The organism is Virgibacillus sp. JSM 102003, assembly GCF_041949995.1.
In the GTDB taxonomy this organism is placed as follows: domain Bacteria; phylum Bacillota; class Bacilli; order Bacillales; family Amphibacillaceae; genus Lentibacillus.
The window spans coordinates 230,686-278,072 of record NZ_JBHFQH010000004.1 but is presented as its reverse complement, the minus strand read 5'-3'; the positions used below and the strand labels follow the sequence as shown (position 1 = coordinate 278,072).

Below are 47,387 nucleotides of genomic sequence, written 5' to 3'. Positions count from 1 at the left end.
GTATTTGGAATCAAATATTTTTTGCCATGACAGCGTATTGTCTGGCTTTATATGTCCAAATCACAGAGGAAACCAAAAAAAGTGCTTGGCAAACATTGGAGCTTCTCCGCATTTATGCCGAACGATCTTGGAAAGCATTCTGGAAAGCTATACACCGAAAGCCAAAAAGAAAATCGAAGGGAAGGCAAAAAAGCCATCTCCCACGAAGTCCGGTAAAGCAGAACGATGCTGGAGTTGCAGTCGTAAAGCCAATAGGAGAAAAACGTTCTAAAACAGCGAAATACTTTAAATAAATTTACCATTTTTTGGATAACACGGGCGGATTTACTGACCCTATTGAGTTTTTTGTTTTCAGAGATAAAATCCAACTGGAAAATTTTTACACACCCCATAAAATTAGAAAATCCTCTTAAATATCCACAACCTACTTATCACTTGTTAATACATTTGCAAGGCTAGTGAATGAGGATCCGTCAAATCCATGGACAACCGCTCATCTAGTGAATAAATTCAAGTAAACGATTTGGTGCTGTAGATTAATAAGAGAATTAAAAAAATGGCTTGGAGAAATTCCAATCCATTTTTTTACGCTGTGGATAATTGGACATCAGAATCAGCGACGTCCAGCTCCGACGTACAGGACGTACTAGTGCCGATGACACTACAGGACGTGGCGTTCTCACCGACCAGCGCCTAGCGCCTAGTGGACTTCCTTCCCCGTGTCTACGATAAGAAATAAAGGATGTTCGACTAAAATCACCACATCCTGTGGCAAAGTCGAACTACCCGCAGCGCTTGGCACAGTCCATACGGCGTTGAACAGGCGCTTGCGCTTTTGTTCCTGTGAATTTAACGGTGTAAATTATGTGATAATAGATGAGATTTAATTTATGAATTACTGTTGTGCACCTTGAAGTGCTCCCGTTCAGAATCCATCTGAGCGTTATATAATTTATACCTGCTGATTTTACCTTTTCTAATAAATAAAAAAGTTAAAAAAATTAAGCAAAAGGAGTGGAAATTTATTTCGGAACCCGTTATATTAGATAATGCGTATAAACATCAGGGGGAGGGAAAACATTGGATACTTTTAAAAAGTTAAAGCATTTTTATTGGCCATACAAAAGGTTTTTCTTTACTTCATTAGTTTTCTTATTATTTGTGGCAGCTATTACTGTTGTATACCCAATAATGTTGCAGATAACGATTGATGAAGTAATGAGAGCGGGCAGGTATTCATTAATACCTTATATTACAGTTGCATTTTTCCTAATTATGGTATTTAAAGGATTTTCAACTTATTATCATCAATACCTTGGAGAATTTTTTGGCATCAGGTCCGTTTATGAAATCAGGGAAGCATTATATGAAAAGCTTCAAGTACTATCATTTAAATATTATGATAATGCAAAAACTGGTGACTTAATGTCACGGTTAACCGCAGATGTTGAGATGTTTCGTTTTTTTCTTTCGTTTGGATTTTCAGAATTAATTCGAATTACATTACTCATCCTGTTCAGTTTAAGTGTTATGTTCTACTATTCTATTCCACTTGCCTTGGTAACGATGGCTGCTATGCCGTTATTGGCAATAGTAGTATTCCGATTTGATAAACGTGTACATCCGGCATTTAGGGGGATCAGAAAATCGTTCGGTCGATTGAATACGCGTGTCCAGGAAAATATTAGCGGCATGAATACAGTTAAATCTTTATCGAGGGAGAACTTTGAAATAGGAAGGTTTTCCAGCAGTAATGACAACTATAAGCAGAACTTTTTAACTACTGCAAAAATATGGGCAAAGTTTATGCCGCTTATGGAGTTCATTGGAAATGTCTGTGCGGTTGCATTATTAGCATTTGGTGGTTATCTAGTTATCAATAATCAGCTGGAACTTGGAGAATTAGTAGCATTTTTCAGTCTAGTCTGGTATATTCTAGGGCCACTTATGAACTTGGGATTTGTCATTAACCAGTTTTCCCAAGCTAAGGCTTCTGGTGAACGTCTGTTGGAAATTCTGGAGGCAGAAGAAGACATTGTCGAGAAGGATAATGCGATAGATACACCAATCAACGGTCATGTAACATTTAATGACGTCACATTAACGTATACAAAAGACGATGATACAGCACTCGAAAATATCACATTTGATGCACCTCCAGGAAAAGTAGTTGGTCTTGTTGGTTCTACAGGTTCTGGTAAAACGAGTATCACACAGTTAATCACACGTTTTTATGAACCGGAAAAAGGTGACGTGCTGATTGATAACCGTCCTGTCGACAATTATAAGATTAAGACGTTGCGAAAACATATAGGTTTTGTTTTACAGGAGTCCTTCTTATTCTCAACTTCAATTAGAGAGAATATCGCCTACGGTTCACCTGATGTATCGGATGAACAAGTAATTGACGCAGCCAAAAGGGCACAAGCGCATGATTTTATCATGGAGATGCCAGAGGGATATGGAACGATGCTTGGTGAACGAGGAATGGGCTTGTCGGGTGGTCAGAAACAGCGTATAGCTATTGCTCGGGCAATTTGCATCAACCCTAGTATATTGGTGCTCGATGATGCAACATCTGCTGTAGATATGGAAACTGAATTCAAAATCCAGAAAGCACTAAAAGAAGTAATGAAGGGCAGAACCACCTTTATCATTGCACATCGCATTTCATCTCTGAAACACGCTGATGAAATTCTGGTGCTTGAACATGGTGAAATAGTCGAACGTGGTACCCATGAAACCTTAGTGAAAAATAATGGACCGTACCAGCGAGTTTACGATATTCAGTACCAGGATCGTGAAGCAATAATGAATACTGCAACATAAAAGGGGGGACATAAAATGGCAAAAGAAAGAAAGGTACCAAAAGAAAATCGTCACCTGAAGCGTTTTTATTATACAGTCGATCAGGCAGTTGAAAAGCCGTTTAACTGGCAGCAAATGTGGCGTTTACTTGCTTATTTAAAACCATATTCAAAAACATATTTACCGGGTGCTATGATAGCGATGCTGGTTTCTACCGCTGTACGCTTAATAGTACCAATTTTAATCGGTAAAGTTGCAATCGATGTAGCAATAGCCAATAAGGATTCAACAATGCTTACCTATCTTGTAATAGGGATTGGAGTATTGTATTTAATAAGTTATGTTGGAAATGTTTACCGGATTAAGTGGGTTAATATATTAGGGCAGAATGTTATATATGACATACGACAGCATTTGTTTTCTCATGTTCAGCGTCTGTCACACCGTTTTTTCGATTCACGTTCAGCAGGATCTATTTTAGTTCGAATTATGAATGATATCAATTCGCTGCAAGAGTTATTTACAAATGGAATTATAAATCTATTAATGGATGTTGTTACTCTAACGGGGATGATTGTAATTCTGTTTACGTTCAGTCCCAAGCTGGCACTAGCGGTAATGATAATTTTGCCGATTATGTTTTATATTTCGACAAAACTTAGGAGAAGTATTCGTCGTTCATGGCAGGATGTACGTATACAGCAATCACGATTAAATTCTCATTTAAATGAAAGCATTCAAGGTGTTCGTATTACGCAATCTTTTTCACAGGAAAAAGAAAACGCAGCATTCTTTGAGGGTATCAATACAGATAGTTTCGAGAGCTGGCGTGTTGCAACGAAAAGAAGTGCCATGTTTCGCCCGTTTGTTGAAATGAGCAATGCGATTGGAACAATTATCCTGATTGCTTATGGCTCCCATCTGATTTTATTAGGTGAGGCGAATGGTGGAATAGAAATTGGTACATTTGTAACGTTTGCCTTTTATTTAGGAATGTTCTGGGAACCAATCTCGAGATTAGGTCAAATGTATAATCAGCTTTTAATGGCTATGTCTTCGTCAGAACGTATTTTTGAATTTCTGGATGAAAAGCCAAATGTTAAAGAAAAAGAAGATAGTATTGAATTGACGAATATGAAAGGCCGAATTGAATTTGACCGGGTCCAATTTTCTTACGATAACGACCGTATCGCACTACATGAGATTTCATTAGATATCAAACAGGGTCAAAATATTGCTCTAGTGGGGCATACTGGAAGCGGTAAGTCTACCATATCTAATTTAATCAGCCGTTTTTATGACCCAACGCAAGGAACTGTTAAAATCGATGGACACGATTTACGAGACGTAAAGCTAGACAGCTTGCGCCAGCAAATCAGTGTTGTCTTACAGGATACATTTATCTTCTCAGGTACGATTATGGAAAATATTCGGTTTGGTCAACCTGATGCATCGGATGAAGCAGTAATCGAAGCTGCAAAGGTCGTTGGTGCTGATGAATTTATTCAGCGACTTGCATACGGGTACGAAACAGAAGTAGAGGAACGAGGAAATGTATTATCAGCAGGTGAGCGGCAATTGCTGTCCTTTGCAAGGGCACTTCTTGCTGATCCGAGAATATTAATTTTGGATGAGGCAACAGCAAGTATTGATACGGAAACAGAAATGAAAATTCAGGAAGCTCTCAAGCGATTACTGAAGGGAAGGACTGCAATCATTATTGCCCATCGTTTATCGACAATCAGAGAATCTGATAACATTTTTGTTTTGGAAAATGGAAAAGTACTTGAGAATGGCAGTCATGATGAGTTAATGAAGCAGGAAGGGGAATATTTTGATCTTGTGAAATCACAATTTCAAATGCTCGATGCAATTTAAACAAATGCAACTGTGACAAAAGTATTAAGTCAAAGTAAAATCCGAACTATGATTCAAATTCTTAAGATAGAATTCGAATTAGTTCGGATTTTTGCAGTAAGAAAGTATAACTACCTTCTTACTGGATAAGTGCAACTAAGGCATTCACCAAAAGGTTTGGTGAATGCCTAGTTTTCTAATGTTGCAGATTAGATATAAACTGCGAACTAACTGCCAGAATAATCTCTATAAACTCTCACGGCGCCATCCGGGGTCGCTCCGGGCGGATGCTTTCCGCGGGCAACGCTTCAGCTTCCTCGGAAGCCAAAACCGCTTCCTGCGGGATCTTCAGCTGTTGCTTTTCCCGCAGGAGTCACCCCCCTCCGCTCACCCGGACTAGGGTAGTGCTGTCACATAATTATTCTATAGCGATTCCTACTCGAGTCAACAGCGCAGGAAATACACGGAGACTCCTGTGGGAGCTGAGGCCTAGATGAGACTACGCAGCGACGTAGGAGCAAGGAGGCTCATCAGCCGCCCTAGGTGCGCGAAGTGTATTTCCGAAGCGGTGTCATAGCACTCAACCATTTTTCCATGTTAGTTCGCAGTATATATCATCTACGCATTAGATCCAACCATTGAAAATGAACTTTCAAAACAACTCATTCAAGTTTAAGATCAAAGTCAACCCCCATTTTAAGTTGTCTGCGAAATTCATCTTTATCTATTTTCCCATTACGGAAATCAAAAAATGGATCTAATTCAGTACCTGTTTCTAAAAAGTAAAACCGTTGATGATCAGTGCCTCCCATTGATTGAATTATTGTCTTCTCTAATTCTACAACTGGTGTTTCAATAAAACGTGGTCCACCATTTTTGTCAATTTTTGTTAATAATGCTACAATCTTATCTAATTGTTTTTCATTGGAATACAAATCTTCAAGAACGTCTATCATTCGATCAGTTAGCTCCATCTATACTCTACACCTCACTTCAATACAATAGTAATGTTAAATCCAATCCCTTTCTACCAGTACGTAAAAATACTCTATAGCTTTGATTCTTACATTAGCAGTTGTTGGTTTTACTTTCTATCATTTAACATGTAGTCAATAGTGATTTCTTCGTTACCAATGTTACTACTTAGATATCCAAATGTGTTTATATCAGCTACTAAGCTTAAAAATCAAAAAACTCACGATAATCGCATGATTTAAAGCAATTCTTTCTCGATCTCTTTCATTTTATACAAGTATCCTTTTTGCTGCATTAATTCATTAAATGTGCCGGATTCTATTATAGTCCCGTGTTCCATTACAATAACTTGATCCATATTTTCCAAGTTTGTTAAGCGATGACTGATAAGAACAAGCGTGTCATTTTTAGCTTGTTTGAAAATATTTTCATAAATGGATTGTTCTGTTATTGCGTCTATAGACGATGTTGGTTCATCCAGTAACCATAAATGCCCATCTTTCAGCATTGCCCTGGCGATTGCAAGTCTCTGCTTTTCTCCGCCAGAGAGATTTTCACCTTTTTCATATACTTGATCTTCTAAGGAGAAGTGATCAAGCACTACAGATTCTAAAGCAGTTTTCATTTCTGTGTCAGTCAATCCATCTTTAGCAAGCTGCAAGTTAGATCGTATTGTACCATAGAAAAAATGATTTTCCTGTAGAACAACTTTAGTATTTTTCCAAATTGCCTGTTGATTTATTTGATTGATCGAGACACCATCTAAATAAATATCTCCTTGATTAACTGGACTTATTTTCAGCAGCAGCTGCAGTAATGTTGATTTACCGGAACCACTTGGTCCAACAATAGCAGTCTTTGAGCATTCTGGCAGCTTTAAATAAATTTCTTCCAGGGCTGGTCTGGTTTCTTCCGGAAATGAAAAGGAAACATCATTCATTTTGATGGAATGTGACGTGCTTTCCTGTAATTGTTCTGCATTATCTTGTTTTACTTCGCTGTTGCTATCCCAGTCAACGACAGAAAATAGGCGTGTTGCTGCCTGTTTACTGTCTTGTATATGGATAGGGAAAACCGCCATCGGTGAAGCATCTTCAAAAACGGTAAGGGAAATCATAATAAGCATTGCCAGGTAGATACCATCCAATTGGCCGTCTACGACTAAAAAGGCACCTAATGCTAGTACCAGCCAGGATATAAACAGCGCTACAAATGTGTTTATGGATTGACTATATAGCGTGTTGATGTTTTCACGTTCTTGCTCTTTTATATAAGCATCAGACGATTGCAATAGATTCTCTTCTTTTTCATGAAGCTTCTGGTATATCTTTAAATCACGAAAACCATGAAGAAATTCCGTAACATCTGTTGTTAAGTTTCCTCTTCCTTCCCGCACACGACTGTCAATCTTAGCTTGCCGCACAGCAAACAATGCAGGGATGACAAAAGCTGTTAATAGGAGACCTATCAGTAATACAAGTGCTACATAAATGGAAACGAATGACGTGAATAAGATTGTACATAGAAAGACGATAACTAAAACAATCGGTGGGTAAAAAACCCTTAAAAAGAAATTCTGCAGACTTTCGACGTCTCCAACAATTCTAGAAAGGAGATCACCGCTGCGATATTTTTGAAAAATTCCTGGAGCTAGGGGCTCGAGTTTCTCGAAAAAAGAGACACGGAGGTTACTTAAGATCGTAAATGTTGCCCGATGAGAAAAATATCTTTCAGCATAGCGGCTTATTGCTTTCGTAAATCCAAGCAGCTTGACCGTAGATGTGAGAATAATTAGGGCATATAAAGGAGGTGCCAGGGCTGCCTTGGAAATTAGATATCCGCTGGCAGCAAAGAGACCAACAGCCGCAATACCAGCTATAAAGCCAAAAATAATTGAATAGAGAATGTCTTTTTTTTCAATCATCATTAACCTAACAACAAGTGTTAAATCTCTCATTCTGGAGTCCCTCCCTGCTGGATAGATACCATATTACGATAGGCTGTGACAGTTTCAATAAGTTCCTTATGAGTTCCCTGGGCAATTAACCTTCCGTTTTCCAAGAAAAGAATCTTGTCAGCTTCCTTGATAGTATGAAGGCGGTGTGCAACCGTTATAACTGTTGAATTTTGCGATAACTCATTAATAGATTTTTGCAGAATTTTTTCTGTGTATAAATCTAACCCTGTTGTGGGTTCATCAAATAGGATGATTGATGGATTTTTCAAAAATGCCCGTGCAATGGCAACTCTTTGTTTTTCTCCACCCGACAGACCTCTGCCTGCTTCACCGACCTGTGTGTCATAACCATTTTCAAGTGAATGTATCATTTCGGCGATCCCAGCTTTTTCAGCAGCTTGTTCGATAGTTTTACGTGATGCATCAGTATTCCCACCAATAGCAATGTTGTCTGCAATAGAACCTGAAAAAATATAGGGATGCTGGGAAATATAACTTAAATGATTAAACCATTCCTGTTCCTTGTAATCAGTCATCAAATTAGTATCATTTATGACTACTTTTCCTTTTGAAGGAGTAATTAGTCCTGCAACTAAATGTAAAAGGGTTGATTTTCCAGAACCAGTCTGACCAACAATCGCTATTTGATTATAAGGTTGAATTATTGTATCTATAGTAATTAAAGAAAACTGATTTTCTCCATAACTGTAACTCGCTTTTTGAAGCGAAATGGATGGGGGAGAATCCTCTGATAACGTTTTATTTCCCCATGGAATAGTCTGTTCTGTATCCTCTAATTCAACTGCTACTTTATTAGCTGCCCCCATACTGCTGCGGCTGTTATGAAAGCTGCTGCCTAACTCCTTAAGTGATGTATAGAACTCTGGAACCAGCACTAATATAAAAAATGCAGTAAAGAAAGAAATGCTTTTATAAATTATGAGTTGAATCGCTAGTTCCAGTGCTATAATGCCAATACTCAGCATGGAGATCAGTTCTAACATAAAGGAAGAGGTGAAAGCAATCTTCAGTATTTCCATTGTAGCGTCCCTGAACCCCAGACTGCTTTTCCTGATAGCTTCCCTTTGCTGAATTGCCCGACTGAATAATTTCAGAGTGGTAAGCCCTTGTAACGTATCCAGGAACTTTCCGGAAAAGGATGCAAGCTTATCTAACTGCTCTTCCGATTTCTTTTTTGTTTGTATCCCAATAATAATCATAAAGAGAGGTATGAATGGTGCAGTAATTATTAATATGATACCGGTGTTTACATGCTGTGTGAAAGCTACAACAAGAATCAGTAGTGGTATAAAAGCTGTTTGAATAACCTGAGGGAGGTAGTGACTGAAATAGCTGTCTATTTCATCAACAGCATCCATCATGACACTTACTTTTTGTCCTGATTGTCCTTGTAATGAATTCTGTACAGGATTTCCTGAAAATTTACTTAAAAGTTTCTTTCGAAAACCTACCTTCGCTTTTGCTGCCATTTTAACTCCCTCACGACCGCTTATATAAGTCACTACCGTTCTAGCCAACAGAGCCAGAAGCAGTCCTCCCAGCATAGGAAGGACTTCAGAAAAAGACATTTCTTTCAGGAAAACTCCGTCGATAACTGCAACAAAAAAATAAGCCTGTAATATGATCATCGCACCTGTAATTACCGATGAAAAAAACAGAAGTGTTAGACTTTTTTTCTGTGTGAAGGCAATATCTTTTAAAGTATTCATATCGGCTGAAGTCTCCTAATTTAGACAGGTTATTTTTTACCTTTAACATATTCAGCATTAAATAAAAACAGTCGCAATAGTAGAATGAGTGAGGGAATCAGTAAACAGAGTCCGGCGATGAATGCTGCGACCAGGGCAATACCCATTGATTCGTGGGTAGCTCCTTCAACTATTGTAATGTAAGGGTCAAGAATATAAGGTAAATGGCCAATTCCATAGCCAAAGAAGGCAAATAGGTACTGTAGCATTACACTTATAAACGCAATACCATAACGCTTTCCTTGATAAATTAGCCCTATTGCCAGCATGAAGAATCCAACTGACAAGCCAAACATCCACCATAGATCAAGCATTTTTTCATAATGTCTCTCATTATGCTGACTTAATGCAATAAAGGTTGTTAAACTGGCGATTATCGTCGGGACACTCCAGAATAATGCATAAGTTCTTACTAGCTTTAGTGCAGGGTAGTCATGTGCGCGTGCAGCATAAAATGATAAGAATGCAGCGCTGATATAAAGTACGGACACAATCGCAAGAAATACCACACTCCATGAGTATGGACTTGTAAATAGCTCTAAATACCTCAATGATACTTCTCCATTTTTCTCAACAATAAAGCCACCTTCTGACAACGTTAAAGCTGTAGATAATGAGGCAGGTATTAACAACCCAGTCGCACCATATAAAAACATATAAATATTGCTCTGTTTTGATCCATAGTTTTCAAATGCATAGAATGATCCTCGAATCGCTAGCAGTATAATTGCAATACTGCCAGGAACTAGCAAAGCTGTACCATAATAATAAGCAGTTTCCGGGAAGAATCCAACTATACCGACAAAGAAAAAGACGAAGAATACATTGGTTACTTCCCATACCGGCGATAAATATCTTGAGATTAATTGATTTATGATATGGTCTTTTTTTGAGATTTTGGCATAATAAGCAAAGAACCCTGCACCAAAGTCAATCGATGCGACAATTAAATAGCCATAAAGGAATAGCCATAATACGGTAATACCAATTAATTCATAACTCATCATTTATCACCCTTTTTTATGGTAGGATACTCTTTTTCGAGTTCTTCCTCAGCTGGATTGTTACGAAAAAGCTTTCGTAATGTGACTATACACAAAGTACCCAGCACGATATATAAACCCAGGAACAAAAAGAACATTAAGTCTATATAGGGAGAAGAAGTAGCTGCTTCCTCAACCGTCATATAGCCTCGTATGATCCATGGCTGACGTCCTTCTTCCGCATAAATCCAGCCAAACTCTATCGCTAGAAAGGCTAAAGGACCACTAAACAGAAGGGACCATAAAAACCATTTATTCAGTTCATTCCATTTTTTCACCATACTAAATACAAGGTAAAGAAAAGAAATTCCTAATAATCCCATACCAATGGTTACCATTAAGTCAAACATATAATGGATCCAGAGTGGGGGTCTTTCTTGCTTAGGCGTTTCTTCCAGCCCTGTTACCTCAGCATTGAAATCACCATGTGCAAGGAAACTTAAAAATTTGGGTATTCGAATTTCACCCACTATCTCGTGGGCATCGTTAAGCCAGCCAAACACTACCAGGTCGGCACCTTTTTCTGTTTCAAAATGCCACTCAGCAGCAGCCAGTTTTTCCGGCTGGTGTTCGGCAAGAAATTTAGCGGAGGTGTCCCCTGTCAGTAAATTTGCGGCCGCAAATATAAACATTACCGTTACAGTCAGCTTTAGCGCCTTTTTATGGTAATCTGAGGCTTTTTTCTTTAAAATTATAAAAGCAGCTATAGTGGCAAGAAGTGCAGCACATGCCAGGTATGCCGAGCTTAATACATGTAGAACCTTGGATGGGGTTGCTGGGTTCAGCATAGCTGCAATTGGATTAACAGCTACAAATGTGCCATCTTCCATGGCAAATCCTTCAGGTGTATTCATAAAGGCATTTACGGTTGTTATAAATACAGCTGAGAGCCCACCACCAATCACTATGGGGATTGATAAAAACCAATGTGTAAATGGTTTTTTAAACCTATCCCAAGTGTATAAATACATCCCCAGAAATATAGCCTCAAAGAAAAAGGCAAAGACTTCCATAAATAGCGGCAGGCTTATGACATTTCCGGCAACCTGCATGAAGTTTGGCCATACTAGCGATAATTGTAACCCTATCGCCGTTCCGGTTACAACACCCACTGCAACTGTAATAACAAACCCTCGTGCCCATCGTCTTGCCATCATCTTGTAATGCAGATCATTCTTTTTGACTCCGACAAACTCCGCAATCGAAATCATCAAGGGAACGCCAACGCCTAGTGTTGCAAATATTATATGAAATCCTAATGTCATTGCGGTAATCAATCTGCTCATTAAGACCGTATCAAAATCCATTATGGAATCCTCCTTGAATAAAAAAGTATAATAATAGAACAAATTCAATACTGAGCATGTGTTGATAAGGATATATAAACTGATTTAATACAACGGTTTAGTTTTCCCTATGTAAATAGTATAAAACATTTTGATATGATAAAAGACCTTTGCCTATGACAGTTAAATGACATTTTTTAAATCAAATTAATAATGAACCTAAAATTATCATTAATCAATTTCACTTGCTATAGTAGTGTGGTAGACTAAGTTAAAGTACGTTGAATGATGGAGGAAATAGTATGAAACGAGAATTCGCAGTAATTGGTTTAGGTCGCTTCGGTGGGAGTATTTGCCGAGAACTAAGTATGGAAGGAATGCAAGTACTCGCAGTTGACGTTGATGAAGATAAGGTAAACGAATTTAAAAATATTGCTTCACACGCTGTAATAGCTGATTCTACTGACGAGGTTACGTTAAAAGAACTAGGTATTAAAAACCTTGATCATGTTATTGTCGCAATAGGTGATAATATTCAGGCAAGCATCTTAACTACTGTTGTTTTAACAGACCTGGGTATTAAGAAAATAACTGTAAAGGCGCAGAATGATTATCACGAGAAAATATTGAATAAAATTGGTGCCGATCAGGTTGTCCACCCAGAACGGGATATGGGAAAGCGAATTGCGCATAATATAATTTCGAATAATATACTCGATTATCTGGAGTTATCAGATGATCATAGTATTGTTGAAGTAAAAGCTGGTGAGAAAATGCGCGGCAAAACGTTAGTTAATCTTGATATTCGGGCAAACTATGGGTGTAACGTTGTTGCTATCAAGCATGGTAAAGATATCAACGTTTCACCAAGTGCTGATGAGATCCTGGAGGAGGAAGACATACTAATCGTTATAGGTGCAGATAAGGACATCTCCAGATTTGAGAAGCAACTCGTAATTGACTAACCCGTTACAATTGGATAAGAAGCTCTCTTTTTACTACAATCGTTTCCCAACAATAAAAAGTGGCATTAAAAGAATTCTTTTAATGCCACTTTTTTTAATTCAGATTCGATTGTGTTGGTGAAGCATGGTGTTAAAAAGGGATGACATTGTGCATTAGCATATTCATACCTTACAAATGTGTTAGAATTCATAATCAATGTCATCAGATCTCCATGATAATTGGTAATACCATAGGTCTGCGTTTCGTTTTTTCGTAGAGGAATGGTGCGATTGTATCTGTTATTTCATTCTTAATTTCGGACCATTGTGTTGTTCGTCGTTCCATTACTTTGTCTAAATGATTAGAAACAAGTTTCTGAGCCTCGTTGATTAGGTCTTCCGATTCTCTCATATAGACAAATCCCCGTGAGATAATGTCAGGACCTGATGCAATTTTAAATTCCTTCATATTAATACTTACAACTACCATAACAAGTCCTTCTTCCGATAGAATACGGCGGTCACGCAATACAATATTTCCAATATCACCGATGCCGCTTCCATCTACATAAATAGATCCTGATGGTATTTTTCCTGCTACCATTGCATTATCTTTACCTAAGGCAAGTACATCACCAGTATCCATTATAAATGAGTTTGCCGGCTCTACATCACATGCTTCAGCAAGCTTTGTGTGTTCTTTTAACATTCTGTATTCACCATGGATCGGCATAAAGTATTTTGGCTGGATAAGTCTTAGCATCAATTTCTGTTCTTCCTGGCTGCCATGTCCAGATGTATGAATATTGCTTAGTCGACCATGAATAACCTCGGCCCCAGCACGATAAAGTTTATTAATTGTACGGCTTACACTTACTGTATTTCCAGGGATTGGTGATGATGAAAAGATAACCGTATCTCCAGGAATAATTTGAATTTGACGGTGTGTACCATTAGCTATTCGAGATAAAGCAGCCATTGGTTCACCTTGTGAACCTGTACAAAGAATAGTAACTTCATTTGCTGGCAGGCGATTGATCTGGTTAGCTTCAATAAATGTTTCTTTTGGAGCCTGTATATAACCCAGCTCCTGTCCGATCCGAATAGAAGTTTCCATGCTCCGTCCAAATACGGCTACTTTACGGTTCTGTTTAACAGCAGCTTCTACCACTTGTTGAAGTCGATAGATATTTGATGCAAACGTTGCAAAGATGAGTCGACCATCGGCTCTGGAGAAAATATCATTAATGTTATCGGCTACAACGCTTTCAGACATTGTAAATCCTGGTATTTCACTGTTAGTACTATCGGAGAGTAAGCAAAGTACGCCTTCTTTACCTATCTCAGCCATTTTCGCAATATTTGCAGGTTCGCCAACCGGTGTAAAATCAAATTTAAAGTCACCTGTATGAACAATGTTTCCAGGTGGGGTTTTTACTACAATACCATATGAATCAGGGATACTATGGGTTGTATGGAAAAAGGAAATGGATGTTTTACGGAATTTAATAACATCTTCTTCTTGAATTGTATGCAACTTGGCATTACGTAATAAGCCATGTTCATCTAATTTGTTTCTGATTAATCCGATCGCAAGTTTTCCAGCATAAATTGGCACATTTATTTCACGCAAGAGGTATGGAATTCCTCCGATATGGTCCTCATGTCCGTGTGTTATGAATAATCCTTTAATTTTATCTTGGTTTTGAATCAGGTAGGTGTAGTCCGGAATAACATAATCAATACCAAGTAATTCATCTTCGGGAAATTTAATTCCGGCATCGATTAAAATTATTTCATCCTGAAATTGGACACCGTATGTGTTTTTCCCAATTTCTCCTAATCCACCTAATGCAAAGACTGCTGTTTGGTCATTCTTTACGAATTTCATTACTTAGACGGTCTCCAGGTTAAAATGTTCGGATTGTTTTTCATATTTTAAATGTGCTTCGTCCAGTGGATGGATAAATTCAATATTTATATTATACTTGCGATCGTATAACTTATTTCGTACCTCTTTTTCTGAATCAGCCTCAACGTATAGGCTTTGTGTACGTTCACGTACAGGGACTTCTCCTGGTAATTCTTGATAAAAAACTTTATAAATCATTTCATCTCTCCTAACTTCTTTTTTACTCTATTTTTTTTGCAGTTAAGAAGGTATAGAAACTTTCTTACTGCGTTTGTACAACCAGTCTTTTGCCATTAAGGCTAGGCGATAAGCCAGGTTGTCTAAAAAATTGCATTCCGTAATTATACATTCCTATCCATTTGATAATACTGCCCATTACTTAATAAGCTGATGGCATCTTGGCAAACAGCTGTTTCATAGCATTCACATGTGTGTCCGATCCAATCGCTTAAAAAATACACAATGGAATTATTTGCAGTAAACCTTTTGTTTTATTAAATTCTCTCATACATGATGGTTAACTCTGGTGGTAGTCCTTTTTACAAGTAGTAGGTACACGTCCTCTGCCTAAAAAATCCTTCCAGCGCTTTTTAAGCTTTTCTTTTAGGCGTTTTAACATGAGGTCTACATCTCCTTTCGTTTATTAAGAAAAGCACCAAAAAACGTTCTACCGATCCAACCCTCTTAGTTACAGTATAATACTGTTTGAGGAAATTTGAAATAAAAACACTGCAATTGTTAAAAAAAAGGCTCATTTTTTCCATATTAATAATTGCTTTTACGAGTTTTCCTTATGTATATTTTTAGCTTTTAAATGATTCTTATACCAAAAGATAATAATAGGGACACACAAAGGTCCCTGTTTATTAAAAGCTATTCAATGGCTTTGGCGTTATCTGTCACTCTAAATGGATTATCTTTATTTATATGATCGTAAAACATAATACCGTTGAGATGATCAATTTCATGCTGGAAGACTATTGCAGCATAATCCCGTAAACGTAACTTCAGTTCTGTTCCATCCAGCGCAGTTGCTTTTACGGTAATTCTTGCATATCTGGGTACATACCCTTCCACATTTCTATCTACAGATAAACAGCCTTCACCGGAAGTTAGATATGCCTCTTCAACAGAGTGGCTGATAATTTTGGGATTTATTAAGCCATAGCTATAAAGTTTTCCCTTTAAATCTTCAAAGTGAATTGCAACCATTCGCTTATTTATTGCTAATTGTGGTGCTGCCAATCCTACACCTGGCCTTAAGTCATATTTGCTTGCTATTGTTTCATCCTGGCTATTCTTCAAAAAGGTTAGCATTTCATTTAATAACGATTTATCCTCGTCAGAAGCAGGAACTGGAACCTCATCTGCTCTCTCGCGTAATGATGGATGGCCTTCTCTGACTATATCATCCATAGTTATCATGCATTGACACTCCTTACAGTTCATTATGATAATATTTTAACATAATATGAATTTTTACATCATAAATTTACTATAGGACAAGTATAAATTAATGAAATTGACCCCAATTTTGTCCAAAAAATGTGTTATACTAGGGTATAAAATTTGCAGCTCAGAATGAAGGAGGATATTGACGCGTGGTGTTTAAAAAGTCGTTCTTAATTTTAATATTATTCATATCAGTAATAGCCACCGCTTGCAGTGGGGCATCAACCTCAGAAAAGATTTATGATCATTTGGAAAAAGCGGTGGAGTTAGAAGACACCTTTGTTAAGCAACAGGACCCAATTGTAAAATTGGAAAAGAAGGAACAGGAGATCTATAGCCAAATTATTGATTTAGGCATGGATGAATTTGATAAAATCAAGGAACTTTCCAAACAGGCGATTGAAAATATTGAAAAAAGGAAAGAGAAAATAGAGCTTGAAAAGGAAAGTATTAGTGCTTCCAAAGAAGAGTTCACAAAAATTGATGGTATGATTGAAGATCTGGAAGAAGAAAAAGCAAAAGAAAGTGCGCAAGAGATGTATAACGTGATGACCAAGCGTTATGATGCTTATGATCAGTTATATGAAGCCTATTCCAAGACATTGAAACTTGAAAAAGACTTGTATACAATGCTGCAAAAGAAAGATTTGGAGCAGAAAACACTAACAAAGCATATCGAAAAGGTTAATAAAAGTTATCAGCAGGTTATTAAGGTAAATAAAAAGTTTAACGAACTTACTACCGAATATAATGCATTAAAAGAAGAGTTTTATACAGCTGCTGGGATAGATGCAGAATATGAAAATAATGAACAAACAGGTGATAAGAATAGTAAAGAATGATTAACTTAATAGGTAACAATTAGGAGAACCGAATGAAATTGATTCGGTTCTTTTTATGTGAACTTTGCCAACATTGGGAATTATTACCTAAAAACTATAAAAAAACCTTATAATTAGAGTATGGTAGGATTGTCCAAATCCCTAATTATAAAGAGCACATCATGGACAATGATACCATGAAGACTGTATACATACATCCATTAGATTCAAAAGTAATACAAGAATTGATTGACCATACCGAGATTAACAAATATGTTAAAAAGCTCGATGTACTAACGTTTTCAAGGCTTTTCATCTATGTTCAATTAAAAGGGCTGACTAGTTTACGACGCATAAGTGAAAATGTAAAACGTGTAAAACGGTACAAAGGTAAGATTTGCGACAGTATTAGCATTTAGTTAAGTTTTCCAATACGTCTGCTTTTAGCGGTCAATTAATACAGTTTCAATTTAAAACTATAACAGATTAGTGTTATAAAAGAGTGAAATTTATGTAAGCGGTACAACCCTTTTGATAAAAATAAATAAATAAAACAAAGTAATTGACCAAATTGGTATTTATAAGCTAAACTTTAATTAGATTATGAATTGTACCATTAATTTTTGCGATTCTTATGTAACAGTTTGGTCCTTGCTTTAGAAATGTGATTACTAAAATTTAATATAGGGAACAAGAATAAGAGCAAAAGGGTACAGATTTTTTCATATTTTGGGAAGGCTAAAAAAGAAAATACAAAATAGGTATTCAGAAAGGAAGAGGTGAACTATTTTGAAACACGTACTTGAAAGTGTTGAAAGCCAGTTCGAAATGTTCCAGATTCTTAATGAAGATGGAAAGATTGTTAATAAAGACGCAATGCCTGATCTTTCAGATGATGATTTGAAAGAGCTAATGCGCAGGATGGTTTATACTCGTATACTTGACCAGCGTTCCATTGCATTGAACCGTCAAGGTCGCTTAGGATTTTATGCGCCTACTGCAGGACAGGAAGCATCACAATTAGGGAGTCAGTATGCGTTAGAACCAGATGATTTTTTACTGCCAGCATATCGTGATGTTCCACAGCTTATTTGGCAGGGTCTACCATTATATCAAGCTTTCTTATTCTCAAGAGGGCATTTTCATGGAAATCAGTTTCCAGAGGATTTAAAAGGATTAAGTCCTCAAATAATTATCGGTGCTCAGTATACTCAAGCTGCCGGTGTAGCGCTTGGAATGAAGAAACGTGGAAAGAAATCAGTTGCGGTAACATACACAGGTGACGGTGGTACATCACAAGGTGATTTCTATGAAGGAATTAACTTTGCAGGTTCATACGGTGCACCAGCAATTTTCTTTATCCAAAATAACCACTTTGCAATTTCAGTGCCCGTTGAAGAGCAAACAAATGCTAAAACCTTAGCACAAAAAGCGGTTGCCGCTGGAATTGAAGGGATTCAGGTAGATGGAATGGATGTATTAGCTGTCTATGCCGCTACAATGGATGCCCGCGAGCGTGCAATTAATGGGGAAGGTCCTACATTAATAGAAACGTTAACATACCGCTATGGCCCTCATACTATGGCGGGGGATGACCCGACACGCTATCGTTCTGATGATTTAAATGATGAATGGGAGAAAAAAGATCCCCTCGTTCGATTCCGCACATTTTTAGAAGAGAAAAACTTATGGTCGGAAGAGGCAGAGAACAAAGTTATCGATGAGGCAAAAGAAGATATTAAGAAAGCAATCAAAAAAGCAGATGAATATCCAAAACAAACTGTAACTGATTTAATTGAAAATATGCACGAGGAACTTCCATCAAATTTGCAGGAGCAATTGGAAGAATATAAAGAAAAGGAGTCGAAGTAGACCATGGCACAAAAGACTATGATTCAAGCAATCACTGATGCAATGCACAATGAATTAAAAAATGATGAAAATGTGCTTGTATATGGTGAAGATGTCGGTCAAAATGGCGGCGTGTTCCGCGCCACAGAAGGGTTACAAGATGAATTTGGCGAAGAACGTGTATTTGATACGCCACTAGCCGAGTCAGGAATTGGTGGACTGTCGATTGGTCTTGCCCTGCAAGGTTTTCGTGCGGTACCTGAAATTCAGTTCTTCGGCTTCATCTATGAAGCAATGGATGCCGTCAATGGCCAAATGGCGCGGATGCGTTACCGGTCTGGCGGTACGAAACCAATGCCAATAACAATACGTTCTCCATTTGGTGGTGGGGTGCACACACCTGAACTTCATGCCGATTCGCTTGAAGGATTAATTGCACAGCAACCTGGTATAAGGGTTGTCATTCCATCAACACCATATGACGCAAAAGGACTATTAATCTCAGCTATACGCGATAATGATCCTGTACTATTCTTAGAACACATGAAATTATATCGTTCCTTCCGTGGTGAAGTTCCAGATGAGGAATATACAGTTGAACTTGATAAGGCTGATATAAAACGGGAAGGTAAAGACGTTACACTTGTCGCTTATGGCGCAATGGTTCATGCAGCTCTAAAAGCAGCAGATGAACTTGAAAAGGATAATATAGATGCTGAAGTTATTGACTTACGTACAGTTTCACCAGTTGATGTAGATACTATTGTTGAATCTGTTAAGAAAACCAATCGAATGGTTATGATTCAGGAAGCGCAGCGTCAAGCAGGAGTCGGAGCTCATGTGATTTCAGAAATTCAGGAACGTGCAATACTCCATCTGGAAGCACCTATTTTAAGGGTTACTGCTCCAGATACTGTTTATGCATTCTCACAAGCTGAGGAAATATGGCTGCCAAATCATGAAGACATCGTAGAAAGAGTAAATCAAGTAATTAACTTTTAATTAAAGGATTGGAGGTAGTAATAATGGCTTACAATTTTAAGCTGCCTGATATTGGTGAAGGTATTCATGAGGGCGAAATAGTAAAATGGTTTGTTAAAGAAGGCGACGAAATTAAAGAAGATGATGTGCTTTGTGAAGTGCAAAATGATAAGGCTGTCGTTGAAATCCCCTCTCCAGTTGAAGGAACAGTTGAAAAGGTTCATGTTGAAGAGGGTACAGTAGCAACAGTAGGTGATACCATCATTACATTTGACGCAGAGGGCTATGAGGATCAGGAAGATGACACGGAAAAAAAGGAAGAAACAAAGGAAGAGTCAAAATCCAGCAGTGATCAGGAACCTGATAAAAAAGAATCTGCAGAAAAAAAGAATAATGAGTCAGATGATAAAGAGGTAACGAAAAATAATTCTTCCGATGATAAACGCGTAATTGCAATGCCTTCTGTACGTAAATATGCTCGTGAAAATGAAGTATCTATTCAGGGTGTACAGGGGTCCGGTAAAAATGGACGTATCCTAAAGGAAGATATAGACAAATACTTAAGCGGTGACCAGAAAGCAGATACAGATGTTGCACCTGAAGAACAAGAAGAAACAACAGCATCTAAAGAAACGCAAGCTCCAAAAGGTGAATACGCCGAAACGCGTGAGAAAATGAGTGGCATTCGCAAGTCGATTGCAAAAGCGATGGTTAATTCTAAAACGAAAGCACCACATGTAACACTTATGGATGAAGTAGATGTAACAGAGCTTGTAGCTCACCGTAAGAAGTTTAAAGCAGTAGCAGCGGAGCAGGAAATTAAATTAACGTATCTGCCTTATGTTGCAAAAGCATTAGTTTCAGCATCCAAGAAATATCCAATTTTAAATGCTGCTGTTGATGATGAGACCGATGAAATCATTCACAAGCATTACTACAACATTGGAATTGCAGCAGATACAGATAAAGGTTTACTAGTTCCGGTTGTAAAAGATGCCGATCGCAAATCTATTTTCACCATTTCACAAGAGATAAATGAATTGGCAGAAAAAGCTCGTAGTGGTAAACTTGCATCTGATGAGATGAAAGGTGCGTCAAACACAATTACTAACATTGGTTCTGCTGGAGGACAATGGTTTACTCCTGTCCTTAACTATCCGGAAGCGATTATCTTAGGTATTGGTCGTATTGCTGAAAAACCAATCGTTCGTGACGGTGAAATTGTCATTGCTCCTGTTCTTGCAGTGTCATTAAGCTTTGATCATCGTATCGTTGATGGTGCAACAGCACAACTTGCATTAAATCAGATCAAACGATTATTGAACGATCCACAATTAATAATGATGGAGGCGTAGATTATGGTAGTAGGAGATTTTCCAATTGAGTTAGACACATTAGTAGTTGGAGCAGGACCGGGTGGCTATGTAGCTGCCATCCGCGCTGCTCAAACTGGTCAAAATGTAACAATTGTTGATAAAGGAGCACTAGGTGGTGTTTGCTTAAATGTTGGGTGTATCCCATCTAAAGCAATGATCCAAGCGGGGCATTTAACTGAAAATGCTCATGGTAATGAAGAGTTAGGGATTAAAACGGAGAATGTATCTGTTGATTTTTCCAAGGTTCAGGAATGGAAAGGGAAAGTTGTTAACAAACTAACATCTGGCGTTGAAAGTCTTTTGAAAGGCAACAAAGTGGACATTGTTAAAGGCGAAGTATACTTTGTTGATAAAAATACAGTGAAAGTTATGGATGAAAAGAATTCACAGACTTATACATTTAACAACTGTATTATTGCAACGGGTTCAACACCTATTGAAATTCCAAGTTTCAAATTCACGGATCGTGTTATTGATTCTACTGGTGCATTAGCTTTAAAAGAAATTCCTAAGAAAATGGTTGTAATCGGAGGCGGTTATATCGGAACGGAGTTAGGCACAGCATATGCTAACTTTGGAACTGATGTAACAATCCTTGAAGGTACAAAGCAGATTCTTGGAGCATTTGAAAAACAAATGCGGCAAGTAGTTAGCAAACGCCTTAAGAAAAAAGGCGTAACTGTAACTACAGAAGCGATGGCAAAAGGTGTCGAAGAATCAAAAGATGGTGTTACAGTAACTTATGAAGTAAACGGAAAAGAAGAAACAGTGGACGCTGATTATGTATTGGTTACAGTTGGCCGCCGTCCTAATACAGCAGAAATTGGTTTAGAGCAAGTAGGTATTGATGTAGATGACAATGGACTTATTAAGATTGATAAACAATGCCGTACAAACATCGATAATATTTATGCAATTGGCGATATTGTTGATGGTCCTCCACTAGCTCATAAAGCATCATATGAAGGAAAAGTAGCTGCAGAAGTAATCGGTGGAGAGAAATCAGAGATTGATTATATCGGAATACCTACAGTTGTATTTTCTGATCCTGAATTAGCTACAGTGGGCTATAGTCAACAAGAAGCAAAGGATGCTGGATATAATGCTAAGGCATCTAAATTTCCATTTGCTGCTAACGGCCGTGCATTATCATTAAACGATAGTGATGGATTTATGAAATTAATTACCAGAGAAGAAGATGGTCTGGTTATTGGAGCTCAGATTGCAGGTCCAAATGCTAGTGAAATGATAGCAGAAGTAGGATTGGCAATTGAAGCAGGAATGACAGCAGAGGATATAGCGTTGACAATTCATAACCATCCGAGTCTAGGTGAAATTACGATGGAAGCTGCTGATGTAGCGTTAGGAATGCCAATACACACAATGTAAATTACACTTATAAAAGAGTTGCCATAGTGCAGCTCTTTTTTAGTTAATTACTTCGATTTCAGAAGGTCAATAATAAACAAAGGAATGTCCGTGGTCATAATGACATGCTTATTTAATGCTTGCGGACAATCGGCTGTTTATAAAAAAGTATTTATAGGTAAATGAGCGGAAACAACTTCTTATCTGCAAATATAAAGTAATTTCTGCTATATATGACCGCTGGGTTCCCCAAACATTTCAAATTACTTGTTTTCTTTAACATGAAGAATCTGACGCGGCTATCTTGTTTCTCTTGAATAACTATAGATGCATTGTTAGGGGATTAAGTCAGTCTAAAATTTGATGTTGATTAAAAAACATGTAACTTCCAAAAAAAAAAGCAGTTCAGCTATGGTACAAATTTCGTTTTGTACTTCAGCTGAACTGCTTGTGATTTTTTATTTACTGCCTCTTCCGTCGTAAATCGACTTCTCTTGCCTCTTCTTTAAATGATTTCATTAACGAAAATACAATCAGAATCATGATTATTGCAAATGGAAAGGCTGCAATAATCGAGGCTGTCTGCAAGGCTTGCAGTCCACCTTGCCACAATAACACAGCTGCAGCACTTGATTGAATAATTCCCCATACAAACTTAACAGTATTTGGTGGATATAAGCTTCCGCCAGTTGTTTGCATTCCTAATACAAATGTTGCAGAGTCTGCAGATGTGATAAAAAACGTACTAATTAATAAAATTGCAATGATTGACATTACCATGCCGAATGGAAATTGCTCAAGGACCGCGAATAATGCCGCCTCAGTGCCAAGATTATCAACAACTTGCTGAATTTCTGCACCCTGAAAATGTTCCAGATTGATTGCTGATCCACCGAATACGGAGAACCAGAGAGCACCGAAGATAGTAGGCACTAACAGAACGCCTAGCACGAATTCCCGAATTGTTCTGCCTTTGGAAACACGAGCAATAAATGTACCTACAAACGGTGCCCATGCGATCCACCAAGCCCAATAAAAGATTGTCCAATCCTGAATCCATGAGTCATCCATATCGAAAGGTGTTAATCGGAAACTCATACCTGGCAGGTTTTGAATATAACTGCCAAACGTGGTTGTAAATAGATTCATGATGAAGTTTGTAGGACCTGCAAATAAGAGAAACAGCATTAAAGCAATTGCCAAAATTATGTTCGTATTACTTAGGTATTTAATCCCTTTATTAAGACCAGTCATTGCAGAAGTCATATAAAGAACGGTAACAATCCCAATTATAATCAGTTGCAATGAAATGGATTTGTCTAAACCAAAAACGTATGATATACCTCCAGAAATTTGGATCGCCCCAAAACCTAGTGAAGTTGCAACCCCAAAAATCGTTGCAAATACAACTATAAAATCAATAAGAGTTCCCCATGGCCCTTTAACCTTATCACCAAGTATAGGTTCAAGAATTGCACTTACAACACCCGCAGATTGCTTTCTGAATTTAAAGTATGCTAAGGCCAAAGCAATGGTGGCGTAAACAGCCCAAGGATGCAGCCCCCAATGAAAGAAACTGTAACGCATAGCAGTTTTAGCGGTATCGTTTGTAGTAGGATCTCCAAATGGTGGTGTATGATAATGTGATAATGGTTCCGCAGCACCCCAGAAAACTAGTCCAATTCCCATACCTGCACTAAAAAGCATTGCAAACCAAGTTAAATAGGAATATTCAGGCTTGTCTCCTGGTTTTCCCAGTTTAATATTTCCGTATTTAGAAAAGATCAAATAAATTGAAAATACCAAGAAAGCTGTTGCACTCATTAAGTAGAACCAGCCAAATTTTTCTACCAAATATCCTTGAATTTCTGTTGTTACATCATTCATATTACTATTCGGAAGGATACCCCAAATTATAAATAATATTGCCACTATGGCTGAAATGTAGAATACCTTTGTTACTTTTTTCATTTGAAAATTCCTTTCTATGTAGTATTTATTGTTAGCATATATAATAAAGGAAGCTATCACGCACAGTTAAATATTGAAACATACGTAATTAAATTGTTCAATTATTACGCATGTAATTAGTTCGATGTGCTTATTGTTTCCTTTTGTCTTAATATAATTCTCTCTATATGACCTTTTACATATTCCCACAAAATAGAAAATTAAACAAAGACTGTTTGCGAAACAATTATTCGATAGGCTTATGTGTCGAAAATACAGTTTCACTTTATACCAGTAATTTGTCACTTGCCAAAATTAGGTATAGTCATTAACAACTGATATCATATATAATTAATATAACGTCATATGTACATACAACAGGGGGACAGAAATGAAGAAATTTATATGGCTAATGCTTGTGATACTTGTGCTCGTTTCAGCTTGTGAGGATAGTAAGGCATCCCATACGGATGATAACAAACCGGATCAGGAAAAAAATCAGGATAAATCAGATGATGTTGATGAAAAAGAAAATCCAGAGCAAGATAGTGAGAAGAAGAAAGAAGAAAAACAGGAGAAGATCAATCAACCTGAAGATGACAAGCCTAAAACAGCAAAGTATAAAATTAATGAAGAGAATTCATCAATAAATCCATTGAATGATAGTATAAATGAAAAGGTAGTGTTGCTGACGATTGATGATGCACCAGATACATATGCGTTGGAAATGGCAAAAACATTAAAAGAATTGGATGCGAGTGCAATCTTCTTTGTGAATGGACATTATCTGGATACTGCTGAGGAAGAAAAAACGTTAAAGAAAATTCATAATATGGGTTTTGAAATCGGAAATCATACATATAATCATGCTTATTTACCAGATTCGTCTCAAGAAGAGCAGAAAAAGGAAATTATTAGCTTAAATGACAGGATTGAAGAAATTATTGGAGTAAGACCAAAATTTTTTAGAGCTCCAAATGGTGCTAACACCGACTTTTCAAATAAAATAGCGAAAGAAGAAGGCATGGTTGTCATGAATTGGACGTATGGTTATGACTATTTTAAACCATACATGGATGCTGAAAAACTAAAAAGGGCGATGATTACAGGTAAAGGACCTGAAGTGGACGTTCCGTACAGTTTACTGAAGCCAGGTGCCAATTTACTTATGCACGACCGTGAATGGACTGCAGCTGCATTAAAAGACATAGTAATCGGACTACGGGAAAAAGGTTATGAAATGGTAGACCCTACATTAATACAAACAATAAAGTAGATAAAACACATGCGGTTCAATTTCGAAGTACAATTTGTACTCTTAATTGAACTGCTTTTATTTCAAGCTAAGAAAGCATAAAACCTTCCTTATTGCATATGTACAACTATGGATTGCAGATTGGTCTGTGAAAATGAGCACGTTTCATTCAAATCCAAAAACAATTTAGTTAACAAAAACAGTCAGTTATTTTAATATTGGCTGTTTTTTTATTCACAAAAACATATATTCATTAATATGTTATACTAATTAAGGGTTGATTCTTTAATTATGACACATTATAATGATGATACAGTGTTATAATTAATGAAAAAGGAGTTGGGCCAGATGGGTACAATTGTCTGTCAGGATTGTCAGAAAGTAATTGATCATTATGATGATGAAAAAGTTACTACTCTTTATGGTACATGTCCGACTTGTAATAGAGAATAAAAACATGAATATTGATACAACAAAGCTGCATGGAATTCCATGCAGTTTATTATTTTTAGTTAACATAAATACTTTCTTACTACAGAAGCGTAACTTAGGATTTTGACATTAATGCGTGTCGGTAAGCCAAGTATAACGCTCTAATTTATTGGCTATGAACGATTATTAAATGATAGAATAAAAAGAAAAAGAGGTGTTTATATTGAAATGGGAAACCGAGGTAACAAAAATGTTGGAAATTGACTATCCTATTGTTCAGGGAGGTCTGGCATATTTGGCGTATGCAGACCTAGCGGCAGCAGTTTCAAATGCTGGCGGACTTGGACAAATAACGGCAATGAGTCTGGAAGGTCCTGATGAATTGCGAAATGAGATTAATAAAGTTCAGACGATGACAGATAAACCCTTTGGTGTGAATTTTGCTATTGGGCAGCACGGAAGACCGTATGAGCATATGGTACAAGTGGCAATTGATGAAAATGTTCCAGTTATATCAGTCACCGGTGGTAATCCAAAAGGTGTGCTTGACATGGTAAAAGATTATCCTATCAAAAAACTTGTACTTGTTGCAGCTCGCAGGCAGGCTGAAAAGGCAGAAGAGCTAGGCGCAGATGCAGTCATGGTAGTTGGACAAGAAGGGGGAGGCCATCTTGGGCGTGGTGATGTTGGAACATTTGTGTTAACTCCACAGGTTGTTGATTCTGTTTCTATCCCGGTGATTGCATCAGGAGGAATTGTGGATGGCAGAAGTATGATGGCCGCACTTTCATTAGGGGCTGAAGGCATCGAAATGGGTACACGTTTTATTGCGACGAAAGAGTGTATTGATGCACATCCAGTGTATAAACAGGCACTTGTCGCTGCTGATGAGAATGCAACAGTCGTCATTAAACGGTCATTAGGAACTCCTGCCAGAGCACTAAAAAATCCATGGACGGACAAAATATTAGGTATTGAGCAAGAACATGGTAATTATGAAGCACTTAAAGCATACATAAGTGGGGAAGCTAATAAACAATACATCCATAAAGGGGAAGAGGCAGAAGGGTTTGGCTGGGCTGGACAAGGTGCAGCAAGAATACAGGATATCCCCTCTGTGAAGGAATTAATAAATTCAATTATTAGTGAAGCAGATTTTATTAAGGGAAAATGGACAGATTGAGGTGATTACCGAATATGAGTTACCACTATCCACTGGACGAAACATGGTCAAAAGAGGAAATAATTGATGTGGTTAATTTCTTTTCATTGATAGAGAATGCGTATGAACAGCAAGTAGAACGCGAAGAACTCCTAGCAGCATATCGGAGGTTCAAGGATATTGTACCATCTAAAAGTGAAGAAAAGACCTATTTTGCTGACTTTGAAAAGGCTTCAGGATATGCAAGTTATCCTGTTGTGAAAAAAGCTAGAGAATCTGAACAAAAAACAATTAAACTAAAATAAGTTGGGAACGGACAAAAACGCTACGAATTAATCGGAGCGTTTTTTGTCTGTCAATTTTAACCCATATTTAATATGTGGCTTAATTCATTGAAATCTTATAAAGAGGTGTCAGTTTATTAAACGTAGCTTCAACTTCTTTTAAAAATGCCTGTCCATCTTTCAAAACCGGATCACCAGGTTTAAAATGCCTGCCAATTAGAAATTCTGCTTTTTTAACATTTTGGAAGCGTGAGAGAGACTTTTCCAAATCTATCTCAGCAAAACGTGTCGCATCTTTTTTTGTATGATCCAAGGAAACAACATAATCATCTGGAATTGTTTGTTTCATATCATCCATGTGATTTAAAAATGTTTTAGCCATATCCTGTTTTCCTGGCAGTTCATAAATATATGCAAGCCATACAAATAAATGGTCATCAAATAACCCGATTTGAAAATGCGGGTGTTTTTTGTAACCCCGATTATTATGACAAAAAGCCATCCATGTATCATTAGGGGGGTTTTTTGTACGTCTCAAGTGCTGTGCAATATGTATATACATTTCACTGCCTGTCATCTCTGAAACAGGTCCAGACAGTTCTTCACCTATCGCTTTAAACTTTGGTTGTATGTTTTCTCTGATGGCTTCCATTCGTTCATCAAGGCCATCAATCGTAAAGATTTTAAAATCTTTTTCCGTAAACCCCTTAAATACCATATAAATCATCCTTTCTATGGTGAATCATCTTAGATTATAATGATTATTATTAAGTAAAAATAGGATTCAGTCAAGTTATACCCCGCGAACAATGTTTAAAAAGATTGAAAATTGGGGAATGTAAAATCAAAAGTTACTATTTACCATGAACTATTTGTGAAAATATTTCATATATATAATAAAAGCCAACTGAAAGGTTGTGGGTGAAGTGAAATATGTGATGGAGGCGCTGAGAAAGAAAGAAGCACAAGAAAAACTTCCCGTTATTCGAATGGAAATTGATTATGAACTTGTAACGCTACATGATGCAATGCAAGCCAATGATAAAATTGAAATGATAAAATCAAAAGAACGTTTAGAGCAATTACGTTTGCAAATGCTGGAGATTGAAAATGATTAATAACGGAAAATGACCCCAAAGTTTACATATGTTCATTGAATATTGGATGAACACTATTTGGGGTCTTTTGTATGTATAGGTTTAAAACCATCGGATTAAAAAAATGATTTAAAGCTTCCAATTTGGTATCATTGATATAGATGAAATGTAATGGAGGCTTATGAATGAATTTGGAAACGCGTGAAGCAATATACAACCAAGCAAAAGAATGGGTCCTTAAAGCTGGCGATACGATTAGAGATAAAATACATGATAAACTTGAAATAAATACGAAATCCAATCCAAATGACCTTGTTACCACAATGGATCAAAATACCGAAAACTTTTTTGTAACTAATATTAAAAAAACATATCCTGATCACTTTATAATTAGTGAGGAGGGGTATGGTGATCAACTGAAAACACTTGACGGGACCGTCTGGATAATAGACCCAATTGATGGCACGATGAATTTCGTTCATCAAAAAAGAAATTTTGCAATATCAGTAGGTGTTTATCATAATGGAGTAGGAGAAATTGGCCTTATATATGATGTAATGGCTGATGTTCTCTATAGCGCCAAGCACAATGATGGGGCATTTAAAAATGATGAAGCATTACCAAAGCTTGCCAATAAAAAGTCAATATTGGAGTCTATCGTTGGTTTAAATCACTTTTGGCTTTGTGAAAATAGATTAGTGGATGAACAGGTGATGCAGAATTTTGTAAGAACAATTAGAGGCACTAGAACATATGGTTCTGCAGCACTTGAGTTTGCCTATGTTGCGGAAGGGATAATGGATGGATATTTAACCATGAGTTTATCGCCATGGGACATTGCTGCAGGATTAGTTATTGTTAATGAAGTAGGTGGCGTGACATCAACTATCTATGGCGAACAAGTTAACATGCTTGAAAAGAATTCAATATTAACATGTAATCCGGCTATAAAAAGTGCGATTGTAGATGATTATATGCTGAAAGGAAGAAAGTGACTCCAATAGTGTAACGAGTCAGTTTTAGGGAGAAACACAGTATTTAGGAGTATAAAACACATAACTGTTCGTAATTCTGTCTTTTTTCGATATACCATAATAGTTTTTAATACTTCAATAAATAACAACCGAAGTGAATGAAATATTGTCACTCGGAATGACCTTGATAAACGGTCGAAATGAATCCTCATTCCGCTAAATAGAAAATCAGTCAATTTTGAGGCAAAAAGGCAAATAGCGGAATGTGGATCCGCCAAACAATCGAAGCGGATCCTCATTCCGTTAAAAATAACAGCGGGCAAAATGTATGCTAATACTAATGTTATTATCATTTTATCTCCCAAACTGCCCCCGTACAATAAGTGAAGTCACTTTCTTTTTCGCTTGAGTGATAATCCGTATCCCATAAATCCAAAACCCAACAGTATAAATAATAAGACAAACCAAATATTGCGAAATGCAATGGAAATTCCAACGAGAACAAACATGAGAATTACCAATGTCGCTAATGAAAGCATGGGAATATTGATATTTTTCATAAACTACACCTCTTTTTACTGGAACAAGTATATATTAATTTTGGATATTGTTCAAAAAAATAATGTTAATAAAACAGTCAAATTTATAACTAGCATATAGCAATAAGATTTAGTATGATAGAGATTGAGTTTTAATGTTTGCTGGTAATGGAGGATATGGATGGATACTAATTTTAGTCTGCTATATGATTTTATTGTAGATAATTATCATGGTCATGAACTAATGATTTTTTATGTCTTAAACTTTATTTTTGCATCAATTGCATACAAGTTAGGGTTTGCTCGCAAATTGCCAATTTTAAAATCTTTTTTGGTTTATTTAATGTTAGCATTTGGTTCGATAATCATAACGTTTTTTAGTATAGTTGGTTATCCGATTACGGAGAGTTTAATTATAATGTCACTGATTTTAGGAATATACAGATTTAGACTATATCAAGAGAGAAAAACTAAAAGTAAATCATAAACAGACAAAAACTCCCGGATATGGGAGTTTTTGTTATATTAAATCCTTTTTTTGTTTCTTCGCTTCGTACAAGCGGAAGTTACCAGTTTCGTGTCTCTTTTTTGTGTTGTTATAAATTCGGTGATCACATTCTTGGCATAAATACATATGGATTCTGCGGTTTCTTAACCGTTTCGCTTGTAAAGAACTATCTTGAATATCTTCTATCGTGTCACATAGCACACATTGTACTTGCATTTCATCACCTCTAAATTTAGGCTAATTACCTATTAACTATAACATGACATTCTTTTGTATTAAAGTGAGTGTTTTATAAAAGAAATAATGGGGAACATAACTATTATCAACTTATATTTTTATTTGGAAGGGTGATTAGATGCGAAAAAGATATATTGCTTCAGCAGCTGGAGCTGTTGGAGCAGGAATTATGGGGGTTTTCCTTAATAAAGAGGAAAATAGAAATAAGCTAAAGGAAAAAGTAAGCCATATAAAAAATAAAGTAAAAGGAACAAATCATACTAATTCAACTTTTGAAGATGCTGGTATTCCAGACCAAGCAGATAATAAAGATCCTGCACAATTGGAAAATGCTAAAATGGTATCGGAAGGATCCCAATTTGGCGTAGAATACTATAATGAGGTCAAGGAAAATGAAAGTGAAGAAAAGAACATGAATTAATAAAAGTGCTTCCTATTATTCGGGAAGCACTTTTTTGAGCAGTTATGAAAGTATAAATAACTAGCTGCATAAGCCAGGTTTTCTAATTACTCATTGTTCTTATGATTCGATTGTTTTTCCTCAATTTCATCTAATTTTTTCTCATTTTCTTTTGGCAGCATTTCTTTATTCTGGTCTGGTTCCTGTGGTTGATCATCATTAATTGGAAAGTCTGGCATATATCGTCCTACAATTGCTGAAAGTTCATCAACAACTCCCTGTACTGGGTGTCCCTGATTAATTTTGTTTCCCATCTTGCGGAGCCTTTCAACTACATCTCCATCAGCAACAACAACTGCTGTTTTTCCATATGGGTCATTCTGTAATGCTTCCAATACGGAATATTTTATCGTTCCAACACGTGAACGGTCTAAATCTTTATCAACATTTATACCAACGACTGCATACGGACCCGCTACTATGGATGTGGCGTCATTTACATTCGGTACGTCACTTGCGATATTTGCTAAATGGGTAGAGATTTGTCTGTTAGTGGGATTTTGTTTCTTTGTGGGATCAGAATCTTCTACCTGTACAATTCGGTTATTTTCTTGTTCAGTTGATAAGGATTGATCTTCCTCATTTTGCTGACAACTAATTAAAAACAATAAACTCATTAAAGACAGTATCCCTAAACGGAAAAACATGTGTACTCCTCCTTTAAAATGTACAAACGGAATTACTGTCTTATTATTCTGAGTCGAATGCTGTAAAATATACATTAGAAGTATAAAGTAGAGCATGAGAAATATGCTGGCTGTAAACATGAATACAAAATAAGTTTTAGTCAACAGTTTTAAAAAAGCTGCTCACATATAAATGTAAACAGCTCTATCATTTAATTAATAATAATTTTTTCAATTCCTGTAATAGGATTATCTTTATTGGAACCGTCCTTAAAAAATAAGTGAACAGGCCCTTCTTCTTTTAGGGGCTTTCCATCAAGAGCAAATAGTAAATAACAGTTTTGCAATGCTTTAAGTGAGATGTGTTCATGTCCCTTGTTAGTTACAAGTGTGACGTCTGTAGCATTTTCATTTACTTCGGCGTGATCTACAAATTCATTAATTGGCATTACATATGAGTTTTCCAGAATTTTCTCCCGTTCGAACCGGGAAATACTTTTATTAACTGGTGGATTTATTTTCTGTTGATAAACTGCTCTGTTCCAGCGTTTCGATGCGTCTTCAAGTTCATTATCCTCAACTTTCTGTTCATTCTCCTGTTTCGTAAATGCTTCTTCCAATAGTATTTTTCTATCATCAAAGATCCAGACAGTTGGGTCTAGTGTGATTGAATATGTAACATTTCCAGTAATAGGGACTATCATGTATAACCACCTCTCCATTTTTATCTTTAATAAGAATAGCAGACATTTTTCATTTTTTCACTTTAAACGATTAATTTTAAATTTCCTTTAATTTTATTTGCATTTTCAACCTTCAAACGATAATATAATATAGAAGAAAGTCTTTTAAACGGAGGGGATATATTTGATTCCTGAGGTGACTGAAACTCATCGTGAAAAAGCCTATGCCCTTCTAAAGGCTGATGCTGATAAAATTCGGAGGCTAATAGAAGTTCAAATTGAGAATTTAACAATGCCGCAATGTCCTTTGTATGAAGAGGTTTTGGATACACAAATGTTTGGTCTTTCAAGGGAGATCGATTTTGCTGTGAATTTGGACTTGATCAGCGAAAATGAAGGAAAAGCCCTTCTTGAAAATTTAGAAAGGCAGCTTAATATATTACATGAAGCAGCACAAAATTCGGTGTAATGTCATGTTACAACTTAGCAAAAACTTTGCCTAATTGGATAATGGCAAGGTTTTTTTATTTAAGCAGTTAAGAAACCACCATCTATCATGAAATATAGCAATTCTGAGGTTTTTGCGGACACCAGATACCTTATTTCACACAAATAGAACAAATAACCATGAAATATGAGAAATAAGCGCTTCTGTGTCCGCTAAAATCAAGTTATAGAGGTATTTTTTATACAACTGTATGAATACTGCCTTACTGCATAAGTGCAACTAATGCTTATCTACCTAAGGCTTGACGAAAGGCCAGGTTTTCTAATCCAGTAGAAGTAGAAATGTAATATGGTACATAATTATGTTATACTATTAAAAATTTCTATTTCAACTATTGTTTCGAATACATATGTTGAGGAGAAGTAAGATGATACAGAAGTTAAAGAATTATGATTTTACGTTAATGATTACACCAATACTGCTATCAATGTTTGGAATAGTAATGATCTACAGTGCCAGTATGGTAATAGCTGTTGTTGAGGGTAATGAAAGCTCACATTATCTGGTGAAGCAGATTCAATGGTTTTCCCTAGCTATGATAGGATTTGTTTTCACAAGTATTTTTCCGTATAAATATTACCAAAAGTTGATGAAAATTATCATTTTAATTATTATTGTATTATTAGTTGGGGTTCGAATTTTTGGTAGTGAAGCTAATGGGGCTAAATCATGGTTCGATTTTGGTGTCATTAGTATGCAGCCTGCAGAGTTTGCGAAGCTGGGATTAATTATGTACCTTGCTTCAGTATATTCAAAAAAACAATCCTACATTAACGAGTTTAATAGAGGTGTACTTCCGCCTTTAATATTAACTGCAGTAATATTGGGTCTTATTATCGCGCAGCCTGATATAGGAACTGCGGCAATAATATTTATGATTGCATGCTCTGTGATTTTTAGTTCCGGAATTCGCTTTAAGCATTTAACCATTTTGGTGTTAGTAGGTCTGGCATTAGTTGCTTTTGCCATACCAAGTATGGTGACCGATGAGCGGATTGCTAGATTTGATGGGGCTTACCAGCCTTTTGAAGACCCGCAAGACGATGGATATCATCTGATTCAATCTTATTTAGCAATAGGTGTTGGTGGATTAACCGGTGAAGGATTGGGACAAAGTGTTCAAAAACTCGGCTACTTGCTAGAACCTCATACTGATTTTATAATGGCAGTTATAGCTGAAGAACTTGGCTTTGTTGGAGTCATTATCGTAGTGGGGATGTTATCTATTATCGTACTGCGAGGATTATTTATTTCCAAAAAATGTTCTGATAGTTTTGGTGCATTATTAGCAATAGGGATTTCCTCGATGATTGGAATTCAAGCATTTATTAATCTCGGGGCAATAACTGGAATTTTACCGATCACAGGGGTACCATTGCCATTTGTGAGTTATGGCGGCTCATCACTTCTTGTTATGATGGTATCAATGGGGATAATGAATAACATTGCAAAAACAAATAAACAAAAAGAACAACAGCCAGTACCTGTGAATACCAAGGAAGAACCTGAAACAAATGTGTTTAAAAATAGAGGAGGAAAAACATGGGTGAGGTAAAGCGTATTGAAAAAGTATTAGTTGCAAATCGTGGTGAAATTGCTATACGGGTCTTTCGGGCTTGTACAGAACTTAATATTCGTACTGTAGCGGTTTATTCTAAAGAAGACACCAGTTCTTACCATCGCTATAAAGCTGATGAGGCATACCTAATTGGTGAAGGGAAGAAGCCAATCGATGCATATCTTGATATTGAAGGTATGATTGAACTTGCAAAGAATGTCGGTATTGATGCGATACATCCAGGCTATGGATTTCTTTCTGAAAACATTCATTTTGCTAAACGCTGTGAAGAAGAGGGGATTATTTTCATCGGTCCTACAAGCGAGCATTTGAATATGTTTGGCGATAAGGTGAAAGCAAGAGCACAGGCAATAAATGCTGGACTTCCAATCATACCAGGTTCTGATGGCCCAGTATCTTCATTAGATGAAGTAAGAGAATTTGGAAATAAACATGGTTATCCAATCATTATTAAAGCATCACTAGGTGGTGGCGGTCGTGGTATGCGTATCGTACGCAATGAAAGTGGACTTTCAGAAGCATACGATCGAGCTAAATCTGAGGCAAGAGCAGCATTTGGCAGTGACGAAGTGTATGTTGAAAAGTTAATTGAGAAGCCAAAACACATTGAAGTACAGGTGATTGGGGATAAGCATGGTAATACAGTTCATTTATTTGAAAGGGATTGCTCCATACAACGCCGGCACCAAAAGGTAGTTGAGATGGCACCAAGTGTCTCCTTAAAAGATGAATTACGCCATGAAATCTGTGAAGCTGCAGTAGACTTGATGAAGAATGTTAACTATATAAATGCAGGAACTGTTGAGTTTCTAGTAACAGATGATGAATATTATTTTATTGAAGTTAATCCACGTGTCCAGGTTGAACATACTATTACAGAAATGATAACGGGGATTGATATTGTCCAAACGCAGCTTAAAATAGCAGCAGGAGGAGATATCCATGACAAGTCAATTGGTATTCCTGATCAGGACAAAATTGTGACGAATGGATATGCTATTCAATCTCGCGTAACAACAGAGGACCCATTAAACAATTTTATGCCGGACACTGGGAAGATTATGGCTTACCGAACTGGTGGGGGATTTGGTGTACGATTGGATGCAGGAAACGGATTTCAGGGTGCGATTATTTCCCCGCATTACGACTCTTTATTAGTAAAAGTGTCAACCTGGGCACTAACTTTTGAACAGGCTGCACCAAAAATGGTCAGAAATTTAAAAGAATTCCGTATTCGAGGAATAAAAACGAACATTCCTTTTTTGGAAAATGTAATTTCGCATAGCCAATTTTTATCAGGAGAATACAGCACAACATTTATTGATCAGACACCAGAGTTATTTGTATTTCCAAAGCGGAAAGACCGCGGAACTAAAATGTTATCCTATATTGGACATACTACAGTGAATGGGTTTGAAGGGATAGCCAGGAAGAAGAAACCGTCGTTAGCTACCCCGATCGTGCCAAAAGTAGATAAACTGGAAGAAATTCCAAAGGGTACTAAACAGATTTTGGATGAGCATGGACCTGAATATCTAGCGGAGTGGTTAAAAGCACAAAATAATGTGATGCTGACAGACACTACTTTCCGCGATGCACATCAATCTTTATTAGCTACTCGTGTCAGGACAAAGGACCTGTTAAAGATTTCCGAGCCTACTGCACGTTTACTGCCTCAACTTTTTTCTGTTGAAATGTGGGGAGGGGCTACATTTGATGTTTCATACCGATTTTTAAAAGAAGATCCTTGGCAGCGACTTATAAAACTTCGTGAAAAGATGCCAAATGTTTTGTTTCAAATGTTGTTACGTGCAAGTAATGCTGTAGGGTATAAAAATTACCCAGATAATTTAATCAATGAATTTGTTGAAAATAGCGCAACTGCTGGAATTGATGTATTCCGTATATTTGATAGTTTGAATTGGGTTGAGGGAATGAAACCAGCTATTCAGGCAGTTCGGGAAAATAATAAAATTGCAGAAGCATCTATGTGTTATACAGGGGATATTCTGGATTCAGGACGTACGAAATATGATTTAAATTATTATCTAAATCTAGCGAAAGAACTAGAGCAGGCTGGTGCACATATATTGGGAATAAAAGATATGGCTGGATTGCTTAAACCAGAGGCTGCTTATCAATTGATTTCAGCATTAAAAGAGACGATTGATCTGCCAATCCATTTGCATACACATGACACAAGCGGTAATGGTATTTACATGTATGCCAGAGCCATTGATGCTGGTGTTGATGCGGTTGATGTAGCCACAGGACCAATGGCTGGGTTAACATCACAGCCAAGTGCACAAACATTATATCACGCATTGGAAGGAAAAGATCGCCAGCCTAAAATAAATATCGATTCCTATGAAAAAATATCTCACTATTGGGAAGGTATTAGAGATTACTATCAAGACTTTGAAAGTGGTATGAAAGCACCGCATACAGAAATATATATGCATGAGATGCCTGGTGGACAATATAGTAATCTAAAACAACAAGCGAAAGCGGTAGGACTTGAAGATCGTTGGAATGAAGTTAAAATGATGTTCAGACAAGTAAATGATATGTTCGGAGATATTGTTAAGGTAACACCTTCATCTAAAGTAGTGGGTGACATGACATTATTTATGGTCCAGAATGACCTGACAGAAGATGAAATATATGAACGTGGTGAGTCAATTGATTTCCCTGATTCCGTAATTGAATTTGCTCAAGGTTATATTGGTCAGCCATATCAAGGGTTTCCACAAGAATTACAAAGGATTATTTTAAAAGGAAAAGAATCAATTAAGGTACGCCCTGGTGAGCTATTAGATCCAATAGATTTTACCCAATTGAAGGAAACGTTATTTAAAACGCTTGATCGCCAGGTAACTAGTTTTGACATGATCTCTTATGCACTATATCCAAAAGTATTTATGGATCACCATAAATTTACTGAAATGTATGGTGATATGTCAGTTCTCGATACACTTACATTCTTCTATGGTATGAAGCTGGGTGAGGAAATTGAGGTTGAAATTGAACAAGGTAAAACGCTTTTTGTAAAATTAGTATCCATTTCTGAAGCACGTTCAGATGGTACACGTGTCATTTATTTTGAATTGAACGGTCAATCGAGGGAAGTTATTGTTAAAGATGAAAATGTTAAATCACAACTAATAACGAAGCCAAAGATTGATCAAGGAAATGATAAGCAAATTGGAGCAACAATGCCTGGGACAGTTGTTAAAGTTCTCTGTGAAAAAGGGGAAAAAGTCCAAAAGGGTGATTACTTATTAATAACTGAAGCAATGAAAATGGAAACTACTGTTCAGGCGCCATATACCGGTGTCATTAAAGATATTCACGTGAAAAACGGAGAAGCGATAGCGGTAAATGATCTTTTAATTGAATTTGAATAATAACACAGAAAAAGGGTAATGGACTTGTGCCATTACCCTTTTTCAGCAGTTAAGAAACCACCATGGCTCTGCTCCGCGAGCCACCATCTATCATGAAAATTATTTAATATAGTAAATTTGAGTTTAGCGGACACCAAGGACCTTATTTGGCAATAATTCACGAAAATGGTGGTGTTTGCGGACACCAGAGACCTAATTTCACATAAATACAGTCAAATAACCATGATATAAGTATATTAAGGGCTTCTGTGTCCGGATAATATCGAAAAGATTACTTTTATATAGAAATAGCGTCTTCTGTGTCCGTTAAAATCAAGTCAGAGAGGTATTTTCATACAAAAGTATAGATCCTTTCCTACTGCATAAGTGCCAACTAAGGCTTATCTATATAAAGACTTTGCGATAAGCTTAGTTTTCTAAAAACCCATTTAATGTTAAGCCAAGTTTTTTAATGTTTTGCACTTCTTGATGATAACAATATAAAGTAACTTAACATTGCAAAGTAGCAGGATATTACAAATGCATGCATTAATGCGATTCCAAGGTTTAGCATAGTAAAGATAATCATGGCTCCGAGGAAAACTTGCAGTACTATAAGTGAAACAGTTGTAATCCAGCCCCAGAACATAACACGATTTGTTCGATAATTCTTCATGATTTTGAAGAATAATACAATGGTCCAAATGAATAATATACCTGCAAAGAGCCTATGTCCCATCTGAATCCATTGGTCAAAGCTGTAGTTAGAGAATGTGAATGGTGCATTATTTGTGCAAAACGGCCAGTCTCCACAAACCATACTCGAATTTGCATGTCTAACCAATGCACCTGTATAAACAACAATTAGTGTATATATCGTCAGTGCATAAATCTCTATTCGGTGTTTCTTTTGAATTACCAGAGAGTCAGCATCAAATTTGGTATCTATTTCAAATATCAGCAGCATCAGTAAAAACAATGCAGAAAATGAAATTAGTGAAATACCAAAATGTGTTGCTAATATGAAATCCGACTGATTCCAAACAACTGCAGCTGCACCAATCAAAGCTTGCAGTACTAAAAAGAATGATGATAAAAAGGCCAGAAATTTCACTTCACGAATATGCCCAATATACTTCCATGAAAGGACGGATAACGCCAAAACTGTTATCCCCATAATTCCGGATACCATTCGATGACTTAGTTCTATTACAAGTTCGGGAGTTATTGCAGATGGTACAAACTCTCCGTGACATAGCGGCCAGGTTTCACCGCAACCCAAACCAGAATCAGTCTTCGTAACAAGGGCTCCTCCCAATAACACAAATACCATGCCCAATGTAGAAACTACAGAGAGCCACTTTAATGTTTTAATCATATGATTGCCTCACTTTATATCAAGTAAATAGATCTCAATAGAATAATATTAATACTTCCAGGTTATTAGAGCAATGAAAAACGCCAAATATATAGTAAAAATCACACAATTGTCATCTTATCATGGCTTATTACCATTTTCACTATAAAAAAATAAAAAACTCTTGCATTGTCGAGATTTGTTTGCTAGAAATAATATAGGGGATATTTGCTTAGCTTCAATCCACTATGCTCAAGCTATGGGAAAACTACATATTATATTTTACGGTACAAAGGCTTAAATAGCCTTTTGTTTTATTTTAGGTCTCTATTTCACAAATTTGTCACATTTAGAGGTTTAAAAAAGTGAAATCACGTAATGTAGTAAATAGATTGTATTACAATTCCATGATACAATTAGAATAATTAACTAGGATACTTTTGGGAATACTTAGGTATGATAAGTAGTATGCCTGGAATTTATTTTGTTCTGTTTGTTGGGATTAGAAGGGGGGAATATATATAATGAATAAAGTGGAGACTACTTCTTCACCTCTAATTGATAACTCAGCTGTAGCAAAGGATAAGGATGTTACATTACTTACTGATCTTAAAGCGTTAATCAAAGTTGGAATTGTGAATTCTAACCTAATTACGACATTGACCGGTTTTTGGCTGGCGCTTTATTTCACAAATACATCTTTTGCAGCCAATTGGGGCGTCTTTCTTCTAACGATGGCTGGGAGTGCCCTGGTTATCGCCGGTGGTTGTATCATGAACAATTGGTATGATGTAGATATTGACCCTATTATGTCGAGAACGAAAACGCGCCCGACAGTAACTGGAAGTATATCGCTGAAAAGTGTCCTGTTCTTAGGTATTTCAACTACCACATTGGGACTTATTCTTTTACTGTTCACAACAGTAGAAGCAGCATTAATTGGATTTTTTGGCTGGTTTACATACGTTGTACTGTATACCATGTGGTCAAAACGCAAATATACCTTAAACACAGCAATTGGCAGCTTTTCCGGAGCGGTGCCACCATTAATCGGATGGGCAGCTATTGACCCTGGCCTTCATATAGTAGCTTTTGTACTATTCCTAACTATGTTTATTTGGCAAACGCCGCATTTCCTGGCTTTGGCTATGAAAAAATCGAAGGAATATAAGGCTGCAAACATACCAATGCTCCCTGTTGTACATGGCTTTGAATTTACAAAACGACAAATTGTCGTCTACATTGCATGCCTATTGCCACTGCCATTATTTCTGGCGTCATTAGGAACAACATTTATGGTAATTGCTACATTACTGAATGTTGGATGGTTAGCTCTTGGGATTAGTGGTTTTTTTACAAAAAATGATTTGAAATGGGCGAATATGATATTTATATATTCCTTAAATTACTTAACCATCTTATTTTTACTTATGGTTGTTGTAACATTTGAGTTCCCGTTTATTTAAACTCGTCCTTACTTATACAAATTAATATATAAGGAAGTTACAAAGAGAAAGAGAGGTATGAATACATGAAAGGTTGGATGGGAAGATTCAGAGCATTTTTTTTGTTAGGTTCGTTAGCACTAGTGTTATCTGCATGTGGTAAAGACAACTTAACTGCTCTAGTACCTAAAGGGTATGGCGCAGAGTCCTCTATGGATTTAATAATTATTTCGACAGTTGTAATGTTGTTTGTTTTTGCTGTTGTAATGCTTGTATATGTGGCAGTTCTGCTGCGCTATCGTAAGAAAAAAGGTCAAGAGGACTTTATTCCGAAGCAAGTTGAAGGTAACAAAACACTTGAAACGATTTGGACTGTTATTCCAATTATCCTGTTGATTATTATTGCAGTACCTACTGTAACAGCAACATTTGATTTAGCGGATAATTCTGGTTCAAAAGATGGATTGAACGTTCAGGTTACTGGTAATCAATATTGGTGGCATTTTAATTATGAAGGACAACAAATTCAAACAAGTCAGGATTTATATGTCCCAGTTGATACAAAGATTTATTTATCTATGAAATCTTCAGATGTGCACCATTCATTCTGGGTACCTTCTATTTCAGGGAAAATGGATGTATTGCCAGAGAATGAGAATAAAATGTATATTGAAGCATATGAAGAGGGCGTTTACTGGGGTAAATGTGCCGAGCTTTGTGGCCCGTCACACTCACTTATGGACTTTAAAGTGGTTGTGGTCAGCCAGGAAGAATTTGATCAGTGGGCAAAGGATATGAAAAATGTAAATCCTGATGATCAACCGCAGGATGCTGTTGCACAGGAAGGAAAATCGCTCTTCCAGCAGAATAATTGTATGGGTTGCCATGCGATTGGTTCATCTCCAGTACAGGTTGGACCTAACCTTACCAACTTTGGTGACCGTTCCAAAATAGCTGGTATTTTAGATCCGACAAAAGAAAACTTGGTTAATTGGATAATGGACCCTGAATCTATAAAGCCAGGAAATAAAATGACTGGTAATTACCCTGAGGTTTCAAAAGAAGAGGCTGGTAAAATTGCTGAATACTTATTGCAATTAAAACCATCTGACATTACACCTGAAAGTGCAGGAAATTAATAAACATACACATATAAATCAAGGGATGGAAGATGTTAAAGGGAGGTTTAACTCGTGAGTATAGCAGCTACTCAAAAAAGAGGCTTCGGCGCTGTGCTATGGGATTATTTAACCACTGTAGATCATAAAAAGATTGCTCATTTATATCTGTTCGGCGGTGGATTTTTCTTCATACTCGGTGGATTAGAAGCCATGATTATACGTATTCAATTGATCAAACCTGAAAATGACTTTGTCAGTGCGGGTTTGTATAATGAAATTCTTACGATGCATGGAACTACGATGATATTTTTAGCGGCAATGCCCTTATTATTAGGCTTAATGAATGCCGCCATGCCTCTACAAATAGGGGCAAGGGACGTTGCATTTCCGTTTTTAAATTCATTAGGCTTTTGGTTGTTTTTGTTCGGCGGGCTTATTTTAAACTGTAGTTGGCTTTTAGGTGGAGCACCTGATGCAGGGTGGACTTCATATGCACCTTTGTCAACCACGTCACCAGGACATGGTGTTGATTTCTACGTGCTTGGTTTACAAATATCAGGTGCTGGTACGTTAATTGGTGGTATTAACTTTCTGGTTACCATTATTAACATGCGTGCACCTGGAATGACATACATGCGCATGCCATTGTTTTCATGGACAACGTTTATAACAAGTATATTAATATTATTCGCTTTTCCAGCATTAACAATAGGTCTGTTCCTATTAATGTTTGACCGGATGTTCGGATCGGCATTCTTTGATGTTTCGCTCGGAGGAAACACCATTATATGGGAGCATTTATTTTGGATTTTTGGTCATCCGGAAGTATACATTTTAATATTACCAGCATTTGGTTTGTTTAGTGATATATTCTCTACATTCGCTAAAAAACGCTTGTTTGGTTATACAGCAATGGTGTTTGCAACTATCTTAATCGCATTCTTAGGTTTCATGGTTTGGGCTCACCATATGTTTACTGTAGGTCTTGGTCCTGTAGCTAACTCAATCTTTGCGATTGCGACAATGGCTATAGCAGTTCCAACCGGAATTAAAATATTTAATTGGCTTGCGACATTGTGGGGCGGTAGTATAACCATTAACTCAGCAATGCTTTGGGCTTTAGGCTTTATTCCTACATTCACTATTGGAGGGATGACAGGGGTAATGGTAGCTTCAGTTGTTGCTGACTATCAATACCATGATACGTATTTCGTTGTTGCCCACTTCCACTATGTAATTGTAGGTGGTACTGTTTTCGGAATCTTAGCAGGTCTGCACTATTGGTGGCCTAAAATGTTTGGACGGATTCTCAATGAAAAGCTAGGTAAAATTGCTTTTTGGACATTCTTTACTGGTTTCCATTTAACATTCTTTATCCAACATTTCTTAGGTTTGATGGGAATGCCTCGTCGTTACTGGGTGTTCTTAGAAGGTCAAGGGTTGGATACAGGTAACCTTATTAGTACAATTGGCGCTTTCTTAATGGCAATTGGTGTTATTATATTCTTCTATAATGTAGTTTACACAGCAGTTAAGGGAGAAAAAGCACCTGATGATCCATGGGACGGCCGTACTCTTGAATGGGCGACATCTTCACCGCCTGTTCATTATAACTTTAAACAAACCCCATTAGTACGCGGATTAGACGCACTATGGGTTGAAAAAACGGAAGGTAAAGGAAAAATGACACCTGCAGAACCATTGGGTGATATCCATATGCCAAACGGATCAATCCTTCCATTTATTATGTCATTCGGTTTATTTATAGCTGGATTTGGTTTCATTTACCAAGTTAATTATACTTGGGCTTATATTCCTTTATTCGTTGGTATGGGTATATTACTTGGTAGTATGCTAATCAGATCACTTAAAGATGATCATGGTTACCATATTACAAAAGAAGAACTTGAAAGGGAGGCTGACTAATATGAGTCACGATCATTCCTTAAATCCCGAAACAATGCCACACGAACCAGAAAAGGCCACTCTTGAGGGTAAAAATAAATTCCTTGGATTTTGGTTCTTTCTTGGTGGTGAAACAGTTTTATTTGCGTGTTTATTCGGAACATACATTGCGCTGAAAAATGCAACGGCTGACGGCCCTACAACAAATGAACTCTTTGGGCTTGAGCTTGTATTCATAATGACTATTCTGTTATTAACAAGTTCATTGACAAGTGTATATGCGATGTATCATATGCATAACAACAACTTTAAGAAGATGCAGCTTTGGTTAGGTATTACAGCTGTACTTGGTTTTGCATTTTTAGGTTGTGAATTGTATGAGTTTAATCACTATATACATGAGTATGGCTTTACATTTCGATCATCTGCATTTGGGTCAGCCTTCTACACCTTAGTAGGCTTCCACGGAGGTCACGTTACATTTGGTCTGTTGTGGCTTCTGGCATTGATGATTCGTAACGCAAAACGTGGATTAAACTTATACAACGCACCAAAGTTTTATGTATTCAGTCTATACTGGCACTTTATTGATGTTGTATGGGTGTTTATATTTACAGTTGTATATTTAATGGGAAAGGTGGGTTAATTAATGGCAGAGAACACCAATTCCAACGAAGTTAATCCATATCAAAAGCATAAAAATAAACTTGAGATGCAAAAGCAGTTAATTACATTTGCATTAATGATTTTATTTACAATTATTGCTTTTGTAATTGTTGCCTCGGGTGTGATGCAGAAAATGTTCGTCATACCAGTGCTACTTATTCTAGCTGTCATCCAAGTGGCATTTCAGTTCTACTATTTCATGCATATGAAAGATAAGGGTCATGAAATGCCAGCCTTAATGATTTATGGTGGTATCTGGGCAGCACTGTTAACATTAGCAGGATTAGGAGTAATAACTTGGTGGTAAGATACAGAAAAGATCGGGACTAATTGTCTCGATCTTCTTTTTGGCGTTTTAGGAAAGTGTTTATACTTTCTTAACGGTAACTAAGACTTATCTATATTCATGTAAGCACTCCAAAACATAAGGGGCTAAGGAAGCAAAATTCACTTTTACGATTAACCCAAGTTTATTAATATTGATACTGCTTTAGAGGTGTGCAAGATTAGTAAGACTTGGTTGGTAAAGCGTATGACCCTCTTTTGTTCGCAAATTGTCACATTAATGGTGTGTGATTATGGAATAAATGCGTTATAATAAAATACATAATCCGTTTATGGAGTGAGATATTATGTGGTTGGAATTACAGATTTTTGGCTTTCGCGCCTTGTGGAGTCCTTATTTTCTAATATTTGTAATGGGACTTGCTTTGGCTTATTTTTTGATAACTGGACCTTATCGACACAAGTTTGGCGGTGGAGATAGGCCGTCTAAAAAACAACAGAGTCTTTTCTATGTTGCTTTGTTTTTGTTATATACAGTAAAGGGGTCACCAATAGATTTACTGACTCACATTATGTTAACGACTCATATGATGCAGATGGCAATTTATTATCTGGTTTTTCCTATTCTGATCATCAAGGGGATTCCAAAGTGGTTATGGGAGAAGATTGTTCTTAGACCTGTTATTAAGCCTGCATTATCGTTTTTATCAAAACCGCTGATTTCAATATTGTTGTTTAATATATTATTTTCTTTTTATCATTTACCAGCTATTTTTAACTTTGCCAAGTCATCTCAGATTGCACATTCGTCTATATCGGTTACAATTTTAATTGCTGCATTTATTGTATGGTGGCCGGTCTTAACTCCGATAAAAGAGTTTGATCGTATGCCTCCACTTGGGAAAATACTTTACATTTTTGCTAATGGTGTTTTAATTACACCGGCATGTGTATTAATTATCTTTGCGGATGTACCGATTTATGCAACTTATTCACAGGATGGTGCTTGGATGCAGGCATTAGCTTTGTGTGTACCTAATGATGTTTTACAGGGATTAACATACGCCATATCAGGTCCTGAAATGTTCTCTCCAATGACTACACTGGAGGATCAGCAGCTTGGTGGAATTATTATGAAGATTTCACAGGAAATCACGTATGGTGTGATTCTAGCAAAAATTTTCTTTGGCTGGTTTAATCGGGAAAGCCTACGGATAGACCCGCTGCCGGTGGCTAATGAAAACGAGTATAGTTAGAATTTACGATATTAACGTTTTATAATATATTTTCATATAGGTTGCTTTCTAAAAAATGTTGCTTTTCTAAGTGATGAATTTTAGACGTAGTTCATATAATTGCGAATTACTTTTTAATAAGCTTGAGCGCTATAATGCCGCTCCGGAAATTCACTCCGCGCACCTAGGGCGGCTGATGAGCCTCCTTGCTCATACGTCGCTGCGTAGTCTCATCTAGGGCACTAGCTCCCACGGGAGTCTATGTGTATTTCCTCCGCTGTAGACTGGAATAGGAATCGCTATATAAATATGTGACAGCACTATCACTAGCCCGTAGCGATGCCGGACGGCGGGACGAGAGTTTATATTCGTAGTTTATATCTACTGTGACGGTTAATAATCAATAAATTTTACAAAAAGAGTCTTTATATAAATAGAAAGGAAAAGTGTAATTATGCCGTTTTTACCGACGATAAGCACGTTTTTCATCGTAACAAGTGCCATTTTGGTGGCATTTGGGTGGAGATTTATTTTAAAAGGGAATGCAAATGCACATAAAAAAACAATGATTTCAGCTGCTATTAGTGCTTTAATATTCTTTATTATTTATGTGTCACGAACTATTTTTATTGGAAATACGAGCTTTGGTGGTCCAGATGACATCAAGATTTACTATACAATCTTTTTAATATTTCATATCTTTCTGGCAACAACCGGTGCTATTTTTGGGGTTGTGACAATTACTTTAGCATTAAAGCGTAAAATAAATATTCATCGAAAAATCGGCCCGGTAACCAGTATTATTTGGTTTTTTAGTGCAATTACAGGGGTAATGGTTTATTTACTCTTATATATTATTTATGACGGTGGTCAGACCACAAGTATGTTAAAAGCAATATTAGGAGGATAATATAAAGTGTGCGAGCTAAATGCTCGCACACTTTATATTTTTATATTCCATTTTATTATTTTAGCTTCTTTAGCTGAATTAAAGGCAATCAGGAATAATGGCCCTAATATAAAGCCAAGTATACCCAACAGCTTAATTCCTAGAAACATGGCAATAAGGGTGGCAAGGGGAGATAGTCCAATATGCTGCCCCATTACTTTTGGTTCGACTGTTCTTCGTATGGCCAATAATATAATTGCCAGTATCGCTAACTTTATGCCCATTACTGTGTCACCTGAAATCAACATAAATAGTGACCATGGCCCAACGATTATAATCGACCCTATAATTGGAATGAAATCAACTATCCAAACAATAAGTGCCATTATAATAGCTACTTCAGG

At 36.8% G+C, this 47,387-nt stretch carries 43 protein-coding genes and 1 pseudogene (1 of these 44 running past the window's edge); 28 read left to right on the top strand and 16 right to left on the bottom strand.

From position 1 onward, the window contains the following. The 3 genes and pseudogenes from ACE1TG_RS06750 to ACE1TG_RS06740 all read left to right on the top strand — a co-directional run. A pseudogene (locus tag ACE1TG_RS06750) lies at positions 1-293 on the top strand (IS4 family transposase); the annotation flags it as partial. Positions 294-1,080: 787 nt separating this feature from the next. Beyond that, the gene (locus ACE1TG_RS06745; RefSeq protein WP_375051594.1) at positions 1,081-2,829 is read left to right on the top strand and encodes an ABC transporter ATP-binding protein; all 1,749 of its coding nucleotides are present in this window, start codon (positions 1,081-1,083) and stop codon (positions 2,827-2,829) included. Positions 2,830-2,844: 15 nt separating this feature from the next. Further along, on the top strand, positions 2,845-4,686 hold the full coding sequence (locus ACE1TG_RS06740) for an ABC transporter ATP-binding protein (RefSeq protein WP_375051593.1): 1,842 nt from the start codon (positions 2,845-2,847) through the stop codon (positions 4,684-4,686). Between the two features lie 641 nt (positions 4,687-5,327). Here ACE1TG_RS06740 and ACE1TG_RS06735 read toward each other — a convergent pair. The 5 genes from ACE1TG_RS06735 to ACE1TG_RS06715 form a co-directional block, all read right to left on the bottom strand. Next, on the bottom strand, positions 5,328-5,639 hold the full coding sequence (locus ACE1TG_RS06735; protein ID WP_375051592.1) for a hypothetical protein: 312 nt from the start codon (positions 5,637-5,639) through the stop codon (positions 5,328-5,330). Positions 5,640-5,878: 239 nt separating this feature from the next. Further along, positions 5,879-7,597: a thiol reductant ABC exporter subunit CydC gene (gene cydC, locus ACE1TG_RS06730; protein WP_375051591.1), complete on the bottom strand. Its 1,719-nt coding sequence runs from the start codon at positions 7,595-7,597 to the stop codon at positions 5,879-5,881. Then, a complete protein-coding gene (cydD, locus tag ACE1TG_RS06725) occupies positions 7,594-9,327 on the bottom strand; it encodes a thiol reductant ABC exporter subunit CydD (RefSeq protein ID WP_375051590.1) in 1,734 nt (577 codons plus the stop codon). The genes cydC and cydD overlap by 4 nt, the downstream gene beginning before the upstream one ends. Before the next feature lie 29 nt (positions 9,328-9,356). Next, the gene (locus tag ACE1TG_RS06720) at positions 9,357-10,370 is read right to left on the bottom strand and encodes a cytochrome d ubiquinol oxidase subunit II (RefSeq protein ID WP_375051589.1); all 1,014 of its coding nucleotides are present in this window, start codon (positions 10,368-10,370) and stop codon (positions 9,357-9,359) included. Next, entirely contained in the window at positions 10,370-11,716 is a 1,347-nt protein-coding gene (locus tag ACE1TG_RS06715; RefSeq protein WP_375051588.1) for a cytochrome ubiquinol oxidase subunit I, read from the bottom strand. The genes ACE1TG_RS06720 and ACE1TG_RS06715 overlap by 1 nt, the downstream gene beginning before the upstream one ends. Positions 11,717-11,997: 281 nt before the next feature. Here ACE1TG_RS06715 and ACE1TG_RS06710 point away from each other — a divergent pair, with 281 nt between their 5' ends. Then, complete coding sequence (locus ACE1TG_RS06710) at positions 11,998-12,660, top strand: potassium channel family protein (protein ID WP_375051587.1); 663 nt, start codon at positions 11,998-12,000, stop codon at positions 12,658-12,660. Between the two features lie 202 nt (positions 12,661-12,862). On the opposite strand, the gene rnjA is transcribed toward ACE1TG_RS06710, so the two are convergent. From rnjA to def, 3 genes are all read right to left on the bottom strand, one after another. Continuing rightward, entirely contained in the window at positions 12,863-14,530 is a 1,668-nt protein-coding gene (rnjA, locus tag ACE1TG_RS06705; RefSeq protein ID WP_375051586.1) for a ribonuclease J1, read from the bottom strand. A gap of 3 nt (positions 14,531-14,533) precedes the next feature. After that, a complete protein-coding gene (locus ACE1TG_RS06700; RefSeq protein ID WP_375051585.1) occupies positions 14,534-14,749 on the bottom strand; it encodes a DNA-dependent RNA polymerase subunit epsilon in 216 nt (71 codons plus the stop codon). Positions 14,750-15,424: 675 nt separating this feature from the next. Continuing rightward, positions 15,425-15,976, bottom strand: a complete 552-nt coding sequence (gene def / locus ACE1TG_RS06695) for a peptide deformylase (RefSeq protein ID WP_375051584.1) — start codon at positions 15,974-15,976, stop codon at positions 15,425-15,427. A 176-nt stretch (positions 15,977-16,152) separates the two neighbouring features. On the opposite strand from def, the gene ACE1TG_RS06690 reads away from it, so the two are divergent. The 6 genes from ACE1TG_RS06690 to lpdA all read left to right on the top strand — a co-directional run bounded on the left by ACE1TG_RS06690 (position 16,153) and on the right by lpdA (position 22,421). Further along, positions 16,153-16,845, top strand: a complete 693-nt coding sequence (locus ACE1TG_RS06690; RefSeq protein WP_375051583.1) for a YkyA family protein — start codon at positions 16,153-16,155, stop codon at positions 16,843-16,845. Between the two features lie 161 nt (positions 16,846-17,006). Further along, entirely contained in the window at positions 17,007-17,243 is a 237-nt protein-coding gene (locus ACE1TG_RS06685; protein ID WP_375051582.1) for a DUF4372 domain-containing protein, read from the top strand. A 370-nt stretch (positions 17,244-17,613) separates the two neighbouring features. Then, complete coding sequence (pdhA, locus tag ACE1TG_RS06680) at positions 17,614-18,696, top strand: pyruvate dehydrogenase (acetyl-transferring) E1 component subunit alpha (protein WP_375051581.1); 1,083 nt, start codon at positions 17,614-17,616, stop codon at positions 18,694-18,696. Between the two features lie 3 nt (positions 18,697-18,699). Further along, a complete protein-coding gene (locus tag ACE1TG_RS06675; protein ID WP_375051580.1) occupies positions 18,700-19,677 on the top strand; it encodes an alpha-ketoacid dehydrogenase subunit beta in 978 nt (325 codons plus the stop codon). A gap of 23 nt (positions 19,678-19,700) precedes the next feature. Continuing rightward, on the top strand, positions 19,701-21,011 hold the full coding sequence (locus ACE1TG_RS06670) for a dihydrolipoamide acetyltransferase family protein (RefSeq protein WP_375051579.1): 1,311 nt from the start codon (positions 19,701-19,703) through the stop codon (positions 21,009-21,011). Between the two features lie 3 nt (positions 21,012-21,014). Then, positions 21,015-22,421: a dihydrolipoyl dehydrogenase gene (gene lpdA / locus ACE1TG_RS06665; protein ID WP_375051578.1), complete on the top strand. Its 1,407-nt coding sequence runs from the start codon at positions 21,015-21,017 to the stop codon at positions 22,419-22,421. A gap of 441 nt (positions 22,422-22,862) precedes the next feature. On the opposite strand, the gene ACE1TG_RS06660 is transcribed toward lpdA, so the two are convergent. Continuing rightward, a complete protein-coding gene (locus ACE1TG_RS06660) occupies positions 22,863-24,371 on the bottom strand; it encodes a glycine betaine uptake BCCT transporter (RefSeq protein ID WP_375051576.1) in 1,509 nt (502 codons plus the stop codon). Between the two features lie 370 nt (positions 24,372-24,741). On the opposite strand from ACE1TG_RS06660, the gene ACE1TG_RS06655 reads away from it, so the two are divergent. The 4 genes from ACE1TG_RS06655 to ACE1TG_RS06640 all read left to right on the top strand — a co-directional run bounded on the left by ACE1TG_RS06655 (position 24,742) and on the right by ACE1TG_RS06640 (position 27,504). Continuing rightward, positions 24,742-25,626 carry a polysaccharide deacetylase family protein gene (locus ACE1TG_RS06655; protein ID WP_375051575.1) on the top strand — a complete coding sequence of 295 codons (885 nt, stop codon included), beginning with the start codon at positions 24,742-24,744 and terminating at the stop codon, positions 25,624-25,626. A 327-nt stretch (positions 25,627-25,953) separates the two neighbouring features. Beyond that, entirely contained in the window at positions 25,954-26,058 is a 105-nt protein-coding gene (locus ACE1TG_RS06650) for a GapA-binding peptide SR1P (protein ID WP_375051574.1), read from the top strand. A gap of 202 nt (positions 26,059-26,260) precedes the next feature. Beyond that, positions 26,261-27,220 carry an NAD(P)H-dependent flavin oxidoreductase gene (locus tag ACE1TG_RS06645; RefSeq protein WP_375051573.1) on the top strand — a complete coding sequence of 320 codons (960 nt, stop codon included), beginning with the start codon at positions 26,261-26,263 and terminating at the stop codon, positions 27,218-27,220. A gap of 14 nt (positions 27,221-27,234) precedes the next feature. Then, the gene (locus ACE1TG_RS06640) at positions 27,235-27,504 is read left to right on the top strand and encodes a UPF0223 family protein (protein WP_375051572.1); all 270 of its coding nucleotides are present in this window, start codon (positions 27,235-27,237) and stop codon (positions 27,502-27,504) included. A 79-nt stretch (positions 27,505-27,583) separates the two neighbouring features. Here the strand turns inward: ACE1TG_RS06640 and ACE1TG_RS06635 are convergent, their stop codons facing one another. Beyond that, positions 27,584-28,201 (bottom strand): YktB family protein, encoded by a 618-nt coding sequence (locus tag ACE1TG_RS06635; protein ID WP_375051571.1) that lies wholly within the window; start codon positions 28,199-28,201, stop codon positions 27,584-27,586. 208 nt (positions 28,202-28,409) lie between these two features. On the opposite strand from ACE1TG_RS06635, the gene ACE1TG_RS06630 reads away from it, so the two are divergent. Then, positions 28,410-28,601 (top strand): hypothetical protein, encoded by a 192-nt coding sequence (locus ACE1TG_RS06630; protein ID WP_209480312.1) that lies wholly within the window; start codon positions 28,410-28,412, stop codon positions 28,599-28,601. A 164-nt stretch (positions 28,602-28,765) separates the two neighbouring features. Then, positions 28,766-29,575, top strand: a complete 810-nt coding sequence (locus ACE1TG_RS06625) for an inositol monophosphatase family protein (protein WP_375051570.1) — start codon at positions 28,766-28,768, stop codon at positions 29,573-29,575. Positions 29,576-29,943: 368 nt separating this feature from the next. Here ACE1TG_RS06625 and ACE1TG_RS06620 read toward each other — a convergent pair whose 3' ends face one another. Then, entirely contained in the window at positions 29,944-30,114 is a 171-nt protein-coding gene (locus ACE1TG_RS06620) for a DUF5325 family protein (RefSeq protein WP_209480314.1), read from the bottom strand. Positions 30,115-30,274: 160 nt separating this feature from the next. On the opposite strand from ACE1TG_RS06620, the gene ACE1TG_RS06615 reads away from it, so the two are divergent. After that, a complete protein-coding gene (locus tag ACE1TG_RS06615; protein WP_375051569.1) occupies positions 30,275-30,580 on the top strand; it encodes a YlaH-like family protein in 306 nt (101 codons plus the stop codon). Positions 30,581-30,613: 33 nt separating this feature from the next. On the opposite strand, the gene ACE1TG_RS06610 is transcribed toward ACE1TG_RS06615, so the two are convergent. Continuing rightward, positions 30,614-30,817, bottom strand: a complete 204-nt coding sequence (locus tag ACE1TG_RS06610; protein ID WP_375051568.1) for a YlaI family protein — start codon at positions 30,815-30,817, stop codon at positions 30,614-30,616. A gap of 139 nt (positions 30,818-30,956) precedes the next feature. Here ACE1TG_RS06610 and ACE1TG_RS06605 point away from each other — a divergent pair, with 139 nt between their 5' ends. Then, complete coding sequence (locus ACE1TG_RS06605; RefSeq protein ID WP_375051567.1) at positions 30,957-31,259, top strand: hypothetical protein; 303 nt, start codon at positions 30,957-30,959, stop codon at positions 31,257-31,259. Between the two features lie 86 nt (positions 31,260-31,345). On the opposite strand, the gene ACE1TG_RS06600 is transcribed toward ACE1TG_RS06605, so the two are convergent. Further along, complete coding sequence (locus tag ACE1TG_RS06600) at positions 31,346-31,945, bottom strand: YhcN/YlaJ family sporulation lipoprotein (protein ID WP_375051566.1); 600 nt, start codon at positions 31,943-31,945, stop codon at positions 31,346-31,348. Between the two features lie 191 nt (positions 31,946-32,136). After that, a complete protein-coding gene (locus tag ACE1TG_RS06595; protein WP_375051565.1) occupies positions 32,137-32,628 on the bottom strand; it encodes a hypothetical protein in 492 nt (163 codons plus the stop codon). A 166-nt stretch (positions 32,629-32,794) separates the two neighbouring features. Here ACE1TG_RS06595 and ACE1TG_RS06590 point away from each other — a divergent pair, with 166 nt between their 5' ends. From ACE1TG_RS06590 to pyc, 3 genes are all read left to right on the top strand, one after another. Continuing rightward, positions 32,795-33,076, top strand: coding sequence for an Fpa/YlaN family protein (locus ACE1TG_RS06590; RefSeq protein WP_375051605.1), 282 nt, complete (start codon positions 32,795-32,797; stop codon positions 33,074-33,076). 406 nt (positions 33,077-33,482) lie between these two features. Then, entirely contained in the window at positions 33,483-34,670 is a 1,188-nt protein-coding gene (ftsW, locus tag ACE1TG_RS06585; RefSeq protein WP_375051564.1) for a putative lipid II flippase FtsW, read from the top strand. Next, complete coding sequence (pyc, locus tag ACE1TG_RS06580) at positions 34,658-38,101, top strand: pyruvate carboxylase (RefSeq protein ID WP_375051563.1); 3,444 nt, start codon at positions 34,658-34,660, stop codon at positions 38,099-38,101. Before ftsW ends, pyc begins: the two co-directional genes overlap by 13 nt. 448 nt (positions 38,102-38,549) lie before the next feature. On the opposite strand, the gene ACE1TG_RS06575 is transcribed toward pyc, so the two are convergent. Next, positions 38,550-39,458: a COX15/CtaA family protein gene (locus tag ACE1TG_RS06575; protein ID WP_375051562.1), complete on the bottom strand. Its 909-nt coding sequence runs from the start codon at positions 39,456-39,458 to the stop codon at positions 38,550-38,552. Between the two features lie 503 nt (positions 39,459-39,961). On the opposite strand from ACE1TG_RS06575, the gene cyoE reads away from it, so the two are divergent. The 7 genes from cyoE to ACE1TG_RS06540 all read left to right on the top strand — a co-directional run bounded on the left by cyoE (position 39,962) and on the right by ACE1TG_RS06540 (position 47,004). After that, complete coding sequence (gene cyoE, locus ACE1TG_RS06570) at positions 39,962-40,903, top strand: heme o synthase (RefSeq protein WP_375051561.1); 942 nt, start codon at positions 39,962-39,964, stop codon at positions 40,901-40,903. Positions 40,904-40,968: 65 nt separating this feature from the next. Further along, on the top strand, positions 40,969-42,021 hold the full coding sequence (coxB, locus tag ACE1TG_RS06565) for a cytochrome c oxidase subunit II (RefSeq protein WP_375051560.1): 1,053 nt from the start codon (positions 40,969-40,971) through the stop codon (positions 42,019-42,021). 54 nt (positions 42,022-42,075) lie between these two features. After that, on the top strand, positions 42,076-43,929 hold the full coding sequence (gene ctaD / locus ACE1TG_RS06560; RefSeq protein ID WP_375051559.1) for a cytochrome c oxidase subunit I: 1,854 nt from the start codon (positions 42,076-42,078) through the stop codon (positions 43,927-43,929). 1 nt (position 43,930) lies between these two features. Next, positions 43,931-44,554 (top strand): cytochrome (ubi)quinol oxidase subunit III, encoded by a 624-nt coding sequence (locus tag ACE1TG_RS06555; RefSeq protein ID WP_375051558.1) that lies wholly within the window; start codon positions 43,931-43,933, stop codon positions 44,552-44,554. 3 nt (positions 44,555-44,557) lie between these two features. Continuing rightward, positions 44,558-44,881 (top strand): cytochrome c oxidase subunit IVB, encoded by a 324-nt coding sequence (gene ctaF / locus ACE1TG_RS06550; RefSeq protein WP_375051557.1) that lies wholly within the window; start codon positions 44,558-44,560, stop codon positions 44,879-44,881. 325 nt (positions 44,882-45,206) lie between these two features. Next, entirely contained in the window at positions 45,207-46,115 is a 909-nt protein-coding gene (ctaG, locus tag ACE1TG_RS06545) for a cytochrome c oxidase assembly factor CtaG (RefSeq protein ID WP_375051556.1), read from the top strand. Positions 46,116-46,548: 433 nt separating this feature from the next. Next, positions 46,549-47,004, top strand: a complete 456-nt coding sequence (locus ACE1TG_RS06540) for a DUF420 domain-containing protein (protein ID WP_375051555.1) — start codon at positions 46,549-46,551, stop codon at positions 47,002-47,004. Between the two features lie 32 nt (positions 47,005-47,036). On the opposite strand, the gene ytvI is transcribed toward ACE1TG_RS06540, so the two are convergent. Then, positions 47,037-47,387, bottom strand: partial view of a sporulation integral membrane protein YtvI gene (gene ytvI, locus ACE1TG_RS06535; RefSeq protein ID WP_375051554.1) — the final stretch only. The gene runs 708 nt beyond the window's last position; 351 of the gene's 1,059 nt are visible here — the last part of the coding sequence; the start codon falls outside the window, past its right edge — the gene reads right to left on this strand; the stop codon is at positions 47,037-47,039.

Bases quoted from the DNA above. Each gene is read 5' to 3' on its own strand.
- ACE1TG_RS06740 (WP_375051593.1), top strand. From the start codon at position 2,845: ATGGCAAAAGAAAGAAAGGTACCAAAAGAAAATCGTCACCTGAAGCGT.
- ACE1TG_RS06735 (WP_375051592.1), bottom strand. From the start codon at position 5,639: ATGGAGCTAACTGATCGAATGATAGACGTTCTTGAAGATTTGTATTCC.
- cydC (WP_375051591.1), bottom strand. From the start codon at position 7,597: ATGAGAGATTTAACACTTGTTGTTAGGTTAATGATGATTGAAAAAAAA.
- cydD (WP_375051590.1), bottom strand. From the start codon at position 9,327: ATGAATACTTTAAAAGATATTGCCTTCACACAGAAAAAAAGTCTAACA.
- ACE1TG_RS06720 (WP_375051589.1), bottom strand. From the start codon at position 10,370: ATGAGTTATGAATTAATTGGTATTACCGTATTATGGCTATTCCTTTAT.
- ACE1TG_RS06715 (WP_375051588.1), bottom strand. From the start codon at position 11,716: ATGGATTTTGATACGGTCTTAATGAGCAGATTGATTACCGCAATGACA.
- ACE1TG_RS06710 (WP_375051587.1), top strand. From the start codon at position 11,998: ATGAAACGAGAATTCGCAGTAATTGGTTTAGGTCGCTTCGGTGGGAGT.
- rnjA (WP_375051586.1), bottom strand. From the start codon at position 14,530: ATGAAATTCGTAAAGAATGACCAAACAGCAGTCTTTGCATTAGGTGGA.
- ACE1TG_RS06700 (WP_375051585.1), bottom strand. From the start codon at position 14,749: ATGATTTATAAAGTTTTTTATCAAGAATTACCAGGAGAAGTCCCTGTA.
- def (WP_375051584.1), bottom strand. From the start codon at position 15,976: ATGATAACTATGGATGATATAGTCAGAGAAGGCCATCCATCATTACGC.
- ACE1TG_RS06685 (WP_375051582.1), top strand. From the start codon at position 17,007: ATGGACAATGATACCATGAAGACTGTATACATACATCCATTAGATTCA.
- ACE1TG_RS06675 (WP_375051580.1), top strand. From the start codon at position 18,700: ATGGCACAAAAGACTATGATTCAAGCAATCACTGATGCAATGCACAAT.
- ACE1TG_RS06670 (WP_375051579.1), top strand. From the start codon at position 19,701: ATGGCTTACAATTTTAAGCTGCCTGATATTGGTGAAGGTATTCATGAG.
- lpdA (WP_375051578.1), top strand. From the start codon at position 21,015: ATGGTAGTAGGAGATTTTCCAATTGAGTTAGACACATTAGTAGTTGGA.
- ACE1TG_RS06660 (WP_375051576.1), bottom strand. From the start codon at position 24,371: ATGAAAAAAGTAACAAAGGTATTCTACATTTCAGCCATAGTGGCAATA.
- ACE1TG_RS06655 (WP_375051575.1), top strand. From the start codon at position 24,742: ATGAAGAAATTTATATGGCTAATGCTTGTGATACTTGTGCTCGTTTCA.
- ACE1TG_RS06650 (WP_375051574.1), top strand. From the start codon at position 25,954: ATGGGTACAATTGTCTGTCAGGATTGTCAGAAAGTAATTGATCATTAT.
- ACE1TG_RS06640 (WP_375051572.1), top strand. From the start codon at position 27,235: ATGAGTTACCACTATCCACTGGACGAAACATGGTCAAAAGAGGAAATA.
- ACE1TG_RS06635 (WP_375051571.1), bottom strand. From the start codon at position 28,201: ATGGTATTTAAGGGGTTTACGGAAAAAGATTTTAAAATCTTTACGATT.
- ACE1TG_RS06625 (WP_375051570.1), top strand. From the start codon at position 28,766: ATGAATTTGGAAACGCGTGAAGCAATATACAACCAAGCAAAAGAATGG.
- ACE1TG_RS06620 (WP_209480314.1), bottom strand. From the start codon at position 30,114: ATGAAAAATATCAATATTCCCATGCTTTCATTAGCGACATTGGTAATT.
- ACE1TG_RS06615 (WP_375051569.1), top strand. From the start codon at position 30,275: ATGGATACTAATTTTAGTCTGCTATATGATTTTATTGTAGATAATTAT.
- ACE1TG_RS06610 (WP_375051568.1), bottom strand. From the start codon at position 30,817: ATGCAAGTACAATGTGTGCTATGTGACACGATAGAAGATATTCAAGAT.
- ACE1TG_RS06605 (WP_375051567.1), top strand. From the start codon at position 30,957: ATGCGAAAAAGATATATTGCTTCAGCAGCTGGAGCTGTTGGAGCAGGA.
- ACE1TG_RS06600 (WP_375051566.1), bottom strand. From the start codon at position 31,945: ATGTTTTTCCGTTTAGGGATACTGTCTTTAATGAGTTTATTGTTTTTA.
- ACE1TG_RS06595 (WP_375051565.1), bottom strand. From the start codon at position 32,628: ATGATAGTCCCTATTACTGGAAATGTTACATATTCAATCACACTAGAC.
- ftsW (WP_375051564.1), top strand. From the start codon at position 33,483: ATGATACAGAAGTTAAAGAATTATGATTTTACGTTAATGATTACACCA.
- pyc (WP_375051563.1), top strand. From the start codon at position 34,658: ATGGGTGAGGTAAAGCGTATTGAAAAAGTATTAGTTGCAAATCGTGGT.
- ACE1TG_RS06575 (WP_375051562.1), bottom strand. From the start codon at position 39,458: ATGATTAAAACATTAAAGTGGCTCTCTGTAGTTTCTACATTGGGCATG.
- cyoE (WP_375051561.1), top strand. From the start codon at position 39,962: ATGAATAAAGTGGAGACTACTTCTTCACCTCTAATTGATAACTCAGCT.
- coxB (WP_375051560.1), top strand. From the start codon at position 40,969: ATGAAAGGTTGGATGGGAAGATTCAGAGCATTTTTTTTGTTAGGTTCG.
- ACE1TG_RS06555 (WP_375051558.1), top strand. From the start codon at position 43,931: ATGAGTCACGATCATTCCTTAAATCCCGAAACAATGCCACACGAACCA.
- ctaF (WP_375051557.1), top strand. From the start codon at position 44,558: ATGGCAGAGAACACCAATTCCAACGAAGTTAATCCATATCAAAAGCAT.
- ctaG (WP_375051556.1), top strand. From the start codon at position 45,207: ATGTGGTTGGAATTACAGATTTTTGGCTTTCGCGCCTTGTGGAGTCCT.
- ACE1TG_RS06540 (WP_375051555.1), top strand. From the start codon at position 46,549: ATGCCGTTTTTACCGACGATAAGCACGTTTTTCATCGTAACAAGTGCC.